Source organism: Streptomyces sp. GQ60 (genome assembly GCF_059758875.1).
The window spans coordinates 170884-227541 of sequence record NZ_JCAXEG010000007.1 but is presented as its reverse complement, the minus strand read 5'-3'; the positions used below and the strand labels follow the sequence as shown (position 1 = coordinate 227541).

Here is a 56658-nt window from a genome sequence, read left to right as displayed (position 1 = left end):
GGCGGTGGACCGGCTTGAGGCCGTCCCGTACGTCGGGCAGCGCGCGGGAGACGATGACGGACATCGCGTAGTCGAGGTAGGAGCGCTGCATCTCCGTCTCGAGCCCGACGGGCTCGATGCGTACGACGGGCTGCTCCTCCGCGGATTCCGCGGCGGTGGGGATGATTTCGTCGGCCATTGCTGGTCAGAAGTCCTTTCGGGCGGTCAGCTGAGCCGACTCAGATGTCGAGGAAGCGAACGTCCTTGGCGTTGCGCTGGATGAAGGAGCGCCGGGCTTCGACGTCCTCACCCATCAGCACCGAGAACAGGTCGTCGGCCTGCGCGGCGTCGTCCAGGGTGACCTGGCCGAGCACGCGGTGGTCGACGTCCATCGTGGTGATGCGCAGCTCCTCGGCGTTCATCTCGCCCAGACCCTTGAAGCGCTGGATCGAGTCTTCCCTGATCCGCTTGCCGTTCTGCTTGCCGAGCTCGACCAGGGCGTCGCGCTCGCGGTCCGAGTACGCGTACTCGAAGTCGTCGCGGCCCCACTTGATCTTGTACAGCGGCGGACGCGACAGGTACACGTGACCGGCCTCGACCAGCGGCCGCATGAAGCGGAACAGGAACGTCAGCAGCAGGGTGTTGATGTGCTGGCCGTCGACGTCGGCGTCCGCCATCAGGATGATCTTGTGATAGCGGAGCTTCTCGATGTCGAAGTCCTCGTGCACACCCGTGCCGAAGGCGCTGATCAGCGCCTGGACCTCGGTGTTCTGGAGGATCTTGTCGATACGGGCCTTCTCGACGTTCAGGATCTTGCCGCGGATGGGCAGGATGGCCTGGTACATCGGGTTGCGGCCGGACTTGGCCGAGCCGCCGGCCGAGTCGCCCTCGACGATGAAGATCTCGCACTGGGTCGGGTCGTTCGACTGGCAGTCCGACAGCTTGCCCGGCAGCGAGGCGCTCTCCAGCAGGCCCTTGCGACGGGTGAGGTCACGGGCCTTGCGGGCCGCGACGCGCGCCGTGGCGGCGTTGATCGACTTGCGGATGATGTCCGCGGCCTCGTTCGGGTTCCGGTCGAACCAGTCGTTGAGGTGCTCGTGGACGACCTTCTGCACGAAGGTCTTGGCCTCCGTGTTGCCCAGCTTGGTCTTCGTCTGGCCCTCGAACTGCGGCTCGCCCAGCTTGATCGAGATGATCGCGGTCAGACCCTCGCGGATGTCCTCACCGGCGAGGTTGTCGTCCTTCTCCCGCAGGAACTTCTTCTCACGCGCGTAGCGGTTCACCAGACCCGTCATCGCGGCGCGGAAGCCCTCTTCGTGGGTGCCGCCCTCGTGCGTGTGGATCGTGTTCGCGAAGGAGTAGACGCCCTCGGTGTACTGCGAGTTCCACTGCATCGCGATCTCGACCGAGAGCATGCGCTCCTTGTCCTCGGCCTCGACGTCGATGACGGTCGGGTGGATCATCTCGCCCTTGCGCGAGTTCAAGTGGTTCACGAAGTCGACGATGCCGCCCTCGTAGTAGTACTTGACCGTGCGCGCCTGCTGGTCGTCGATCTCCTCGGCGGTGTCCGCGCCCATCGTGGCCTTGGCCGACTCGCGCTCGTCCGTCAGGGTGAGGGTCAGGCCCTTGTTGAGGAAGGCCATCTCCTGGAAGCGGCGCGAGAGCGTCTCGAAGGAGTACTCGGTGGTCTCGAAGATGTCGCCGTCGGCCCAGAAGGTGACCGAGGTGCCCGTCTCGGACGTCGCCTCGTTCTTCAGCAGGGCCGCCGTCGGGACACCGAGCTTGTAGTCCTGGGTCCAGCGGTAACCGTCGGTCTTGACCTCGACCGCGACCCTGGTCGACAGGGCGTTCACGACGGAGACGCCGACGCCGTGCAGACCGCCGGAGACGGCGTAGCCGCCGCCGCCGAACTTGCCGCCCGCGTGCAGGACCGTCAGCACGACCTCGACGGCCGGCTTCCCCTCGGACGGCACGATGCCGACCGGGATACCGCGGCCGTTGTCGACCACGCGCACGCCGCCGTCGGCGAGGATCGTCACGTCGATGGTGTCCGCGTGCCCTGCCAGGGCCTCGTCGACCGAGTTGTCGACCACCTCGTAGACGAGGTGGTGGAGCCCGCGCTCACCGGTGGAGCCGATGTACATGCCGGGCCGCTTGCGGACCGCGTCCAGGCCCTCGAGGACCTGGATGGCACTGGCGTCGTACGAGGACGTGACCTCGCCGTTCTGGCCGACTGTGGACTGGTTGTCGTTGGGGTTGCCGGAATCGGCCACGAAGCGCCCTTTCTGGCACAGCACAGGCCGTACTCCGGGCCGGCATGCATGCAAGCGGGAGCGGCTGCGTCGATCTGCGTTGTCAGCGGTGGTCAGCTTTACTCGACTGGATCCCGCGCGTGCGCGGGATTCTCGTTCAGTCTACCGGTATCACCCCCGTGAATGGGCGTTTGCCGGTACCTGAGTCCGCATGTGCCGCCCGGAAACTCCTCTCTCCGACTCCCCATATCCGGGGAGGGGCTCAAAGAGGCTCACGCGGGCATTGAGCGCTTCGGGCTGTCAACCTCTCGCTACCGTGAGGGACACCACCCGCACAGCCGTCCGCACGGGGCGCCCGTCGGACCCTACTCACCCGTACGGGTACCCGCGGCGGGCAGGCTCACGGGCATCGGGCACGGGCCGGCGCACGACCGGAACACGCGCGGCCGAGCGCGCCGGTTCGATCGGCCCGCGTTCGGGTTCCCGGCGTTCGGGTCCCGCCTTCTGGCCCGCCTTCGGGACGCCTTCGGGCCGCCTTCGGGCGCGCGGAGTCGGGCCCGAAGGCTCACCCGTAGGTGTCCCCCGGGCCGGTGCTCCCCGGGGCCCGCCAGGGGCCGGACCGCTTCGGTCCGCCGCCCGGGCCGTGGACCTTGATCAGCCGGACGGTGCCCTGCCCCAGGTCCGCGTTGAGCCGGGCCACGAGCTGCGGGGCCAGCAGCTTGAGCTGCGCCGCCCACGCCGAGGAATCGCAGCGCACCACCAGCTCGCGGTCCTCGTACCGGTCCGGCACGCAGTGCGTCGCGATGTCCCGGCCGACGATCTCCGGCCAGCGCTCCATCACGCCCGCCACCGCCATCGGCATCTCCCAGCCGCGCTCCGTGCGCAGCCGGTCCAGCGCCGCCATCAGCGGCATCGGGTCCCGGCCGTCCGCGCGGGCGCCCGAGCGCAGGCCCGGCTGGTACCGGCCCTTCTTGTTCTGCGCCGCGTTGCCCCGGGCCCGCGCCTGCTCGCGCGCCGCCGCCAGGGCCTGGCGCGCCAGGTCCACACCCGACGGCTCGGCCGCCTTGCGCGGCGGAGCCTGCGGCAGGTCCCGCGGCGTGTCCTGCTCCTTGCCGCTCACAGCCGGGTCACCTCCCCGCCGGACACCGCGAACCGGGTCCCGGCCAGCACGCCGGGCACGTCGTCGTCGACCGCGGCCGTCACCAGCACCTGCTCGCCGGGCGCCACCAGCTCCGCCAGCCGCTCCCGGCGCCGCGCGTCCAGCTCCGCGAACACGTCGTCGAGGATCAGCACCGGCTCGCTGCCCTCGGAGCGCAGCAGCTCGTAGGAGGCCAGCCGCAGCGCCAGCGCGTACGACCAGGACTCGCCGTGGCTGGCGTACCCCTTGGCGGGCAGTTCCCCGAGGCGCAGCACCACGTCGTCACGGTGCGGGCCGACCAGGGTCACCCCGCGCTCGATCTCCTGCTTGCGCACCTCCGCCAGCGCGCCGAGGAGGACCTCGTACAGCGCCTCGCGGGTGCGGGCCTCGCCGCTGTCCACCTGCTCGCCCGCAGAGGACTTGTAGGCCGCGCCGAGCGGTCCGCCACCGGGCGCGAGCTGCTCGTACGCCTTGTCCGCGAGCGGCAGCAGGGTCCCGATCAGGTCGAGCCGGTGGGCCAGCAGCTCCGCGCCCGTGCGCGCCAGGTGCTGGTCCCACACGTCGAGGGTGGACAGGTCCATGGAGCGGCCGCCGTGCCGGCGGGCCATCGCCGCCGACTTCAGCAGGGTGTTGCGCTGCTTGAGCACCCGCTCGTAGTCGGAGCGCACGGCCGCCATGCGCGGCGAGCGGGCCGTGACCAGCTCGTCGAGGAAGCGGCGCCGCTCGCCGGGGTCGCCCTTGACCAGGGCCAGGTCCTCGGGGGCGAACAGCACCGTGCGCACGATGCCCAGCACGTCTCGCGGCCTGACCTGCGAGGACCTGTTGATCCGGGCCCGGTTGGCGCGGCCGGGGTTCAGCTCCAGCTCCACGAGCTGCTGCCGTTCGCCCTGGGTGACGGCGGCCCGGATGACGGCGCGCTCGGCTCCCATCCGCACGAGCGGGGCGTCCCCGGAGACGCGGTGGCTGCCGAGGGTCGCGAGGTAGCCGATCGCCTCGACGAGATTGGTCTTGCCCTGGCCGTTGGGGCCGACGAAAGCGGTGACGCCCGGGTCGAGGGGAACCTCGGCCCGGGCGTACGAGCGGAAGTCGGCCAACGAGAGATGCGAAACGTGCATACGGCGCCGACCTCCCCCGGCTTCCTGCTGCTCTGTCGTGCTCCGCTCCACAGGCTGTGGATCCACAAGCCGTGGACCTGCAAGCCGTGGATCCACGAGCTGTGGACCTGTGGAGCGGTTGTGGATTACTTCTTCTCGACCGCGTGGCCGCCGAACTGGTTGCGCAGCGCGGCGATCATCTTCATCTGCGGGGAGTCGTCCTGGCGCGACGCGAAGCGCGCGAAGAGCGAGGCCGTGATGGCCGGCAGCGGCACGGCGTTGTCGATCGCGGCCTCGACCGTCCAGCGGCCCTCGCCGGAGTCCTGCGCGAAGCCGCGCAGCTGCTGCAGGTGCTCGTCCTCGTCCAGCGCGTTCACGGCCAGGTCCAGCAGCCAGGAACGGATGACCGTGCCCTCCTGCCAGGACCGGAACACCTCGCGGACGTCGGTGACCGAGTCGACCTTCTCCAGGAGCTCCCAGCCCTCGGCGTAGGCCTGCATCATGGCGTACTCGATGCCGTTGTGGACCATCTTCGCGAAGTGGCCGGCGCCGATCTTGCCGGCGTGCACGGCACCGAACTCGCCCTCGGGCTTGAGGGCGTCGAAGATCGGCTGGACGGCCGCGACGTGCTCCTTGTCGCCGCCGTACATCAGCGCGTAGCCGTTCTCCAGGCCCCAGACGCCGCCCGAGACTCCGCAGTCCACGAAGCCGATGCCCTTGGCGGCCAGCTCGGCGCCGTGCTTCTCGTCGTCGGTCCAGCGCGAGTTGCCGCCGTCGACGACGATGTCGCCGGGCGAGAGCAGGCCCGCGAGCTCGTCCACGGTGGACTGGGTCGCGGCGCCCGCCGGGACCATCACCCACACCACGCGGGGGGCCTGCAGGCTGTCCACAAGTTCCGACAGGCTGTGGACATCGGCGAGGTCCGGGTTGCGGTCGTATCCGATGACGGTGTGGCCGGCGCGGCGGATGCGCTCGCGCATGTTGCCGCCCATCTTGCCGAGACCGACGAGACCAAGCTCCATCAGGTGGTTCCTTAAGCGTTGTGGCCGTCTGTGCCGGGGTGCACCCCTGCCCGGGGACATCGCCCCGTGCCGAGCCTACGCCGGGCCGTGCCGCCCGGCGCCACGGGCACTCCGGGTGTCGGCGCCGGGGCGGGCGGCGGGCCGCCCACGAGGCTCCGTACGCCCTCCGTGCGGCCTCCCGCGAGGCCGTTGCCGGGCCGCTACGGGGCTTCGCGGCCGGGAGGCTCAACGCCCTCGGGCCCGTCCCGCGGGAAGCGGGGCCGGGCCCGAGGGGCTGCCGCGTCGCTGCCGGGATCAGCCGGAGAGGCGGACCGGCATGATCAGGTACTTGTACGCCTCGTCTGCCTCGGCGTCCACCGCCGGGCGGCCGCTGAGCAGCGCCGGCTTGGTGGACGTGGTGAAGCTCAGCTGCGCGGCCGGCGAGTCGATCGCGCTCAGGCCGTCCAGCAGGAAGGTCGGGTTGAAGGCGATCGAGATGTCGTCGCCCTCCAGCTTCGCGTCGACGCGCTCCACAGCCTGTGCGTCGTCGGAGGAGCCGGCCTCGAGGATCAGCACGCCCTGCTCGAAGCTGAGGCGGACCGGGGTGTTGCGCTCGGCGACGAGGGCCACGCGCTTGACGGCCTCGACGAACGGCGCGGTCTCGATCACCGCGACGGAGTTGAACTCCGTCGGGAAGAGCGTGCGGTACTTCGGCAGGTCGCCCTCGAGGAGGCGGGTGGTGGTGCGCCGGCCGGCGCCCTCGAAGCCGATGAGGCCCTCGCCCTGGCCGGAGCCGGACAGCGCGATGGTGACCGTGTCGCCGCTGGTGAGCGACTTGGCGGTGTCCAGGAGGGTCTTGGCGGGCACCAGGGCCACGGCCGAGGCCTCCGGGTCCTCGGGCTTCCACAGGAACTCGCGGACCGCGAAGCGGTAGCGGTCGGTGGAGGCCAGGGTGACCTTGTCGCCCTCGATCTCGATGCGGACACCGGTCAGCACGGGCAGCGTGTCGTCGCGGCCGGCGGCGATGGCGACCTGGGCGGCGGCCGAGGCGAAGACCTCGCCGGGCACGGTGCCGGTCGCGGTGGGCATGGTCGGCAGCGCCGGGTATTCCTCCACAGGCAGGGTGTGGAGTGTGAATCGCGAGGAGCCGCAGACCACGGTCGCCCGTACACCGTCTGTGGAAATCTCCACCGGCCGGTTGGGCAGGGCGCGGCAGATGTCGGCGAGCAGCCGGCCGGAGACCAGGACGGTGCCGTCCTCCTCGACGTCCGCCTCGACGGAGACCCGGGCCGAGACCTCGTAGTCGAAGCCGGAGAGGGACAGCTTGCCCTCCTCGGCCTTCAGCAGCAGGCCCGCGAGAACGGGCACCGGCGGCCGGGCCGGGAGGCTACGAGCAGCCCAGGCCACCGCCTCCGCGAGTACGTCGCGCTCCACCCGGATCTTCACCGGAAACCGCCTCCTGCTGTTGCTCGCTCGTCTGCCGGCCTTCGTCGTCGGCTCGTCGATGCCTCGACCGATGCCGGGGACCAGTCTGACGTACGGCGCCGACAGTCGTCGCTGCTGCCGGTCAAGTCGGGAGCGAGGTGTCGGGGAGGGCGATCCACCGAGTTGTGCACAGGACCTGCTTGAAAACCGAAACCGGGCTAACTCTCTATGGGGGTAGTAGTAGGGCCTGTGGAAACGGTGGATAACAGTGTTTTTGCAGGTCAGCACGCGTTTTTTATCCCCACACCCTGTGGGTGACACCGGTGGACAACTCGGTGTCTCTGTGGAGAACGAAAAGTTCTGCACAGGCCATCCCCAGATGACCCCGACTACTCCACAGGTGCGTCCCCAGGTTTTCCCGAGTACTCCACAACCCAAACGTCGACTTCGGTGTGACCGCTTTCACTCGGGGCGGTGATGGAGGGTTCCTCGTTGCCGAACAGTGGACAACGGTGTGGGGAAGTCGTCTGATCCTGTGCACAGGACGCGGGAAGCTGTGGACCGCCGGTGGACAACGCGGTGGACAGACCTGTGGATGAAAATTTCGTCCACAGCCTGTGGATAGTCGTTGCGCACAATTCCACAGGGGTCTGACCAGCCCTGATGGTGCCTCACACCTGGGCCCTGTGGACAGTCTTGTGGGTGGCGCGGCCCGTCCCCAGCCTGTGGACGGAAGAAAGTCGCCCAATCTGTGGATGAGTTGCCCCCAAGGGGGCGTATTCGAACAGGTCAGGGGCGCACGCACGAAGAAGGGCGCCCCCGAAGCGACCCGGGAGCGCCCTCTGACTGCGTTTGAACAAGCGTGTTTGGAGGGTCGGCGGCGCCCGTACGGCCCGTACACAGAGCCGGCGTCAGCCGTTCTTGATGCGGTTCGTGAGCTCCGTTACCTGGTTGTAGATGGAGCGCCGTTCCGCCATCAGAGCGCGGATCTTGCGGTCCGCGTGCATGACGGTGGTGTGGTCGCGGCCGCCGAACTGCGCCCCGATCTTGGGCAGCGAGAGGTCCGTGAGCTCCCGGCACAGGTACATGGCGATCTGCCGCGCGGTGACCAGCACGCGGCTGCGCGAGGAGCCGCACAGGTCGTCCACGGTCAGACCGAAGTAGTCGGCGGTGGCGGCCATGATGTCCGTCGCCGTGATCTCGGGCGCGCTGTCTTCGCCGCCGGGGATCAGGTTCTTCAGTACGTCCTCGGTCAGGCCCAGGTCCACCGGCTGCCGGTTCAGGCTCGCGAAGGCCGTGACCCGGATCAGCGCCCCCTCCAGCTCGCGGATGTTGCGCGAGATGCGGGAGGCGATGAACTCCAGCACCTCCGGCGGGGCGTTGAGCTGCTCCTGGACGGCCTTCTTGCGCAGGATCGCGATCCGGGTCTCCAGCTCGGGCGGCTGGACGTCGGTGATCAGGCCCCACTCGAAGCGGTTGCGGAGCCGGTCCTCCAGGGTGACGAGCTGCTTGGGCGGCCGGTCGGAGGAGAGCACGATCTGCTTGTTGGCGTTGTGGAGCGTGTTGAAGGTGTGGAAGAACTCCTCCTGCGTCGACTCCTTGCTCGCGAGGAACTGGATGTCGTCGACGAGCAGGATGTCCATCTCGCGGTAGCGCTTGCGGAACGCGTCGCCCTTGCCGTCGCGGATCGAGTTGATGAACTCGTTGGTGAACTCCTCGGAGCTCACGTACCGCACCCGGGTGCCGGGGTAGAGGCTCCGCGCGTAGTGCCCGATGGCGTGCAGCAGGTGCGTCTTGCCGAGGCCCGACTCCCCGTAGATGAAGAGGGGGTTGTACGCCTTCGCCGGCGCCTCGGCGACGGCCACCGCGGCCGCGTGCGCGAAGCGGTTGGAGGCGCCGATGACGAAGGTGTCGAAGAGGTACTTGGGGTTCAGCCGGGCGGTCGGCTCCAGCGGGCCCGAGGTGGAACCGCCGGACGGGGCCGAGGGAGCGGGCCGGCTGGGCGCTTGCCGCGCGGGCGGCTGCTCGTACTGCTGCTGCTCGTACTGGCGGGCGGAGCGCTGCTGCTGGCCCTCGTACTGCTGCTGCTCGTACTTCTGCTGTTCGTAGGAGCCCTGGTCGTAGGAGGAGGGCTCCGGCTGCTGCATGTAGCCCGGCTGCGGAGAGGCGTAGGGATCGCGCTCGGGGAAGCCGCCGAGGCGCGGCTGCTGCCAGCCGTAGTCGTCCTGCTGGCCGCCGCGGGGCCAGGCGCCGGGCTCGGAGCGCTGCTGCTGGTAGTCCGGGTAGGCGGGGCGGGCGGTGGGGAGCTGGTCGTCCGCGGGACCGGCGTGGCCGGTATGACCGCCGGGTCCCGTGTGGCCCCCGGGGCCGGTGTGCCCGCCGGGGCGCTGGCCGCCGTACGGTTCGTAGCCGTCGCGCGAGGAAGAAGAGGACGGGGCCGGGGGCGAGGGCTCGCCGGCGGAGTCGTCGACGGTGATGGCGATCCGGATGGGGCGGCCGCACTCACGGCTGAGCGCGTCGCTGATGAGCGGGGCGAGCCGGCCCTCCAGGACCCGCTTGCCGTACTCGTTCGGGACGGCGAGCAGCGCGGTGTCGGCCACCAGGGCCAGGGGCTGACAGCGCTCGACCCACTGCTTGTCCTTGGGCTCGATGCTGTTCTGTCCCTCCCCGAGGAGCTTTTCGAGCACCCTTGGCCACACTGCGGCAAGATCGGCAGGTACGTCAGCCACAGAGCACGCTCTCTCAGAGGGGGTCCCACGAATGTGTGGTTCTTTGGGACGGTCGGGACAAAAAATCCGGAGTCAGGCAACGGTAGTCAGGCCGACGGGTACGGTTCAAGTCGTTGTCCACAGCCTGTGCACAGTGTGGGGCACCGTCGGCTCGGTTTGACCGGATGGCGTAGCCGCGCGTACCGTAACGAGGTCGAGTTGTCGATGGCTGCTGCCGCCTGCCTACCGATGGGCGAAGATCACTGGTTGTGATCGTTTTGCGGTGCCACTCGGGCGAACACGCGAGTTCTACTCCTCGTGGGCGCACGGTGACAGCCAGGCGATGTCCCGCCTAAACGATTTATTCTCTGGAGCCCCCGAGTGAGCAAGCGCACCTTCCAGCCGAACAACCGCCGTCGTGCCAAGACCCACGGCTTCCGTCTCCGGATGCGTACCCGTGCCGGCCGCGCCATCCTCGCGAACCGTCGTGGCAAGGGCCGCGCCGAACTCTCCGCGTAACTGACGGGCGGATCGTGACGTCGTGCTGTCTCCCGAAAATCGGCTGAGGCGGCGCGAGGACTTCGCGAGCGCGGTACGTCGAGGTCGTCGGGCCGGTCGCCCGCTCCTCGTCGTCCACCTACGTACTAGCGGTGCAACGGACCCGCACGCGCCGGGGGAGATCGATCCCTCGACGCGTGCGGGTTTCGTCGTCAGCAAGGCTGTCGGCATCGCTGTCGTACGCAACCGGGTCAAGCGCCGTTTGCGCCATCTCGTCCGCGAGCGGCTGTCCCAGCTGCCCGAAGGTAGCCTGATGGTGGTACGGGCTCTGCCCGGAGCGGGTGATGCCGGTCTCGACGAGCTGGCCCGGGACCTCGACGCCGCATTGCTGCGGCTCTTGGGAGGCGTGGCTCGATGAAGTACCCGCTGCTCGCATTGATCAAGCTGTACCAGTGGACGATCAGTCCGCTGCTCGGGCCGGTGTGCCGCTACTACCCCTCGTGCTCGCACTACGGGTACACGGCCATCGACCGGCATGGTGCGGTGAAGGGGACGGCTCTGACCGCCTGGCGGATCCTGCGGTGCAATCCGTGGTCCCCGGGTGGCGTGGACCACGTCCCACCCCGGAAACGCCCGCGTTGGCACGAGCAGCTGCGCAGTGCGTTGCGTAGATCTCGCAATGCTCAAGGAGCCTGATTAGTGGACACGATTGCCAGTCTGTTCAGCTTTATTACCACGCCTGTCTCGTGGATCATCGTCCAGTTCCACAAGGTGTACGGCGCCATGTTCGGCGCGGACAGTGGTTGGGCCTGGGGCCTGTCCATCGTCTCCCTGGTGATCTTGATCCGCATCTGTCTGATCCCGCTCTTCGTGAAGCAGATCAAGGCGACGCGCGGCATGCAGGCGATCCAGCCGAAGATGAAGGCGATCCAGGAGCGCTACAAGAACGACAAGCAGCGCCAGTCCGAAGAGATGATGAAGCTGTACAAGGAGACGGGTACCAACCCGCTCTCCTCGTGCCTTCCCATCCTGGCGCAGTCTCCGTTCTTCTTCGCGCTCTACCACGTGCTCGCCTCCATCGCCAACGGCACGCCGATCGGCAAGATCGACGGCCCGCTGCTGGAGAGCGCGCGTAACGCGCACATCTTCGGCGCGCCTCTGGCATCGAAGTTCACGGACAGCGCGGACAAGGTCGCCGCTCTCGGCGCCGACATCACCGACGTGCGGATCGTCACCGCGATCATGATCGTGATGATGTCGCTGTCGCAGTTCTACACGCAGCGCCAGCTGATGCAGAAGAACGTCGACCTCTCGGTCAAGACGCCGTTCATGCAGCAGCAGAAGATGCTGATGTACATCTTCCCCGTGATCTTCGCGGTCATGGGCATCAACTTCCCCGTCGGCGTCCTCGTCTACTGGCTGACCACGAACCTGTGGACCATGGGCCAGCAGATGTTCGTGATCAGCCGGAACCCCACCCCGGGCAGCATGGCCCAGGACCAGTACCTGACGCGCCTGCTGAAGCAGGTCGGTGCGCGCGGCGAGCTCAAGGGCCGGGGCAAGAAGAAGATCGTCGCGGCGATCGTGGCCAAGGGCCCGGACCGCAACGACAACGAGCGCAAGTTCATCACCGGTCTTTCCAAGCAGGGCCTGGCCGCGCAGGCGGACGGCTCCGTGGTGAAGAGCGTCGAGGCGACCGTCGATGCGGACGCGGCCGGCGGCGGTGGCCAGAAGCGCCAGCAGCCCAAGCGGCAGTCGAAGTCTCAGCGTCAGACGCCCCCCAGCAAGCCCTCTCCCAAGAAGTAAGAAGGAGCTCCTCCCGTGACGGAAGGCACCACCACCGCCGCCGCTGAGAGTGGCGACACCCTGACCCGCCTCGAGCAGGAGGGTGAGATCGCGGCCGACTACCTTGAGGGTCTGCTGGACATCGCCGACCTGGACGGCGACATCGACATGGACGTCGAGGCGGACCGCGCCTCTGTCTCCATCGTCAGCGAGTCCGCGCGCGACCTGCAGAAGCTCGTGGGCCGCGACGGCGAGGTGCTGGAAGCTCTGCAGGAGCTGACCCGGCTCGCCGTGCACCGCGAGACCGGGGACCGCAGCCGGCTGATGCTGGACATCGGCGGCTTCCGGGCGAAGAAGCGCGAGGAGCTGACGGCCCTCGGTGCGAAGGCCGCGGAGGACGTGAAGACGTCCGGTGAGCCCCTGAAGCTGGACCCGATGACCCCCTTCGAGCGGAAGGTCGTCCACGACGCCGTGGCGGCCGCCGGTCTGCGGAGCGAGTCCGAGGGCGAGGAGCCGCAGCGCTTCGTCGTCGTGCTTCCGGCTTGACCGGAAGCCTTGTATCCGGCCCCGTCTGTCTCGCAGGCGGGGCCGATGTTTGTCAGCCTGGCAGCGACGACGTGGTTTTTTCACCATGCGGTACGGAAGGACGGTCCCCGTGACGGAGGCAGCTGAGCTTCCCCCGACGCCCGAAGAAGCGCCCGAGGCACCTGAAGAGGCGCGTGCGGTGTTCGGTGAGCACTTCCCGGCAGCTGTGCGGTACGCGGAGCTGCTGGCGGACGCGGGTGTCAAGCGGGGCCTGATCGGGCCGCGCGAGGTGCCGCGGCTGTGGGAGAGGCACCTGCTGAACTGTGCCGTGCTCTCGGAAGTGGTGCCCGAAAACGTCACCGTGTGCGATGTGGGTTCGGGGGCAGGTCTCCCCGGTATTCCGCTGGCCCTGGTGCGCAGGGACCTGAAGATCACACTGCTGGAGCCGCTGCTGCGCCGCACGAACTTCCTCCAGGAGGTCGTGGAGCTGCTGGGGCTCGATCATGTGACGGTGGTACGCGGGCGGGCCGAGGAAGTCCTCGGCAAGCTCCAGCCGGTGCACGTGGTGACGGCGCGCGCGGTGGCCCCGCTGGACCGGCTCGCCGGCTGGGGTGTGCCCCTGCTGCGCCCGTACGGCGAGATGCTGGCGCTGAAGGGCGATACCGCCGAGGAGGAGCTGGTGGCGGCGAAGGCCGCGCTGACGAAGCTCGGTGTGGTGAAGACCTCGGTGCTGCACGTCGGCGAGGGGGTCGTGGACCCGCTCTCCACCGTGGTGCGGGTCGAGGTCGGGGAAAGCCCCGGCGGGGTGCGGTTCGCGGCGAAGCGGGCCAAGGCCGCCCGGGTGAGCCGTACGCGCCGTCGTCGCTGAGCCCCTGCCGGGCAGTGTTCGCAGGCGTATCGCAGGGGTGTTGAGCCCTATAGGTATGGATTTCGGAGTGTCGTAGCGGCCGGATGACTCCGTCCGGGCATCGTGTTTCACGTGAAACGTCGCTCTCTGCTGCAGGGAATCATCAGCCGCGGTCGTGCGGCCACGTCCCCCCGTCTCCGCAAGGGCGAAGGGGGGACGGAGTTGTCCACATCGGTGGATTCATCCACAGGAGTACGGGCCCCGCTGGTTCGCGACCCCGGTGACATGGCAGGCTCTGTTCATCGCGAGCCTGATGCCGAGGAGAGTGACACCGTGCGGTCAGACGCCAACCTTGCGGGGCCGATGGCCGATCCGGTCCCCGGTCCCCGCTCCGAATTCCCGGGCGACGATGTTTCACGTGAAACATCGGCCCCGCCGCTAGTGGACAACGAAGACACGCCCATCGGCCGGGCCGCACAGATCGCGGTCGAGGCCCTGGGGCGTGCGGGTGAGGGGCTGCCCAGGCCCCCGAAGACCCGGATCATGGTGGTGGCCAACCAGAAGGGCGGCGTGGGCAAGACCACGTCGACCGTGAACCTGGCCGCATCCCTGGCCCTGCACGGAGCGCGGGTCCTGGTGGTCGACCTCGACCCGCAGGGCAACGCCTCGACGGCGCTGGGCATCGACCACCACGCGGACGTGCCGTCCATCTACGACGTGCTCGTGGACAGCCGACCGCTGATGGAGGTCGTCCAGCCGGTGGCCGACGTGGAGGGGCTCTTCTGCGCGCCGGCCACGATCGACCTGGCGGGTGCCGAGATCGAGCTGGTGTCCCTCGTGGCACGGGAGAGCCGTCTCCAGCGGGCCATCCAGGCGTACGAGCAGCCGCTCGATTACATCCTGATCGACTGCCCGCCCTCGCTGGGCCTGCTGACGGTGAACGCCCTGGTCGCGGGCGCGGAAGTGCTGATCCCGATCCAGTGCGAGTACTACGCGCTGGAGGGGCTCGGACAGTTGCTGCGCAACGTCGACCTGGTGCGGGCCCATCTGAACCCGACGCTGCACGTGTCCACCATCCTGCTGACGATGTACGACGGCAGGACCCGGCTGGCCTCGCAGGTGGCGGAGGAGGTGCGCACTCACTTCGGCAAGGAGGTGCTGCGCACGAGCATCCCGCGGTCGGTCCGCATCTCCGAGGCTCCGAGCTACGGGCAGACGGTGCTGACCTACGACCCGGGTTCCAGCGGTTCCCTCTCCTATCTGGAGGCGGCGCGGGAGATCGCGCTGCGCGGGGCCGGATTCCAGTACGAGCCCCATCACCCCCATCAGGGTGCGGGCCTGAACAACACGCAAAGCATGGCGGAGGGGATCCAGTGAGTGAGCGACGTAGGGGTCTGGGGCGGGGGCTCGGCGCGCTGATTCCCGCGGCTCCCCAGGAGAAGGTGCCGCCGGTGATCGGGGCCGGATCGATGTCTCCGTCGGCGGTGCCGCTGCTGCCCTCGGAGCGGGGCATCGCGGCGGCGAAGCTGGCTTCGCTGGCGCAGGCCGATGTTTCACGTGAAACATCGGCGGTGGCCGATTCCGTGAGGGAGCCCGAGCCGGCCGCGGCTCCGGAGGCCGGGCAGGTTGCGGGGGCCACGTTCGCGGAGCTCCCGATGGACTCCATCACGCCGAATCCGCGGCAGCCGCGCGAGGTGTTCGACGAGGACGCTCTGGCCGAGCTGGTGACCTCCATTCAGGAGGTGGGCCTGCTCCAGCCGGTGGTGGTGCGACAGTCCGGCCCCGGCCGCTATGAGCTGATCATGGGCGAGCGGCGCTGGCGGGCGTGCCGGGAGGCCGGACTGGTCCGTATCCCGGCGATCATCCGGGCCACGGACGACGAGAAGCTGCTGCTGGACGCGCTCCTGGAGAACCTGCATCGGGCGCAGCTGAACCCCTTGGAGGAGGCGGCCGCGTACGACCAACTGCTCCAGGACTTCAACTGCACGCACGACCAGCTTGCGGACCGGATCGGGCGTTCCCGTCCGCAGGTCTCGAACACGCTGCGGCTGCTGAAGCTCTCCCCGCCCGTGCAGCGGCGGGTGGCGGCGGGTGTGCTGTCGGCGGGGCATGCGCGGGCCCTGCTGTCGGTGGACAACTCCGAGGAGCAGGACCGGCTGGCGCACCGGATCGTGGCCGAGGGGCTCTCGGTGCGTGCGGTCGAGGAGATCGTGTCGCTGATGGGTTCGGAGTCGCCGAATGCGGTGAAGCCGAAGGGCCCGCGGGCGGGTGCCAGGGTCGCCCCGGCGCTCAGCGAGCTGGCGACGCGGTTGTCGGACCGGTTCGAGACGCGGGTGAAGGTGGATCTGGGCCAGAAGAAGGGCAAGATCACCGTCGAGTTCGCTTCGATGGAGGACCTCGAGCGGATTCTAGGGACCCTGGCGCCGGGCGAGGGCCGGGTGCTGGACCAGGGTGCTGCCGGGGAGTAACCCGCAGCTCGGGGGTGGGTCGTTCCGGTGTGAGCCGGTGCGGCCCGCCCTCTTTGCCTTGTTGCGGTTTCGGGTGATTCGGGCTGTGGATACGATGCGGTCATGGGTCGTCGGCTGGTACCGCTCACGCTGGACAACCTCCAAGACCTGCCCCGGCGTTGCCGGTCCTGCGTCTTCTGGGAGCTGGACCCCGTCAGCGGCGAGGCCGCCGTGAAGGCGGGGAACTCTGCCGGGGAGAAGGAGGCGTGGATCTCCGCCGTCCTCTTGGAGTGGGGTTCGTGCGGCCGCGTGGTCTACGTGGACGAGGTTCCCGTGGGGTTCGTTCTGTACGCGCCGCCGGCGTATGTGCCGCGTGCGACCGCGTTCCCGACCAGCCCGGTGTCCCCGGACGCCGTGCAGCTCATCACCTCGTGGATCATGCCGGGGTATCAGGGCCAGGGGCTGGGGCGGGTGATGGTCCAGACGGTGGCGAAGGACTTGCTGCACAGGGGGTTCCGGGCGATCGAGGCGTTCGGCGACGCCCGATGGGAAGGTCCGGCCTGTCTGCTGCCGGCGGATCATCTGCTGGCCGTGGGCTTCAAGACGGTACGCCCGCATCCGACGCGGCCACGGTTGCGGCTGGAGCTGCGGTCCACGCTGTCGTGGAAGGAAGACGTGGAGCTGGCGCTGGACCGGTTGCTGGGCGCGGCCCGGAAGGAACCGGCGCTGCGTCCGCTGTGAGACGGGAGCAGCCTGCTCTCGTAGGGGGCCGGCATGCGAACGGGGCCGCCCCTGGCAGGGGGCGGCCCCGTGGCACGCGATCGCGTCCGGCTTAGGACGCGGGAGCGTCAGGCCTTGATCGTGACGAAGGCGTCGAGGTCGCGCAGGATGGCGGCCTTCGGCTTGGCGCCGACGATGGTCTTCACGACCTCGCCGCCCTGGTAGACGTTCAGCGTCGGGATGGACATGACGCCGTACTTGGCCGCCGTCTCCGGGTTCTCGTCGATGTTGAGCTTGACGATCTCGATCTCGTCACCGTATTCGGAGGCGATGGCCTCGAGGGACGGAGCGATCTGGCGGCACGGACCGCACCAGGCGGCCCAGAAGTCCACCAGGACGGGCTTGTCGCTCTTGAGGACGTCGTCATCGAAGCTTGCGTCGGTGACGGTCTTGAGGGTGCCGGCCACAGCGGCCTCCTTCTTTTCCTGCGGGGGTGGGGTGTGGTGGTGCTGCTTGAGGGTGTCAGACCGCCGCGTGCGCCTTCTCGGCGTCCGCGAGGACGGCGAGGAAGCGCTCGGCGTCGAGGGCCGCGGAGCAACCCGTGCCCGCGGCGGTGATGGCCTGACGGTAGGTGTGGTCGACGACGTCGCCCGCGCCGAACACACCGGTGAGGCTGGTGCGGGTAGAGGGTGCGTCGACCTTGAGGTAGCCCTCCGCGTCGAGGTCGAGCTGGTCCTTGAACAGCTCGGTGCGCGGGTCGTGGCCGACGGCGATGAAGAGGCCGGTCACGGGCAGCTCGGAGGTCTCACCGGTCTTGGTGTTGCGCAGGGTGAGGCCGGCGAGCTTCTGCTCGCCGTGGATCTCCGCGACCTCGCTGTCCCAGGCGAACTTGATCTTCGGGTCGGCGAAGGCGCGGTCCTGCATGGCCTTGGAGGCGCGCAGGGAGTCACGACGGTGGACGATCGTGACGGACTTGGCGAACCGGGAGAGGAAGGTGGCTTCCTCGATCGCGGTGTCACCACCGCCGACCACGGCGATGTCGTGGTCCTTGAAGAAGAAGCCGTCGCAGGTCGCGCACCAGGAGACGCCGCGGCCGGAGAGGGCGTCCTCGTTGGGCAGGCCGAGCTTGCGGTGCTGGGAACCGGTGGTGACGATCACGGCCTTGGCGCGGTGCACGGTGCCGGCGGTGTCGGTGACGGTCTTGATCTCGCCGGTGAGGTCCACGGCCACGACGTCGTCCGGAATCAGCTCGGCGCCGAAGCGCTCGGCCTGGCCACGCATGTTGTCCATGAGGTCCGGCCCCATGATGCCGTCCTGGAAGCCGGGGAAGTTCTCGACCTCGGTGGTGTTCATCAGCGCGCCACCGGCGGTGACGGCGCCTTCGAAGACCAGGGGCTTGAGCGAAGCGCGTGCGGTGTACAGGGCGGCGGTGTAACCGGCCGGCCCGGAGCCGATGATGATCACGTTTCGTACGTCGCTCACGGGTTGATTCCTCGTCTCTGCGGACTGCCTGCTGCCTACCGGGGGGCCGGTGTGGACTCTCACCCCACCCAACGGATCCTACGGCGCCTGCATTCCCGAGTTTTCCCCCCGGGCTTTTCGGCCGCTCAGCTCCTCGGGTAGGTACGGGTGAGCAAGGGCTTTCCGGGGTCCGCCGAGGGGTCGGTGACGCAGGTGGAGCCGACGAGATAGGCGTCCACCACGGAGGGGTCGCCGGGGTGGGGCAGGACGACGAGGAAGACGTCCTTGCCCTCGTAGGTGCCTGGCTCGAAGCCCAGGGGGGTCTCGGTGCGGCCGGTGGCTTCTTGTACGCAGGCGGGTGCCCGGGGTGCCTCGCCATCGGGCGGGGCGAGGTTCGGCTCGGACGGGGAGCTGTTCTCCGTTCCGAACGTCTTGTTCCCCTCCCCCGCCGTCTTGTCTCCCGGACCTCCGGATGCGAGGAGTTCGCGCACCGTGCCCGGGAGCCCCTGGGCGGTGTACTCCGGCGTGCCGGACCTGGACTGGGAGGCGGAGGCGTCGCTCCGCGCGGACACGTCCGTCGCGGGGCGGTCGCCGGACATCACGCCGGCCACCAGGATGCCGGCGGCGCACGCCGCGAGCAGGCCGCCCGCGAGAGCGATCCGGCGGCGTGCGCGGTGCCTGCCGGGGCCCGTTGGGCCGGCCGGGTGACCGGAGGGCCGCCGGGCGCCGGATTCACCGAGCGGTCCGGGCGCTGTTTCACGTGAAACATCGATTGCTGTGCCCGCGTCGGCCTCCTGGGCCGGGTGGCTGGGGCCGGGCTCCTCGTGCCGGATGGTGGCGTCGAGGAGTGCTTCGGCGGCGAGGGCCGCGTCGATCCGGCCGGAGATGTCCACGGGCATCCGGGCGGGTCCGGGCAGGGTGCCGAGCAGGGCCCGGATCTCCTCCAGGGAGGCGCGGACGTCCGCGCACAGGGGGCAGTCGCCGAGATGGCTGCGGACCTCCGCCGTGCGGGACGGGGAGAGGAGGCCTTCCGCCAGCTCGGAGATCTCCGAGACGTCGGGGTGCCCGATCGTGCCGGTCGCGCCGGTTGTGGGGTTCACGCTCGTCCACCTCCGCCCTTCACTGCGTTGGGATCCGGGGCCGGGTCCCCGCGGTCTGCCGCTGGTGGGACGGTTGTCCCCGGTGTCCGGTTCCTTCCCCGCTCGGAGTCGGTGTTATCCCCGGTATGTGTGCGCAGATGAGTGAGGAGCGGGACGAGTTTCGCCCGGCCGCGGGCGCAGCGGCTCTTCACGGTGCCGACGGGGACGTCGAGGATGTGGGCGGCCTCGGCGACGGGGTAGCCCTGCATGTCGACGAGGACCAGAGCAGCCCGCTGATCGGCCGGGAGGGTGCTCAGGGCCGCGAGGAGCTGCCGGTGGAGGTCCTGGCGCTCCGCGGGTGCCTCGGCCGACTCGTGGGGCTCCAGGAGCCGCTCCAGGCGGTCCGTGTCATCGAGGGGGGACGTCCTGCGGGAGGCGGCCTTGCGGGCCCGGTCCAGGCAGGCGTTCACGGTGATGCGGTGCAGCCAGGTCGTGACGGCGGATTCGCCGCGGAAGGTGTGCGCGGCCCGGTAGGCGGAGACGAGGGCGTCCTGCACGGCGTCGGCGGCTTCCTCCCGGTCGCCGAGGGTGCGCAGGGCCACGGCCCACAGCCGGTCGCGGTGCCGGCGTACGAGCTCACCGAAGGCGTCCGGGTCTCCGGCGGCGTGCAGGGACAGGAGTTCCTGGTCGCTGCGGCCGCCGGGTGCGGCTTCGTCCAACGCTGGCCCCCTCCCCTGCTGTCCGTCAGCCCGTGAACTTCACGTCCGTGATGGCTTGCTTGAACCCCGCTCCGCTGTACGTGTCGACGCCGGCTTGCGGCATCGCGGTGATCCAGACGACGACGTAGCGCGTGGTGACCGGTGCGTCGGTGGTCACCTTGAGCGTGCTGTCCGACGTGGTGCCGGCCGCGATCCTCTTCAAGGAGCCGAACGGAGTCGAGGCGGACAGGGAGTTGGCCGCGTACAGCGTGGCGGTCGTGTGCTTGCCGGCGTACTTCAGCGCTATCGAAGCGCCGTTGACCGCCTGCTCGGAGCCGAGATCGTAGACGATGCCGAGGCCGGCTTTGAAGTCCGTCTTCATCTCGGGGCCGTCGCGGTAGCTCTTGGTGCGCCAGTAGGTCCTGGCGTCCCCGTCGAACGTGTTCCCGACGTTGTCGGCGTCCTGGGGGTTGCCGTCGGGGTAGTACTCGTGGGCGGCCTTGATGGAGAGGAGTGTGGGCTCCTTCTCGTCCGGGGTGTCGTCGGCCTTCTCGTGCGTGGTCTGGCTGCCGCTGGTGCTGCCCTGGTTGTTCCGGTTGAGCAGGGCGTCGGCGAGCTGCCAGCTGCCCAGTCCGAGGGCTGCGATCAGCAGGGCCGCGACGCCCCACTTGAGGACGCGGCCGGTACGGCTCTGCAGGGGTGGCGGTGGCGGGGCGACGGTGAGGACCTGTGCGGTGGGCATGCCCGGGCCCTGGGCCCTGCCGTAGCTGCCCTGCTGGTACGTGGTGTGCTGGTACTCCGGAGGCGCTGTGAACGTGGGCTCCGGAGGCCGGATGCGGGGCATCGCGGCCACGGCCTTGGAGAGCTCTTCGGGGGTGGTGCAGGCGGGTTCCTGCCGCGAGGCGGTGGCCCCGTCGTTGGCGAGGGCGCGCATGGCCAGCTCGCCCAGACCCCGGTGCACGCCCGCGCGGACCTGGTCGGGGGCGACGAGGCCGACGCCCTTGGGCAGGCCGGTGAGACCGTAGGCGTCGTTCTCGTACGGCCACCGCTGGGTCAGCGCGGCGTACAGGAGGGCGCCGATGGCTTCGGTGTCCGAGCGCTGCGGGGTCTCGCTGGTGATGCCGCGCAGGGCGGCGTTCACGGCGAGGCCGCGGATGCGGTACTGGCCCGTGGAGGTGCGCAGTATCGCGCTGGGGGTCAGCCGCAGGTGCGCCAGGCCCTCGCGGTGCGCGGCGGCCATCGCCTGGGAGACCTGGCTGACGAGCTGGTAGGCCTCGTGCGGCTCCATGGGTCCCGCGGCGAGGACCGCGGTGAGTTCCGTGGCGTCGGGGAGCCACTCGTGGACGACGTAGACGAGGTCGTTCTCCTCCACGGCGTCGAGGACCTGGACGAACCGGGGGTCGCCGAGCAGGGCCGAGGAGCGGGCGGCGGCCAGGACGGCGCGGGCCCGTGCGTGGTCTGCGGGGAGCAGGTGCACGCCGACGGCACGGCGGAGCTTCTCGTCCATCGCACGCCAGCTGCTGAATCCGTCCAGACGGGTGACGCACTCTTCGAGCCGGTAGCGTCTGGCCAGCTTGTGGCCGCTGTGCAGCTCGGGCGCGGCAGCTGGTGCCGGGTTCCTGCGGTCGCCGTCCTTCTCGGGCATGGTTCCGTCCGCGGCTTGTCCGTTCTGGGTGTCCACCCCGTCGGCCGTGGCCTGGGCCGTCTCCGCGGCCAGCGGCTCGTCGCCGCCGTTGTCGGCCACGTCGACGGCAGCCGTGCTACGTTCCGCCACCGTCGTCCCCGCCTCCCCATCCGTTGCGCGCTGTCGGCCAGTCTGCGAAGCCATGCCAATTGTGCCCACAGTCCACCGATCTGCACGACACGCCAGGGACGGGGATGGTTGTGCGCATCAGCGTCCCAGGCGTCCGCGGACCATCCCGACCATGGCGTTGAGTTCTTCGATGCGCATCCGCTTGGCGGCGACGAGGAACACCGCCGCCAGGGCGATGCCGCCGGCCACCAGAGCGGTGAGGGAGCCGAGGGCTCCGTCGCCGATGAAGTGCAGGACGGCGTAGGCCACGGCGCCGGCCACGGCGGCCGCGGGGACGCAGGCGCCGATGAGCCGGGTGTAGGTGCGCATCACGTGCGCCCCGTCGAGGTCGCCGCCGAGGCGGGTGCGCAGTCGGCGCCAGGCGACACCGACGCCCACTGCGTAGCCGAGGCCGTAGGCGGCGGCCATGCCGACGACGGCCCAGCGGGCGGGGAGCACGAAGAAGGCGACGGTGGACATGCCCGCGTTGACGGCGGCCACGATGACCGTGTTGTAGAAGGGCGTCCGGGTGTCCTCGTAGGCGTAGAAGCCGCGCAGGACCACGTACTGCACGGAGTACGGGATCAGTCCGAGGCCGAAGGCCATCAGGATGAAACCGATGTTCTGGGCGCTTCCCGTGCCGGAACCGGCGTAGAGCAGGCCGGCCATCGGGACGCCGAGGGCGAGGAAGGCGAAGGCGCAGGGCACGATCGCGACGGCCGAGGTGCGCAGTCCGTAGGAGATGTCGTCACGGACGGCGGCGGCGTCGCCGTCGTGGGCGGACCGGGAGATGCGCGGCAGGACGGCGGTCATGACGGAGACGGTGATGATGGCCTGCGGCATCTGCCAGAGCAGCAGGGCGTAGTTGTAGCCGGTGATGCCGGTACCGCCGTGGCCCTGCTTGTCGGCCACCTCGCCGGCCCAGGTGGCGAGCTGCGTGACGACGATGAGGCCGAGCTGGTTGGCGAGGACGAAGAAGAACGTCCACTTGGCCAGGCCGGCGGCCTTGCCGAGGCCGTGGCCCTTCCAGTCGAACCGCAGGCGCGGCTTGAAGCCGGCGTCGCGCAGGTAGGGGAGCATCGCCAGGGACTGGACGACGAGGCCGAGCAGGGTGCCCAGGCCCAGGAGTCGGACTCCCTCGGGGGTGATGCCGGCCTCGGTGACGCCCGTGGTGGTGAATCCGCCGAAGGCCCAGATGAAGGCGCCGAAGGTGGCGATGACGACGACGTTGTTGAGGACCGGGGTCCACATCATGGCGCCGAACCGGCCGCGGGCGTTGAGGATCTGACCGAGGACCACGTGCACACCCATGAAGAACATGGTGGGCAGGCAGTAGTGGGCGAAAGCGACGGCGACGTCCAGCCGCTGCGGGTCGTCGGCGATCTTCTGCGACATCATGCCGATGAACAGCGGGGCCGCGAGGACGCAGACCACGGTGACGGCGCCCAGCAACACCATGACGAGGGTCAGCAGCCGGTTGGCGTATGCCTCTCCCCCGTCCTCGTCGTTCTTCATCGCGCGCACGAGCTGCGGGATGAAGACGGCGTTGAGGGCGCCGCCGCCGACCAGGACGTAGATCATCGTCGGCAGGGTGTTGGCGACCTGGTAGCTGTCGTTGAGGGTGGCGACGCCGATCGCCCCGGCGATCACCAGGGTCCGCAGGAAGCCGGTGATGCGGGAGACGATCGTGCCGGCGGCCATCAGGGCGCTGGACTTGAGCAGGCTGGAGGCGCGTCCGGCGGGCTTGCTCGGTGCCGGGGCGGCTACGGGCGCGTCCTCGGCGGGGGTGCGGGGCGCCGCGTCCTGGTCCCGGTAGAGGTGTGCGAAGGCGTCGGGACGGGGGTCCTGGTCGGCGGCCTTGGTCACGAGGGAGTCCACACCGACGAACTGCGTGGTCGTGGCGTGGTCGCCGTAGGGCAGGTGCCGGGACGGGCCGTCCGGCTCGGGCGGCGGCGTCTGGGCCCAGACCCGCGGGTCCGGGGCGTACGAGGGGGCTGGCGGGGCCGCGTAGAGCGGACCGGGCTCCTGGAAGGTGCCGGGTGGGGGCGGCGGGTGCGAGGCCCGGTCGTACAGGACCTCCGCCACCGGGTCCTGCGCGGAGAGGTCTTGCGCCCGGTACGGGTCGTAGGCGTAGGCGTCCTGGACATAAGGGTCGTGGTCCGGCGCGGGCGCGGGCGCGGGAACCTGTCCCGGCACCGGGGCACCGGGGGCAGTGCCCTGGGAGGGCGCGTGCCCGCCAGTGCCCTGCGCGCGGTCACCTTCGTACGGCGCGTTCATCGAAACCCCACCTCATCGTCCCCAGGCCGACCGGCCACGGCATCGCTCAACGGTCCACTGTCTCACCCGTGCCGGACGGGTCCGCGCTTTGCGGTCCGGTGTCCGGGGACTCGTCACTCTGCTGCGTGCTCTCCTCGGCGGCGGCGCGTGCCGCGACGCGCTTGCGGCTCGCGTACATCTTGATGCCGGCCAGTACGAGGAGGAGGACGCCGCCCGCGATGACGAGCATGACGGTCGGGGTCACTTCTGTGGCTTCCACGGTGAACTTGCGGGCCTTCCCGTAGGGCACGCCGTCGGTGGTGAACAGCTGGGCCGTCACCTCGACCGGACCGCTGGCGGTGGCGTTGGCGGCGAACTTGACGGTCTGGCTGTGCCCTCCTTGGACCGCGACTTCCTGCTGGGCCTCCCCGCTGTCGCCGAACATCAGCCGGGTCGGGTTGGCGGACCGCACCCGGAGGACCAGGTTGTGGGTGTCCTGGACGAGGCTGTTCTGGACGCTGACGGGGATGGTCGCGCTGTGTCCGGAGAGCGTCGCGTCGGACTTGGGGATGATCTTGACCTTCTCGGTGAGCCGGATCAGGTACCGCTGCACCTGGTCCCGGTAGTCCCACGCCGCGTCCGGGCGGCCGCGCCAGGAGGCGGACATCTCCCGGTTGGTGGTGTTGCCGAAGGGGATCTCGACGCGGTCGGGCGCGGTCAGGATCACCTTGAAGTGGTCGAGGGTGGTCTCGGTGGTACGGATCTTCTCGAAGGCGGAGACCGGGAGTTCCTGCTTGCTCAGGGCCTCGGGGTACTGGCCCGCTCCCGGGACCTGGGTGGCGGCGCGGGGATCGGGAGTCGCGGCGGCCGCCGCTTCCAGGTCCACGGGCTGGCTCCAGCGGCCCGGCTGCAGACCCCGGATGGCGGCGGCCATCGTCTGCGCCTGGCTGGCGCTGGGCATCCGCTGCGGTGCGACGACGAAGCTGCGCTGGTTGTCGGTCTTCTGCAGGTTCAGGGCGAGGGTCTGGGCGAGGAACTGCTGCACCGCGAGGGTGGAGTTCCCGGAGCGGAGCATGTCGCCCTGGAAGGCGGTGGAGAGATCGGCGTCGGCGACGACGGCCGTGGTGCCCGCGCCGACGGGCCGCGCGGCCGACGGGGTGTAGCCGAGCGCCCCGGTCTCCTGGAGGCTGTCGCTGCGGGTGAGGACGTTGTGGGCACCGGCCGACGTGGCGACGTTGACGATCGACGGATCGATCGCTCCGTCCACGGGCCAGGAGAAGTCGGTGGTCGCGGGGACGTGCAGGACCGTCTCGACGGCCTGCTTCGCCTTGTCGGTGGCCGGCCGAAGCTGTCCCAGGGCGCCGGACACGTCCTTGCCCCGGTGGGCGAGCGAGGCGATGTCCGGATCCGCGAAGGGCAGCGCGACCACCTTCTTGCCCTGGACGGCGGCTTCCAGCGAGTTCAGCCACTGCTCGGCGATGGCCTTGTTCTTGCCCGGGACGGTCTTGCCGTCGGGGGTGCGGACCCGGTAGCCCTTGGTCATGGCATCGACGGAGTAGAGCAGATCCGGGTCGATGACCCAGGTGATGGGGAGGTCCTTGCCGAGGGAGACCATCTGTTCGAGGCGGCCGCCCCCGGGCCTCAGCTCCTCGGCGAGGCTGTCGTCGAGGAAGACGGGGGTCTGCAGCTCGTCCGAGCCGGTTTCCGAGGTCAGGTGCGTGGTGGAGATCAACGGCCACACGTAGGCCAGCTGGGAGCGCTTGGCGGCGGCCTCCGGCTGCCAGGGCAGGAAGGTCCGCCGGATGCCGAGTACCTGCTCGTACTGGCGGCTCGCGGTCTCTCCGGACAGGGAGACGCCGAGCTGGTAGACGCCGTCCTCGTCAAGGTCCAGCTTGTTCACCGGGACCTTGAGCGTGAACGGCTGGCTGACCTTCGAGGGCAGTGAATCGATCTTCACGGCGAACTCGGCACCGACCTCCGCCGGGTCGGTACCCGCCCGGAATCCGCCGCGCGCCGCGGCCTCGGCGACGGAGCTGCGGTCCCCCAGCGCCGGTCCGACCCGCAGACCCACGTGCGCGTCGGTGATCTTCTCGCGACCGTTGTTGATCACGGTGCCCGAGATGGTGAGGGTGTCGCCCTTCACCGGGGCGCTCGGCGCGAAGCCGTCGAGCTGGATGTCGACGGTGGCGGCCGCCGAGTCGGCGGCCTGAGCGTCGGGGGCGTGCGAATAGACCAGGCCGGCGAGTACCGGCGTCCCGGCGAGCAGGACGACCGCGCGCCTCAGCCAGCGCCGCCGGGCAGGGGCGAGGGGTGCCCCCTGGATGTCTGCCGCCTCGGCCAACGCGCTCGCCCGTCCCTCGAAGTGTCAGTGGTCGTCGTTTGTGCGTCCACGCATGGTAACGAGGCCCGCTGTGCGCGAGTGCCGCGCCTTGCTCCACATGATCGGGTCCGCCCCGAGGCGGCCGTGGGCCGGGGTGGCCGCAAAACACGGGAGCTCCCGGCGGGCCGGGCACGTACCCTTTTCTGTTGTGCCGAACGCCAACGAAGACAACCCCAGTGTCCTGAATCACGGGCAGGCTCGCGCAGTGAGTGAACTGCTGCGGATCGCCCCTGTCGCCGACGAGCTCGGCCGCCGTTTCCAGGAGGCGGGTTTCCGCCTCGCCCTGGTCGGCGGGTCCGTCCGCGACGCGCTGCTCGGGCGCCTCGGCAACGACCTCGACTTCACCACCGACGCCCGTCCCGAGGACGTGCTCAAGATCGTCAGGCCGTGGGCCGACTCGGTCTGGGACGTCGGCATCGCCTTCGGAACGGTCGGTGCGCAGAAGGGCGCCCGCGTCGGAGACGCTGACCGAAGCTTCCAGATCGAGGTGACCACGTACCGCTCGGAGTCCTACGACCGGACCTCGCGCAAGCCCGAGGTCGCCTACGGCGACTCCATCGAGGAAGACCTCGTCCGCCGGGACTTCACGGTGAACGCGATGGCCGTCGCGCTCCCCGAGAAGGAGTTCGTGGACCCGTACGGTGGCCTGGAGGACCTCCGGGCGGGCGTGCTGCGGACCCCGGGCGCTGCCGAGGACTCCTTCTCCGACGACCCGCTCCGGATGCTGCGGGCGGCGCGGTTCGCGGCGCAGCTCGACTTCGAGGTCGCCCCGGACGTGGTGGCGGCGATGACGGAGATGTCCGGCCGCATCGAGATCGTCTCGGCCGAGCGGATCCAGGGCGAGCTGAACAAGCTCCTGCTCTCCGCGCACCCGCGCAAGGGACTGGGCCTCCTCGTGGACACGGGGCTGGCCGAGCACGTGCTGCCCGAGCTGCCGGCGCTGCGTCTGGAGAGCGATGAGCACCACCGGCACAAGGACGTCTACGACCACTCGCTGATCGTGCTGGAGCAGGCGATCGCACTGGAGCAGGACGGCCCGGACCTGGTGCTGCGGCTCGCGGCCCTGCTGCACGACATCGGCAAGCCCCGGACCCGCCGGTTCGAGAGCGACGGACGGGTCTCCTTCCACCACCACGAGATGGTGGGCGCGAAGATGACCAAGAAGCGCATGACCGCGCTCAAGTACTCCAACGACATGGTCAAGGACGTGTCCCGGCTGGTGGAGCTGCACCTGCGCTTCCACGGCTACGGGGACGGGGAGTGGACCGACTCGGCCGTGCGGCGCTATGTCCGTGACGCCGGTCCGCTGCTGGACCGCCTGCACAAGCTGACCCGTTCCGACTGCACCACGCGCAACAAGCGCAAGGCGAACGCGCTCTCCCGCACCTACGACGGGCTGGAGGAGCGCATCGCCCAGTTGCAGGAGAGGGAGGAGCTGGACGCGATCCGGCCCGACCTCGACGGCAACGAGATCATGCGGGTGCTCGACGTGAGCCCCGGTCCGGTGATCGGCAAGGCCTACGCGTTCCTGCTGGAAGTGCGGCTCGAGAACGGTCCCATGGAGCACGACGCGGCGGTCGCCGCCCTGAAGGAGTGGTGGGCCGCACAGGCCTGAGGGACTGAGCGGGACGATGTTTCACGTGAAACATCGGGGCGGAGAGCCGGTCGTACGACGGTCAGGGCGATGTTTCACGTGAAACATCGCCCTGACGCATGAGGAGTGCCGCGGTCCCCGCGTAGAGCATCGCCACCCCGAGGATCAAGGGGACGGAGTGCCCGTCGAGGGGGAGCACGAGAGCGGCCACTCCGGCGGCGCCGACGAAGGCGGCGTTGAAGAGCACGTCGTAGACGGAGAAGACGCGGCCGCGGAACGCGTCGTCCACCTGGGACTGCACGACGGTGTCGGTGGAGATCTTCGCGCCCTGGGTGGCCAAGCCCAGCACGAAGGCGGCGGCCAGCATCGGTCCGGGCGCGAAGAAGAGGCCGAGCGCCGGCACGAGCACCGCGGCGCCCGCGGCGCAGAGGGTGATGGAGCCGAGGGCGCCCAGCCGGCCCACCAGCCAGGGAGTGATGACGGCGGCCGCGAAGAACCCGGCCCCGGAGACGCCGACCGTGACGCCCAGCAGGGTCAGCCCGTCGGCCTCGTTGTCCGACCAGGCGTAGCGGCAGAGCATGAGCAGGGTGACGAACAGGGCCCCGTAGCAGAACCGCATGACGGTCATGGCGGTGAGCGCCCGGGCGGCCTCGCGCCGGGAGGCCAGGTGCCGCAGGCCTTCGGCCAGGCCCCGCACGGTGAGGGCGACCCCCTGGCCGACCGTCGGGTTGATCCGGCCGGGAGGGTGGTCGGGCCCGAGGAGGTCCAGCGCCAGGCGCAGCGAGACCAGGGCCGCGCACAGGTAGAGGCCGGCTCCGAGGAGCACGACCAGGGCGTCGGAGTCGTCGGCCAGTACGCGGACGAGGAAGGCCAGGCCCCCGCCGGCGACGGCGGCGAGCGTTCCCGCCGTGGGTGAGAGGGCGTTGGCGGTGGCCAGTTGGCCGGGCGCGACGACCCGTGGAAGGGCGGCGGCGAGCCCGGCCAGGACGAAGCGGTTGACCGCGGTCACGGACAGGGCCGAGACGTAGAAGACCCAGTCGGGGACGTGCGCGACGATCAGCATGCCGGTGACGCAGGCGAGGAGGGCCCGCAGCAGGTTGCCGTAGAGGAACACCTGGCGGCGGCGCCAGCGGTCCAGCAGGACGCCCGCGAAGGGGCCGATCACCGAATAGGGCAGCAGGAGTACCGCCATGGCCGAAGCGATGGCAGCGGGAGAGGCCTGCTTCTCCGGGGAGAAGACGACGTAGGCGGCCAGTGCGACCTGGTAGACCCCGTCGGCGGCCTGGGAGAGCAGCCGTACGGCGAGCAGGTTGCGGAAGTCCCGTAGACGCAGGAGTACGCGCAGATCACGCACGACAGCCATGAGGGAAAGGGTCACACACGCGGAGGGTCCCCGGGCACATTGCCCGGGGACCCTCCGCGGAAGAACTGCCGAAGTCCAGGTGTCCGTACGGACGCCGGGGTTCGACTAGCGCTCGACCTCGCCCTTGATGAACTTCTCGACGTTCGCGTAGGCCTCGTCGTCGAAGTACTGCACCGGCGGGGACTTCATGAAGTAGCTCGAAGCCGACAGGATCGGGCCACCGATGCCGCGGTCCTTGGCGATCTTCGCGGCGCGCAGGGCGTCGATGATGACACCGGCGGAGTTCGGGGAGTCCCACACCTCGAGCTTGTACTCGAGGTTCAGCGGGACGTCACCGAAGGCGCGGCCTTCGAGACGGACGTAGGCCCACTTGCGGTCGTCGAGCCACGCCACGTAGTCGGACGGGCCGATGTGGACGTTCTTCTCGCCGAGCTCGCGGTCGGGGATCTGCGAGGTGACGGCCTGAGTCTTGGAGATCTTCTTCGACTCGAGGCGGTCGCGCTCCAGCATGTTCTTGAAGTCCATGTTGCCGCCGACGTTGAGCTGCATGGTGCGCTCAAGACGGACACCGCGGTCCTCGAACAGCTTCGCCATCACGCGGTGCGTGATGGTAGCGCCGACCTGCGACTTGATGTCGTCGCCGACGATCGGGACACCGGCCTCGGTGAACTTGTCGGCCCACTCCTTGGTGCCGGCGATGAAGACCGGGAGGGCGTTGACGAAGGCGACCTTGGCGTCGATGGCGCACTGGGCGTAGAACTTCGCCGCAGCCTCGGAACCGACCGGCAGGTAGCAGATCAGGACGTCGACCTGGCGGTCCAGAAGGGTCTGGACGATGTCGACCGGGGTCTCGGCCGACTCCTCGATGGTCTCGCGGTAGTACTTACCGAGACCGTCCAGGGTGTGGCCGCGCTGAACGGTCACACCCGCGCTCGGGACGTCGCAGATCTTGATGGTGTTGTTCTCGCTGGCGCCGATGGCGTCCGAAAGGTCGAGGCCGACCTTCTTCGCGTCGACGTCGAACGCGGCGACGAACTCGATGTCGCTCACGTGGTAGTCGCCGAACTGGACGTGCATCAGACCGGGGACCTTGGCCGCCGGGTCGGCGTCCTTGTAGTACTCGACGCCCTGCACCAGCGAGGCGGCGCAGTTGCCTACGCCGACGATGGCTACGCGAACCGAACCCATTCCGGTTGCTCCCTGTTTGTTCTCGGACGAGGCCTGCGAGATGCAGGCCTCACTTAGTCGTTTCGTCGGGCGGACCGGGTCGTCTCTGATCCCGTCCCGCCCGCTCACTCTCGATGAGCTCGTTCAGCCAGCGCACTTCGCGCTCCACGGATTCCATGCCGTGGCGTTGCAGCTCGAGCGTGTAGTCGTCGAGCCGCTCGCGTGTGCGGGCGAGCGAGGCGCCCATCTTCTCCAGGCGCTCCTCAAGGCGGCTGCGACGGCCCTCAAGCACCCGCATGCGCACTTCTCGTTCGGTTTGACCGAAGAAAGCGAAGCGGGCGGCGAAGGACTCGTCCTCCCAGGCCTCAGGGCCCGTGTGGGAGAGGAGCTCCTCGAAGTGCTCCTTACCTGCTGCCGTCAACCGGTAGACGATCTTGGCGCGGCGCCCTGCGAGTGAAGCGGCGAGAGCGTCCTCCGGGGCGTTGCCCGGCTCTTCGATCAGCCATCCGTTGGTGACGAGCGTCTTGAGGCAGGGGTAGAGCGTCCCGTAGCTGAACGCCCTGAACACTCCCAGTGAGGTGTTGAGCCGCTTGCGCAGCTCGTAACCGTGCATGGGGGATTCGCGGAGCAGGCCGAGAACAGCGAACTCGAGGATGCCTGAGCGCCTGCTCATCCGCCTGCCCTTCCTCCGCCTCGGAGTCTTTATGTCGAGCTGATGTATCGGCTCGATACATCCAGACGATAGAACGGGTGGCCGTCCGCTACAAGTCGCGACACGGTGACCGGCGTCACATCACCGATTTGCGCGGGGCAAGTTGCCTGATTTGGGGTGAACTTCGGCAGTGATTGGCTTTTGGGCGTGCGTAGTCTGTGCGCCATGACACCGGGGGGACCGGAACTCACCTGCCGCTTCCAGGCCACTCGCCTGCCCGAGGAGTAGTCGTTCGATGAGCGAGCACCGCCGCAAACCGCAACAGCCCCAGGGCGGCGGCCGCGCCGCCGCCCGCAAGGCTGCCCAGCAGCGCCCCGTCAGGGGCGCCGGTTCCGAGCGTGACGTCCCCACCGCGTCACCCAGCGGGCCGTATTCCCAGCAGCCGGGTCACGGCAGCCGATCGGACGCCCGGAGATCCGCCGGCCGCGGCTCGGCGGGCCGGGGCCGGGGTGCCGGCCGGCCCAAGCGGTTCATCAACTACCCGCGGGGCGAAAAGGCCGGCTGGAAGCGCTTCGTCCCGTCCTGGAAGCTCGTCGGCGGCACGTTCCTGGGCTTCTTCGCGATCATCACGGCAGGTGCCGGCATCGGCATCGCCATGGTGAACAAGCCCGACGTGAACAAGACGGCCGAGGCGCAGAACAACGTCTTCTACTGGTCGGACGACACCCAGATGGTCGCGACCGGCGGATCCGTCAACCGCCAGATCGTCCCCATCGGGAAGATCCCCCGGTCCATGCAGAACGCCGTGATCGCGGCGGAGAACGAGTCCTTCGAGTCGGACAAGGGTGTCGACCCGATGGGCATCGCCCGCGCTGTGTGGAACATGGCCAAGGGCGGATCCACCCAGGGCGGCTCGACGATCACCCAGCAGTTCGTGAAGAACCAGTACCTGGAATCGGATCAGACGCTCAAGCGAAAGGTCACCGAGCTCTTCATCTCGATAAAGCTGGGTGTGAGCGAGGAGAAGAACACGATCCTCGCCGGCTACCTGAACACCGCCTACTACGGCCGTGACGCCTACGGGATCCAGGCGGCCGCGCGCGCCTACTTCGGCAAGGACAGCGAGGAGCTGAACCCCTCCGAGAGCGCCTTCCTCGCCGCCGTGCTCAAGGGCCCGAACCTCTACAACCCCGACGGCGGCATCGGCTCCGCGGCGACGCCCGAGGCGAACAAGAAGCGGGCCGAGGAGCGCTGGGCCTGGGTCCTGGACCGCGAGGTCAAGGTGGGCCGCATGGAGCAGTCCGAGCGGGACAAGTTCAGGACCTTCCCCACGCTGATCGAATCCGCCCAGGCCGCCGGCATGTCCGGTCAGATCGGCTACCTGGTCGAGACGGCCAAGCTCTACATGCTGAAGACCAACGGCATCAAGGTCGAGGACCTGGCCAAGGGCGGCTACCGGATCTACACCACCTTCGACAAGACGAAGGTGGACGCGATGGTCAAGGCCGTCGAGGGGACCCGCGACGGGCTGATCGACGAGAAGAAGCGGCCCGACACGGACACGTTCGTGCAGTTCGGTGCTGCCTCGGTCGACGTGAAGACCGGCGCCCTCGTCGCCCTGTACGGCGGTCCGGGCATCGACAAGAAGCACTTCAACAACAATGCCAACACCTCGGGCGTCCAGGTCGGCTCGACCTGGAAGCCGTTCGTGCTGGCGGCGGCCATGCAGTACGGCACCCAGAACTCGAAGGGCGAGGGGATCTCGGCCGAGAGCAAGTACCAGGCGAACGACCTCACGGTGATCAACAACCGTGCGGGCCAGCCGCTGCGCGACGGCTCCGGCAAGCCGTTCCGGCAGAAGAACGAGAACCCGGCCGCCTACGGCTACGTGACCCTGGACGAGGCGATGGAGAAGTCCATCAACGTCCCCTTCGCCCAGCTCGTCTTCGACGTCGGCCACAGCAAGGTGAAGGCGGTCGCGGAGGCGACCGGCATCCTGCCGGAGTCCTTCGACCCGAACGACAACGCCTCCTTCGCCCTGGGCACCTCGACCCCCAGCGCCATCCGGATGGCCAACTCGTACGCCACCTTCGCCGCCTCCGGGACCCACCACGACCCGTACTCGGTGCGGAGCGTCAAGAAGGACGGCAAGGACGTCCCCGGCTTCGAGGCGCCCAAGGCGGAGCGGGCCATGGACAACTCCATCGCCGACAACATCACCAAGGTCCTGCGCAACGTCGTCGAGAGCGGAACCGGCACGAAGGCCAAGAAGCTCGGCCGGCCCGCCGCGGGCAAGACCGGTACCACCGACAAGAACATGTCGGCCTGGTTCGTCGGCTACACCCCCGAGCTGTCCACCTCCGTGACCCTGTTCCGCTCGGACCCGAGCGCGGAGAAGAAGGAACTGATCTCGATGAGGGGCGTGGCGGGCATCCCCTCCCTCCACGGTGGTGACATCCCGGCCGAGATCTGGACCAAGTACATGAAGGCGGCGCTGGACGGCGTCCCGAAGTCGGACTTCCCCGAGCCCGACGAGCTCGGTGTCGTCGCGGACGCCTCCGGCGCCCCCTCGCCCTCCCCCTCGATGGCCCCCTCCCCCTCCCCGTCTCCGTCCAACTCGCCTTCCCCGACTCCGTCCCCCAGCCCGAGCCCGTCGCGCAGCTCCAGCAAGCCGACCTGCAAGCCGTGGGCGATCTGCGACCCGGACCCCAGCCCCAGTTCGTCCCGGTCCCCCTCCCCCTCGCCCAGCAAGTCGCGTGACAGGCCGAGCGGCGGTGGCGGAGACTTCCCGATAGGGGGCTCCATGGGCGGCTGACCGGACGCCCCACGACCCGGCCGGAGAGGGCCGTCGCACCCGGTGCGGCGGCCCTCTCGCATGTTCGGCGTCGTACGGCAGGATGTGCGCATGACGAAGGTGCACGAGGACAGCCCCGTACTGCCCACCCAGCAGGACGAGGTGGCCGCCGCGGGAAGCGAGTTCATCGGCGGCCCGGTGGGCCGCTACGCCCGGCTGGGCGGCCACTGGCTGACCCCGGTACGGGTCGTCGTGCTCGTCGCCCTGGGGATGTTCGCGCTGGGCATGGTGCAGAAGCTGCCCTGCTACGACTGGGCGTGGTTCCGCGGGGCCGGCTCCCAGTACACCCACGCCTGCTACTCGGACATCCCGCACCTCTACGTCGTACGCGGCTTCGCCGACGGCCTCATCCCGTACTTCGACCGGATCCCCGGCGACATGCAGTTCCTGGAGTACCCGGTGCTCACCGGGCTCTTCATGGAGGTCGCCTCCTGGATGACCCCCGGCAGCGGCTCCATGCAGCACCGGGAGCAGATGTACTGGATGGTCAACGCGGGCATGCTGATGGTCTGCGCCGCCGTGATCGCCGTGTGCGTGGCCCGCACCCACCGCCGCCGGCCGTGGGACGCGCTGCTCTTCGCCCTCGCGCCCGCCTTCGCGCTCACCGCGACCATCAACTGGGACCTGCTGGCCATCGCCCTGACCGCCGCCGCGATGCTCATGTGGTCGCGGGGCCGGGCCCGGTCCTTCGGCGTCCTGATCGGCCTGGCCACCGCGGCCAAGCTCTATCCCGTCCTGCTCCTCGGAGCCGTGTTCGTGCTCTGCTGGCGGGCCGGGAAGTGGCGGGCGTTCGGCGGGGCGGTCGGCGGCGCCCTGGTCGCCTGGCTCGTGGTGAACCTGCCGGTCATGCTCTTCGCCTGGGAGGGCTGGCAGAAGTTCTACACCTTCAGCCAGGAGCGGCCCATCGACTTCGGATCCGTGTGGCTGCTGATCTCCCAGCGTTCCGGGAACCCCCTCGAAGGCGCCAACACCTACGCGACGGGCTTGACGCTGCTGCTGTGCGCGGGCGTCGCACTGCTCACGCTCACCGCGCCCCGCCGCCCCCGCTTCGCGCAACTGGCCTTCCTACTGGTGGCCGCCTTCATCCTGGTCAACAAGGTCTATTCGCCCCAGTACGTGCTCTGGCTCATCCCGCTCGCCGCGCTGGCCCGGCCGCGCTGGCGGGACTTCCTGATCTGGCAGGCTGGCGAGGTCGTCTACTTCCTGGGGATCTGGTTCTACCTCGCCTACACGACCAGTGGGGACAAGCACCAGGGCCTGCCGTTGGAGGGCTACCAGGTGGCGATCGCGGCCCACCTGCTGTGCACGCTCTACCTGTGCGCGGTGGTCGTGCGCGACATCCTGCTGCCCGAGCGGGACGTGGTGCGGCGCGACGGCTCGGACGACCCCTCCGGCGGCGTCCTGGACGGTGCGGCGGACGTCTTCACGCTCCCGCGGACACCGAAGGCGCCGCACGACGCGGCGCCTTCGGAGGGTCAGCGGGTGGACTGGGGCGCGCGCCCCGGGGAGTGACTCAGGCGTCGAGCACCCGGTCGAACTGCGTGGTGGTGTGGCGCAGGTGCGCCACCAGCTCGTCGCCGACCTTCGGTTCGGGAGAGTCCGACGGAACGAACAGGATGGACACCTGCATGTGCGGCGGCTCGGCGAACCAGCGCTGCTTGCCCGCCCACACGAACGGCGACAGGTTCCGGTTGACGGTGGCCAGTCCGGCGCGGGCGACGCCCTTGGCGCGCGGCATCACCCCGTGCAGGGCCTTGGGGGCCTCCAGGCCGACTCCGTGGGAGGTGCCGCCGGCGACGACGACCAGCCAGCCGTCGGAGGCGGCCTTCTGCTGCCGGTAGCCGAACCGGTCGCCCTTGGCGACGCGGGTGACGTCGAGCACCGCACCGCGGTACTCGGTCGCCTCGTGGTCGCCCAGCCACAGCCGGGTGCCGATGCGGGCCCGGAAGCGCGTCTGCGGGAACTGCTGCTGCAGCCGCACCAGCTCCGAGGCCTTCAGGTGGCTGACGAACATCGTGTGCAGCGGCAGCCGGGCCGCGCGCAGCCGGTCCATCCAGCCGATGACCTCCTCGACGGCGTCCGAGCCGTCGGGGCGGTCCAGCGGCAGGTGCAGGGCGAAGCCCTCCAGCCGGACGTCCTCGATCGCCGAGTGCAACTGGCCGAGGTCCTGCTCGGAGATCCCGTGCCGGCGCATCGAGCTCATGCACTCGATGACCACACGGGCGCCGACGAGGCCGCGCACCCCGTCCAGCGAGGACACCGAGCGGATGACCCGGTCCGGCAGCGGGACCGGCTCCTCACCGCGCCGGAACGGGGTGAGGACGAGCAGGTCACCGCCGAACCAGTCCTTGATGCTGGCGGCCTCGTACGTGGTGCCGACGGCGAGGACGTCGGCGCCCATCCGGGTCGCCTCCTCGCAGAGCCGCTCGTGACCGAAGCCGTAGCCGTTGCCCTTGCAGACGGGGATCATCCCGGGGAACTGGTCCTGGATCTGCTTCTGGTGCGCACGCCAGCGCGCGGTGTCGACGTAGAGCGTGAGCGCCATGCCCGTCCGGAGCCTCTCTCGAAAAACTGCGTGGTGCAGCGGTGCGGTGTGTGTGGATGGGGCGGGGTCAGCGACGCGACATGTAGATGTCGAGTGCCTTGTGCAGCAGCTTGTTGAGCGGGAAGTCCCACTCGCCGACGTACTCGACGGCCTCGCCGCCCGTGCCGACCTTGAACTGGATCAGCCCGAACAGGTGGTCGTTCTCGTCCAGGGTGTCACTGATGCCGCGCAGGTCGTAGACGCTTGCGCCGAGCGCGTAGGAGTCGCGCAGCATGCGCCACTGCATCGCGTTCGAGGGACGGACCTCGCGCTTGTGGTTGGCGGAGGCGCCGTAGGAGTACCAGACGTGCTGGCCGACGGTGAGCATCGTGGCGGCGGCCAGCGGTTCCCCCTCGTGGGTGGCGATGTACAGCCGCATCCGATTGGGGTCCTCGGAGTTGAGGGCCGTCCACTGGCGCTGGAAGTAGCTGAGCGGGCGCGGGCGGAACTTGTCGCGCTCCGCCGTCACCTCGTAGAGCTTCTGCCAGGTCGGCAGGTCCTCGTAACCGCCCTGGACGACCTCGACGCCGGCCTTCTCGGCCTTCTTGATGTTGCGGCGCCACAGCTGGTTGAAGCCCTTGAGGACGTCGTCCAGCGAGCGGTTGGCCAGCGGTACCTGGAAGACGTAGCGGGGCTGTACGTCGCCGAAGCCGGCGCCACCGTCCTCGGCCTGCTGCCAGCCCATCCGGCGCAGCTTGTCGGAGACTTCGAAGGCGCGGGGCTCGATGACGGAGGCCTCCACGTCGCGCAGGCGCTTGACCTCCGGGTCCTGGATCCCGGCCTTGATGGCGGTCGAGTTCCAGCGGCGGATGACGACGGGCGGGCCCATCTTCACGGTGAAGGCGCCCTGCTGCTTGAGGTGCGCCAGCATCGGCTGGAGCCACTCGTCGAGGTTGGGGGCGTACCAGTTGATGACGGGGCCCTCGGGGAGGTACGCGAGGTACCGCTTCACCTTGGGCAGCTGTCGGTACAACACGAGTGCGGCGCCGACGAGTTCGCCGGACTGGTCGAACCATCCGAGGTTCTCGGAACGCCACTCGTTCTTCACGTCGGCCCACGCCGGGACCTGGCAGTGGCTAGCCGAGGGCAGGCTCTGGAGGTAGCCCAGGTGCTGCTCTCGGCTGATGGTCCTCAGGGACAGGCTCATGCGGGGCGTCTCCTCGGCGGCTTCGCTGGCTATGGCGCGAAGCCTACTGCGACGGGGGCGCCACCCATCTGGGGGACAGGCCGGGCCTGGGCCGGTGGGAGGCCGGCGCCCCGTCGCGGAGCCACCCGGTCAGCCCAGCCAGCCGCCGAAGAGACCCCCGTGCGCCATGCCGAGGAAGAAGCCGATGGCCGCGGCTCCGAGGCCGATGATCAGTGCTGTGCGTTCGCGTGTCGTGGCGGAGATGAACTGGCCGTAGAGGCCGGTGACGATCCCGATCAGCCCGGTCCACGAGCTGAGCAGGTGCAGGTTGTGGAAGAAGGCCGTGACGAACGCCACGGCGCCGAGGATCAGGGTGACGGCCACCAGGGTGTCCTGGAGGGGATGGGGCTTGCCGTCGGTCGCGAAGAGCGAGATGGAGGACTGGCGTCGCATTGCCTGTGCCATCGGAAGGCACCTCCTGGCTGCAGCAGAGCGGTGCTGCGGGCTTCCTCCGGCAGGGGCCGGGGGCATAGCACCGAGCACACCCGATGCATACAGATTGTGGCCTCCTCGTGCCGGATTTCAACCGGAAGGAGTCGAGGAGGTAGTCTGTACAGCTGCGCGGTGTCTGCTCTGCAGATGCCGTGCGCACGCATCACGACCCTCCTGCCACGGAACGACCGTGGCCGCTGAGTCCAAAGGAGGTGGGTTCCACATGCGTCACTACGAAGTGATGGTCATCCTCGACCCCGATCTCGAGGAGCGCGCTGTCTCCCCGCTGATCGAGAACTTCCTTTCTGTCGTCCGTGAGGGCAACGGAAAGGTCGAGAAGGTCGACACCTGGGGCCGTCGTCGTCTCGCTTACGAGATCAAGAAGAAGCCCGAGGGCATCTACTCGGTCATCGACCTCCAGGCCGAGCCTGCGGTCGTCAAGGAGCTTGACCGACAGCTGAACCTGAACGAGTCGGTTCTCCGGACCAAGGTCCTTCGCCCCGAGACCCACTGAACTTCGGTTCAGCGGTAATCGGGACCGAGTAGCACAGCAGCCCAGCAGCAATCCCCGCCGAGAGGTTCATCCATGGCAGGCGAGACCGTCATCACGGTCGTCGGCAATCTCGTCGACGACCCCGAGCTGCGCTTCACCCCCTCGGGTGCGGCGGTCGCGAAGTTCCGTGTCGCGTCCACTCCCCGCACCTTCGACAAGCAGACCAATGAGTGGAAGGACGGCGAAAGCCTGTTCCTGACCTGCTCGGTCTGGCGCCAGGCGGCTGAGAACGTCGCCGAGTCCCTCACACGGGGCATGCGCGTCATCGTGCAGGGCCGGCTGAAGCAGCGGTCGTACGAGGACCGTGAGGGTGTCAAGCGCACGGTCTACGAGCTGGACGTCGAGGAAGTCGGCCCCAGCCTGAAGAACGCCACGTCCAAGGTCACCAAGACCACTGGTCGCGGTGCCCAGGGTGGATACGGCGGCGGTGGCGGCGGTCAGCAGCAGGGCGGCGGCGGTGGCAACTGGGGCGGAGCCCCCAGTGGCGGCGCCCCCCAGGGCGGCGGAGCTCCCTCCGACGACCCCTGGGCGTCCAGTGCGCCGGCCGGCGGCCAGCAGCAGGGCGGCGGCGGCGGTTGGGGCGGAAGCTCCGGCGGCTCCGGCGGTGGCTACTCGGACGAGCCGCCCTTCTAGGGCAGCTCGCACCCCCACTTCTTGATTTCACAGGAGAGACACAATGGCGAAGCCGCCTGTGCGCAAGCCTAAGAAGAAGGTCTGCGCGTTCTGCAAGGACAAGACCCAGTACGTGGACTACAAGGACACGAACATGCTGCGGAAGTTCATTTCCGACCGTGGCAAGATCCGTGCCCGCCGCGTTACCGGCAACTGCACGCAGCACCAGCGTGACGTCGCCACGGCAGTCAAGAACAGCCGTGAGATGGCACTGCTGCCCTACACGTCCACCGCGCGATAAGGAAAGGGTGACCGAATAATGAAGATCATCCTGACCCACGAGGTCTCTGGCCTCGGCACCGCCGGCGATGTCGTCGACGTCAAGGACGGTTACGCTCGCAACTACCTGGTCCCGCGTGGTTTCGCGATCCGCTGGACCAAGGGTGGCGAGAAGGACGTGGCGCAGATCCGCCGCGCCCGCAAGATCCACGAGATCGCGACCATCGAGCAGGCCAACGAGTTCAAGGCCAAGCTCGAGAACGTCAAGGTCCGTCTGGCCACCCGCGCGGGTGACGCCGGTCGTCTCTTCGGTTCCGTCACGCCCTCCGACATCGCCACGGCGATCGAGGCGTCCGGTGGCCCGAAGGTCGACAAGCGCCGCGTCGAGCTGGGCTCCCCGATCAAGACCCTCGGTTCGTACCAGGTCTCCGTGCGTCTGCACGCTGACGTGGCCGCGACCGTGGGCATCGAGGTCGTCGCCGCCTAAGGGCTGCGCATGAAGGGCCGCACCCCTGTGGGGGTGCGGCCCTTCGTCGTTGTTTCACGTGAAACACGGACTCGTTCATCGGCCCTGTTTCACGTGAAACATCGCTCCAGGGCTGCCGCGGGCGGCTGGCTGTTACCGCGTGGCTCCGGCGACCAGCCAGCGGCCCGAGCGTGCGCGCCGCTGGAGGGTGACCATCCGGACCACCATCATCAGGGTCATGGCCCACCAGAGGGCCGTCAGCCCGCCGCCCAGGGCCGGTACGAGCAGGGCGGCCGGCGTGAAGACGGCGAGGGTCAGGAGCATGGCCCAGGCCAGGTAGCGGCCGTCGCCCGCGCCCATCAGGACACCGTCGAGGATGAAGACGATGCCGGAGACAGGCTGGGAGACGGCCACTACGAGGAGGGCCGGCAGCAGGGCGTCCTCGACGGCGGGGTCGCTCGTGAAGAGCGGGATGAACACCGGGCGGGCCGCGATCACGAGGAGGCCCAGGACGATGCCGGAAACGATCCCCCACTGCACCATGCGGCGGCAGACGGCCTTGGCGCCCTCGGTGTCGCCCGCGCCGAGGTAGCGGCCGATGATGGCCTGCCCGGCGATCGCGATCGCGTCGAGTGCGAAGGCGAGCAGGCTCCACAGGGCGAGCAGGATCTGATGGGCGGCGATATCGGCGTCGCCGAGGCGTGCGGCCACGGCGGTCGCGATCAGCAGGACGGCGCGCAGGGACAGGGTGCGGACCAGAAGGGGTGCACCGGCCTGTGCGCAGGCCCGGATGCCCTCGGCGTCGGGGCGCAGGGAGGCGCCGTGCCGGCGGGCGCCGCGGACGACCACGATCAGGTAGGCGGCGGCCATGGCGCACTGGGCGATCACCGTGCCCCAGGCGGAGCCGGCGATGCCGAATCCGGCCCCGTAGACGAAGGCGACGTTCAGGGCTCCGTTGAGGGTGAAGCCGCCGATCGCGACGTAGAGCGGGGTCCGGGTGTCCTGGAGACCGCGGATGACGCCGGTGGCGGCGAGCACCACGAGCATCGCGGGGATGCCGAGGGAGGAGATCCGCATGTAGGTGATCGCGTAGGGGGCGACGGTGTCGGAGGCCCCGAAGAAGGAGACCAGGGCGGGCGCCGTGGGCAGTACGACGGTGACGACGGCCGCGCCGAGGAGCAGGGCGAGCCAGATGCCGTCCATGCCCTGCCGGATGGCGGCCGGGAGGTCGCCCGCGCCAACGCGTCGGGCTACGGCAGCGGTGGTGGCGTAGGCGAGGAAGACGAAGATGCTCACGGCTGTGGTGAGCAGTGCAGCCGCGATGCCGAGACCGGCCAGCTGGGGTGTTCCGAGGTGGCCCACGATGGCGCTGTCGGCCATCACGAAGAGCGGTTCGGCGACGAGTGCGCCGAAGGCGGGGACGGCGAGTCCGAGGATCTCGCGGTCGTGCCGTCTCGGGGCAGCCTTCGGTGCGGTGGGGGCCTGTCTCATGCGCTCAATCTAATCTTCCACAGGTAATAGACGCAAGGGTGCTGGGATCCTTACCGATGTGGTCGATTCGAGCGTTCGTCCCACCTCGTTGGAGGCGATCTCGACACAGTGGCGAAGAATTTTCTCCCTCACCGTCAGTGGAGGGAGAAACCCCAGGTCAGATTGGGTGTGGGGGTGGGTCAGGTGATTTTGTCCACAGCGCCGTCCCCCGGTCCGTGCACAGCTTCCGGGGAGTTACCCACAGCATTGGCGCGGTCATCCACACCTCATCCACACAGCCTGTGGATAACAAGATTGGCTGACGCCGCTCCCGGGCCTACCGTGGTTCGTTGTCCGACTCGCCGAGAGCCGATTCGGGTGCCCCAAATGTCAGAGCCGTGTCGTAGAAAGAGTGCCACGGCAAGGTCCGCGTTGCGGACGGGAGGAGGCGGCCCGGTGAGCATGTCCGAGCCCATGGACGACCCCTGGGCCGACAGCGGTCCAGGTGACCGTCTGCCTGCCCGTACGCGCCGCAACGGCGAAGGCCGTGGCCGCGGGGACGAACAGAGCGACCGAGGCCGTGAGGGCGGCTCCTGGGACGGCGGTGGCGGCGGCTTCGAGCGGGTCCCGCCCCAAGACCTCGACGCCGAGCAGTCCGTCCTCGGCGGCATGCTGCTGTCCAAGGACGCCATCGCCGACGTGGTGGAGGTGCTGAAGGGGCACGACTTCTACCGTCCGTCGCACGAGACGATCTACCAGGCCATCCTCGACCTGTACGCCAAGGGAGAGCCGGCCGACCCGATCACCGTCAGTGCCGAGCTGACCCGGCGCGGCGAGATCAGCAAGATCGGCGGAGCCCCCTACCTGCACACCCTCGTCCAGTCGGTCCCCACGGCGGCGAACGCCGAGTACTACGCGGAGATCGTCCACGAGCGGGCGGTCCTGCGCCGGCTGGTCGCCGCCGGTACGAAGATCACGCAGATGGGTTACGCCGCCGACGGGGACGTCGACGAGATCGTCAACAGCGCCCAGGCCGAGATCTACGCCGTCACCGAGCAGCGGACCTCCGAGGACTACCTGCCGCTCGGCGACATCATGGAAGGCGCCCTCGACGAGATCGAGGCGATCGGTTCGCGCAGTGGTCAGATGTCGGGTGTTCCGACCGGCTTCACGGACCTGGACTCGCTGACCAACGGTCTGCACCCGGGCCAGATGATCGTCATCGCGGCCCGTCCCGCCATGGGAAAGTCCACCCTCGCGCTGGACTTCGCCCGTGCCTGCTCCATCAAGGCCAACCTGCCCAGCGTCATCTTCTCCCTCGAGATGGGGCGCAACGAGATCGCGATGCGCCTGCTCTCGGCGGAGGCCCGGGTGGCCCTGCACCACATGCGCTCCGGCACGATGACGGACGACGACTGGACCCGGCTGGCCCGCCGGATGCCGGACGTCTCCGCCGCCCCGCTGTACATCGACGACTCCCCGAACCTGTCGATGATGGAGATCCGGGCGAAGTGCCGCCGCCTCAAGCAGCGCAACGACCTGTCGCTCGTCGTCATCGACTACCTCCAGCTGATGCAGTCGGGCGGCTCGCGCCGGCCCGAGAGCCGCCAGCAGGAAGTCTCGGACATGTCCCGAAACCTCAAGCTCCTGGCGAAGGAGCTGGAGGTTCCGGTGATCGCGCTGTCCCAGCTGAACCGTGGTCCCGAGCAGCGCACCGACAAGAAGCCGATGGTCTCCGACCTGCGAGAGTCCGGCTCGATCGAGCAGGACGCCGACATGGTGATCCTGCTGCACCGCGAGGACGCGTACGAGAAGGAGTCCCCTCGCGCTGGTGAGGCGGACCTGATCGTGGCGAAGCACCGTAACGGTCCGACGGCCACCATCACCGTGGCCTTCCAGGGCCATTATTCGCGGTTCGTGGACATGGCCAACACGTAGCATCCGCACCATGGATGCCGCATTGGAAGATCTTGCCCTCCTGCCCGCGACCCGGCGGGCGCTCGGCCACCGGATCGCGGTCGCGCAGCGGGAAGGCCGGGCGCCGTCCCTGGTGGCGGCCGTGGTGCGGGGCGGAGAGGTGGTCTGGGAGGGGTCCCGGACCATGGTGGAGGGGCACGGTCCCGACGGAAGCGTGCAGTACCGGATCGGGTCGATCACCAAGACGTTCACCGCCGTGCTGGTGATGCGGCTGCGGGACGAGGGCCTGCTGGAACTGGGCGACCCGGTCGAGAAGTTCCTTCCCGGTACGGGAGTCGGCGAAGTGACGGTGGGACAACTGCTGTCCCACACGTCCGGCCTGGCGGCGGAGACGCCCGGCGAGTGGTGGGAGCGGACGGCCGGCACGCTGCGGCCGGAACTCGCGGACGTCCTGGGCGAGCGCCCCTTCCGCTTCGAGCCCGGACGCCGCCACCACTACTCCAACCCCGGCTACACACTGCTCGGTTCGCTCGTCGAGGCCGTCCGCGCAAGGCCGTGGGAGGACGTGCTCCGCGCCGAGGTGCTGGAGCCGCTGGGACTGGGGCGCACCACGGCGCAGCCGGTCGCCCCGCACGCCGGCGGCTGGGCGGTGCACCCGTGGGCGGACGTGATGATGCCGGAACCGCTGGAGGACCTCGGGCTCATGGCTCCGGCCGGCCAGCTCTGGTCCACCACCGGCAACCTGGCGAAGTTCGCCGCCTTCCTCGTACGGGGCGACGCGCGCGTGCTGAGCGCCGAGTCCGTCCGGGAGATGCGGACCTCGGCCACTCCCCCGGAGCCGGGCATCGCCGACCTCGGATACGGGCTCGGGGTGCAGCTGACGCTGAGCGGCGGGCGCAGGCTCGCGGGCCACAGCGGCTCGCTTCCGGGCTTCCTCGCCGGGCTGTGGCTGAGCGAGGCGGACGACGTGGCCGCGGTGGTACTGGCCAACTGCACTTCAGGGCCGGCGGTTTCGGTGCTGGCGGCCGACCTGGTGGGCATTGTCGCGGAGGCGGAGCCGCGGATCCCCGAGCCGTGGCGGCCGCTGCCGGAGGCCGATCCCGTCGCGCTGGAGCTGTGCGGCCCTTGGTACTGGGGCACCTCGGCCCAGGCCGTACGGCTGACCTACGACGGGTTCCTGGAGCTGGGCCCGGTGGGCGCGACCGGGCGGGCCGCCCGCTTCCGGCCGGAGCCGGACGGAAGCTGGACCGGACTGGGCGGCTACTACGCGGGCGAGTCGCTGCGGGCCGTACGGCGCCCGGACGGATCGGTGAGCCACCTCGACCTGGCCTCGTTCGTGTTCACCCGGGAGCCCTACGACCCGAAGTCCCCGGTGCCCGGCGGGGTCGACCCGCAGGGCTGGCGGGGCATCGGCTAGCGCACTGGCGTCACCCCGCTGCGAGTTCACGCTCGAGCGGGGTGCGGAAGCGCGGGGTGACCCGGGCCTCCCCCAGCCAGGAGGCGAGCCGGACGGCCTCGGCGGAGATGGCCTTCTCGGCATCGCTGCCGGGGTCGCCCAGCAGCCGGTGGACGATCTTGCCGTCGCCGCGCTGTGCCCAACCGCCGACGATCTCCCCGTTCCACCACACGGTGGGGCCGATGTTGCCGGAGCGGTCGAAGAGGGGTGGCCGGTGGGCGGGGTCGAGATGGAAGCCCCGGTCCGCCCAGCCCATCGAGCTCGGATCGAGGGCCGGAAGCAGGGCTGCCCAGGGCTCCTGCTCGGGTCCGGGCCCGGTGTCCCCGGGGCAGACGAGCGCGATGGCGCCGTCCTCGAGCCGGACCTCGTCGGGGCCGACGGCCGCGAGGGCCTTGCGGACCTCGGTGAGGGTCCAGCCCGTCCACCACTTGAGGTCGGTCTCGGTGGCCGGACCGTAGGAGTGGAGCCACCGGCGGGCGATCTCGGCGCGGGCCTCGGCCGCGGGCACGGTGGGCCAGGGCTCGGTGTGGGCCCAGCGGTACTGGCTGGAGGTCCACGATCCCCGGGGCCGGTCCCGGCGGATCCGTCCGTCGGCAGCCAGCAGCCGGATGACACGGGTGGCGACACCGGTCTCGGTCTCGTACTTCTTGCCCCGGCCGTAGACGAACTTCCGGCGCAGGGCGGGGACGGCCGTGGAGAGCTGGCTGCCGGTGGAGGGGCCGTGGGCGTCGAGCGCGTCCAGCACGGCGCGCTCCACCTGGGCCAGCCAGTCCGCGTCGAGCCCCTGACCGTCCTCGAGGAGGTGCTTGAGGAAGGTGCGGCGCTCCTTCACGGCGATGCCGCGGGCGGTGGAGGCATCGACGTACGGGGCGAGTTCGGCGGAGACGGCGAAGAGGGTGTTGCGCATGCTGAGCAGCCGGACGAGGGTCACGTCCTCGTACAGGGCCTGCTCGATCGCGGCGGGCGCGCTTTCGCTCAGCCTGGCGCGGGCGGAGAGGAAGACGGTCGCGGCATCGGTGGCGTGCAGGGCGACGACGCAGTCCGCGACCTCGGACACGGTGGCGGCGTGTGCCGACGGGGCCAGGCGGTGCCTGCGGCCGAGGCGCCGGCGGCGCTCCGTGGTGCTGATGAGGGGAAGGCTGCTCATCCTCCCGATCGTAGGCCGGGCCACCGACAGCGGCCCGGCCCACGGCCGGCGGATCAGAGCTGGAGTTTGAACCCGACGTGCGAGGCGGTGAAGCCGAGCCGCTCGTAGAAGCGGTGGGCATCGACGCGGGTCACGTCCGAGGTGAGCTGGACGAGTTGGCAGTTCTCGGCACGGGACCGTTCGATCGCCCACTCGATGAACCGGGTGCCCAGCCCGCTGCCGCGTTCGTCGGCGTGGACCCGGACGCCCTCGATGATCGAACGGGTGCTTCCCTTGCGCGAGAGCCCGGGGACGATCGTCAGCTGGAGGGTGCCGACGACGCGGCCCGCGCGGACGGCGACGACGATGTGCTGGTGGGGGTCGTCCGTCAGCCGCTTGAGGGCTGCCGCGTAGGGGGTGAGATCGTCCGGGGACTCCCGGGTGGCGCCGAGCGGATCGTCCGCGAGCATCGCGACGATCGTGGGCAGGTCCTGCTCGGTGGCGGGACGGATGAGCAGGCCGGAGTCGCTGTCGGTCATGGTCTGATGCTCCTTGCTCAGCCGGCCGCCACGGTGAGCGGGGCCCACCGGCGGGTCCAGTCACCTGGCAGGCCGGGGATGTCCCGGGTCATGACGGTGTTGAAGGCCACGGAGCCGAGACCGCGGTCCTTGAGCCAGCCGAGAAGTTCCTCGTGGCGTACGTCGACATCCGTGCGCAGGGGGCGGTCGGTGGCCGCCGCGAGGGCGGTGACCAGTGCCCGGGCCGCGCTGGTGTCCCGGGCCACCAGGGGACCGATGACATGGGTCTCCATGTTCGGCCAGATGGCTCCGTATCCGATCAGCTCGCCGGAGGGGTCCTCGGCGATGAGCAGCCTGTCGGTGAAGGCGGGCAGCCGGGTGACCATGTGGGTCCGGTCGGCGCCGAAGACCTCGGCGTCCAGCAGGAGGATCCGCGCGATGTCCTCGGCACCGGCGGGCCGGACGCGGACGGTGTCCTGCGCGGGCCCGGCGGCTTCCGGGCTGAAGGAGCCCCGGAGCATCTCGGCGCGCCCGGTGGCCTCGAATCCGAGCTCCTCGTAGAGGGGGCGCCCGTACGGGGTGGAGTGCAGGGTGATTGGAATGCCCTTGAGGACCTCGTCGCAGACGTAGGTCATCAGGTGCCGGCCCAGACCCTGGCGGGCGTAGCGCTCGGCGACGAGGACCATGCCGATGGCGGCGAGTTCGGGGTCGGCCAGCGGTGGTCCGTACCGGGTGACCACGCAGGCCGTGGCGAGCCCCTGTCCGTCGGGGGCGTCGATGCCGTAGCCGTGTCCGGCGGCGAGCAGCAGCCCCCACTTGTGGTCCTCGCGGGGCCAGCCGCGGTCTTCGGAGAGATCGGCGCAGTGGCGGAGGTCGTCCACGGTCAGTGCGCGGATCGGGAGGGAGATGAGGTGTGGTGGTGTCACGGCCCCAGACTGGTTCATCGATGGTGACCCGGTCCAGGGGATTTGGGGTGCATGTTTCACGTGAAACATCGACACGAGGTCCGGTGGGCGGCATCCACTGTTTCACGTGAAACGAACGTACTAGCCTCGACGGTTATGACCCTCCTCCACCTGTTCGACCTCGACGGGACGCTGATGTACGGCTCGGCGTCACCGGTCGAGATCTCCCGGCAGCTCGGGCTGTCCGACGAGATCGCAGACCTGGAGCGGTCCTTCGCCGCGCGGGAGCTCCAGCCGCACCAGTTCGCTCTGGCGGTGCAGAAGCTCTGGACGGACCTGACCCCGGCACACGTCCGGGCGGCGTTCGACGGGGCTCCGTGGCTGTCGGGGATCAGGGAGGTCTGGCAGGAGATCCGGGGGCGCGGGGACTACTGCGCGGTGATCTCGCTGTCGCCGTCGTTCTTCGTGGAGCTCCTGCTGGAGTGGGGCGCGCACGCCGCGCACGGCTCGGTCTTCCCGGAAGTGCCCTTCACCCGGCCGGTGGAGGTGGCCGGGATCCTGACCCCGCAGGGAAAGGTGACGGTCGCCGACCGGCTGTGCGCACGGTTCGGCGTGACCCGGGCCGACTGTGTCGCGTACGGGGACTCCAGTACCGACGTGGCGCTCTTCGAGGCGGTCCCGCTCTCGGTCGCGGTGAACGCCCGGCCCTACCTGGTGGAGCGGGCGACGCACGTCTATGAGGGCCGGGACTTGCGCGAGGCATACCAGCTGACAGGGGTGGCACGCACGGGAGTTGAGGCATCTTAAGGGGAAAGTGGGTTCGAAACGCGGAATTCCCGCATTTCCCCGCAAGCTCTGGGGCGGACTGGCACGCTGTGAAACCCGGAACCACGGATTCGAAGGCCGTGGCGTGTGCAGACCTACCGAGATGTTCGAAGCGAGGCACCGCATGGACGCTCCGCCCACCAGATCGGCAAGACGGGGGTCATCCCGGATACCGTCCGGGGACGGGGCGCCCGAGCCCTCTCCCGAGCCCTCCCCCGATGCCGTGCTCATCCGCCGGACCCTCGAGGAGATCGCACCCGTCGCCGACAGGGTGACCTCCTACTTCTACGCCGTCGTCTTCACGGGCTACCCGGATCTGCGGGGGCTGTTCCCCGCCGCGATGGACGTGCAGCGCGACCGGCTGCTGAAGGCGCTGCTGACGGCCGCCGAGCACATCGACAACCCCGAGGTGCTCACCGCCTACCTGCGCCGGCTGGGCTCGGGACACCGCAAGTACGGGACCCGGCCCGAGCACTATCCGCCGGTGGGAGAGGCCCTGATCGGGGCGCTGGCCAAGTACGCCGAGGCCACCTGGGGACCCGAGACCGAGGCCGCCTGGGTGCGTGCGTACACCGCGATCTCCCAGATCATGATCGACGCGGCGGCCGAGGACGAGCCCAAGGCGCCGCCGTGGTGGCACGCGGAGGTGGTCTCCCACGATCTGCGCACCTCCGACATCGCGGTGCTCACCGTCCGCCCCGACCAGCCCTACCCCTTCCTGGCAGGCCAGTACACGAGCCTGGAGACTCCGTGGTGGCCGCGGATCTGGCGGCACTACTCCTTCGCCTCGGCGCCGCGCGCGGACGGGCTGCTGTCCTTCCACGTCAAGGCCGTTCCGGCGGGATGGGTCTCCAACGCGCTCGTCCGGCACGCCCGGCCCGGAGACGTGCTGCGGCTCGGGCCCCCGGCGGGATCGATGGTGGTGGACCACAGCACCGACAACGGAATGCTGTGCCTGGGCGGAGGCACGGGCATCGCCCCGATCAAGGCCCTGATCGAGGACGTCGCCGAGCACGGAGAGCGGCGCCCGGTGGAGGTGTTCTTCGGGGCGCGCAGCGACGACGACCTGTACGACAAGGACACCCTGCTGGGGCTGCAGCGCTCGCACCCCTGGCTGTCGGTGCGCCCGGTGGTCTGCGACGAGGGCCTGGCCGGACAACTGCCGCAGGCCGTCGGCACGCACGGGCCCTGGAGCTCGTACGACGCGTTCGTCTCGGGGCCTGCCGCGATGATCCGCAGTGGGGTGGACGCGCTGAAGAGGATCGGGATCCCGGGCGAGCGGATCCGCCACGACGAGGTGGAGGAACTGGCGGGCGTCGCCGGCTGATTGCGGCGGCGGCGCCCGCGTGCGGTGGGTCAGCCCAGGTCGGGGGCGTGCATCGCGCGCACGCCCTCGATGTTGCCGTCGAGGTAGCGGCGCAGGGACAACGGGACGAGATGTACCGCGGCGATGCCGACGCGGCTGAAGGGCACGCGGACGATCTCGTACTCGCCCTCCGGCTCGTCGATCTCGGGTCCGTGCCGCTGGCTGGGGTCCATGGATTCGAGGTGGCAGACGAAGAAGTGCTGCACCTTGACGCCGGTCACTCCCCCGTCGGCGATGTGCTCGACGGTGTCGACGAAGCAGGGCACGACATCGGTGATCTTCGCGCCGAGTTCCTCGTGGAGCTCCCGGTGGAGGGCTTCGACGACGGTCAGGTCGGAGGGCTCGACGCCCCCGCCGGGAGTGAGCCAGTACGGGTCGACGCCGGGTTTGGTCCGCTTGATGAGGATCAGGTCGTCACCGTCGAGCAGGATCGCGCGGGCGGTGCGTTTGACCACTGGACGTTCGGTCATGGGAGAAGAGTGGCCCAGACTTCCGCTTCTGAAACGCCCGCGGGTGAAACCCGCCGGGCGGGGATCCGTGCGGTCCGAGCTGCTGAACAGCGTGCTCGGACCGCTTTCGGACGGCCGGTCAGCCTTCCGCGGCTGCCAGGTCGAGTGCCCGCAGCACGTCCGTGACCAGGTCCTCGGTGTCCTCGGCGCCTGCGGAGAAGCGGATGAAGCCCTCCGGAACGGCGTCTCCGCCCCACCGCCGGCGGCGCTCCGCCGTGGACCGCACCCCGCCGAAGCTGGTGGCGTCCTCGACGAGCCGCAGGGCCGCCATGAACCGTTCCGCGTGCGCTCGGTCGGCCAGGATGAAGGACACCACGGAGCCGAAGCCCCGCATCTGCCGCGCGGCCGTCTTGTGGGACGGGTCCGCCGGCAGGCCCGGGTAGCGCAGCCCGGTGACGTCGCCGCGGTCGGCAAGGGCCTCGGCGACGGCGAGCGCGTTGGCCCACTGGCGCTGGGCGCGAAGCTGGATGGTGGACAGGGACCGGTGGGCGAGCCAGGCCTCCATGGGACCGGGGATGGCGCCGACCACCTTGCGCCAGCGGCGGATGCCCGCGGCGAGCTCGGCGTCCCGGCAGACGACGTAACCGAGCAGCAGGTCGCCGTGGCCGGTCAGGCCCTTGGTGCCGCTGGCCACCGAGAAGTCGGCGCCCAGTTCGAGGGGGCGCTGGCCGAGCGGGGTCGCGAGGGAGTTGTCGACGGCGACGAGGGTTCCACCGGCGTGTGCCGCGTCCACGAGGCGTCGTACGTCGCAGACGTCGAGGCCCGGGTTGGACGGGGTCTCCAGCCACAGCAGCCGGGCCCCGTCGAGAACCGCGAGCTGGGCGTCCTCGGCGGTGGGGGCGGTGCGCACGTGGACCCCGTACGCCTCCAGCTGTTCTCGTACGAGGGGCAGCACCTGGTAGCCGTCGTCCGGCAGGACGACGGTGTCCCCGGCGCGTGCCTGGGAGAGCAGGACGGCGGAGACCGCGGCCATGCCGGAGGCGAAGACGACCGTGTCCACCCCGTCCAGGCCGGGGGCCTCCAGCTCCCCGATGGCCCGCTCCAGCAGGGTCCAGGTGGGGTTGGTGTCGCGGGCGTAGGCGTAGGGGCCCTCTACGTCGCCGGGGAGGTGGAAGTGGGCGGCGAAGACGGGGCCGGGCAGCGGCGGCTCGTTCTTGACGGGCTCCGGCAGTCCGGCGCGGACGGCGACGGTGCCGTCGCCGAGCCGCTCCGCCCTCGGAGGCACGTGGTCGGGGGTGTTCATCGGGTGTGCTCCTTCACGGCTTCGCTCACGGCGGCCAGCAGGCCGGGGCTGGCCGCCTCGACCAGCCGCAGGCACTCCTCGAATCCGTCGAGGGTGCCGTAGTAGGGGTCCGGTACGTCGGTCTGCGCGGTGGGGGCCGCCGGGTCGTAGGACCGCAGCAGCCGGACCTTGGCGGCGTCCTCGGGGGTGGGGGCGAGCGCCCTCAGGTCACGCAGGTGCCCGGCGTCGAGCGCGATGACGAGGTCGAGGCCGGCGAACCAGGAGGCCCGGAACTGCCGGGCCCGGTGGCCCGGTTCGTACCCGGCGGCCTCGAGGACGGCTACGGTGCGCGGGTCGGCCCCGTCGCCCTCGTGCCAGCCGCCGGTGCCGGCGCTGTCGACCTCCACCAGGCCCGAGAGCCCGGCGTCGGCCACGTGGGAGCGGAAGACCGACTCGGCCATGGGCGAGCGGCAGATGTTGCCGGTGCAGACGAAGCACACGCGGTACATGGGCGCCCGGCCTCAGTTCTTGTCGGGCAGGACCATGTTCACGGCCCAGGAGACGACGGAGATGATCAGGGCGCCGACGACCGCGGTCCAGAAGCCGTCGACGTGGAAGCTGAGGTCGAACTGCTTCGCCAGCCACGAGGTCAGCAGCAGCATCGCCGCGTTCACCACGAGGGTGAACAGGCCGAGGGTGAGGACGAAGAGCGGCAGCGAGAGCAGCTTCACCACGGGCTTGACGATGAAGTTGACCACGCCGAAGATCAGCGCGACCAGGATCAGGGAGAGCGCGCGGTGGCCCATGCTGGTGCCGTCGTCCAGCGTGATGCCGGCGAGGAGCCAGATGGCGACGGCCAGGGCTGCCGCGTTGGCGAGGGTCTTGACTACGAAATTCGTCATGTGTCTGATCGTTGCAGAGATGGTCCCGGTGGAACATCAGCTGATCCGCGGATGCTTGCCGGACGAGAGAGCACAAGGGGTACAAAGAAGATGAAGGCCTTCCGGCTGGACGACCTCGAGGCCGAGCGGGCCGCGAACGAGGGTGCCTACCTGCAGTTCCTGCGCGAGCGGAACATGTCGGTCGGGCTGTACGCGCTGGACGCCGGGCAGAGCGATCCCCAACAGCCGCACGGTCAGGACGAGGTGTACTTCGTCGTGAGCGGCCGGGCCTCGATCACCGTCGGGGAGGAGACCACGATGGTGGCGAACGGGAGCGTGGTCTACGTGCCGGCCGGGGTGCCGCACAAGTTCCACCACATCACCGAGAACCTGAAGGTCATGGTCGTCTTCTCTCCGCCGGAAGGGTGAACGGGCCCCGGGACTGAGGGTCCGGGGTCCTGTCCCCCTAGGGGTCGGATCAGGGGACTACGGGGGCTCGCGGGGCCCCGTCGCGGGCCGCGGCCTCCTAGCATCGAGAGCAGGAGTTCACCGGCTAGACGGACTAGGAAGAAGAGGTCGAGGACATGGAAGGCATCCGAGGGATATTCGAAGGCATGCCCTGGTGGGTCAAGTGGGTCGCCGTTCCGCTGCTGGTGCTGTTCGTCTTCGGAGGCGTGATCACCAGCATCATCGGTGCGCTGATCGGCTTCCTCTTCAAGGCGCTGCTCCTCGTGGCCCTCGTCGGAGGCCTGATCTTCGTCGTCAGGAAGTTCAAGGGCACCGAGGCGAAGTCCTCCGCCGGGGAGTGGTAGAACTGGCGCAACCAGGGTCACAGTGGGATTAACCCAGCTGAGGGAACGTGAAGCGCTAAACCGCTCACAGCCCGGGAATCGGCGGATAGAGTGGCAATCTGTGCCGTTCCCTGGGCACCGAACGCCGGTACTGCCGCTCTGACCTGCGGTTCTTTGTTACAGCCGCCGAGCACGACCCCCAGGAGTCACGGCACACGCGGGGGCGGCCCCCGCAGGGCGGGCCCCCCCAAGGCTCGCCGCCACGCCTGGGGGTGAGCTTTGTCTCCGGTTCACAATGCCGGTGTGCCGACTCTGATCGGTTCGGTGCAGCGGGCACTGAGGCTGCTCGAAGCGGTGGGTTCCCATAGTGAGGGAGCCCCGGCGAAACAACTGGCGCGCGAGGCCGGGCTCCCGCTTCCCACCGCGTACCACCTGCTGCGCACCCTGACGCACGAGGGCTATCTGCGACGGGAGAGCGGGGTCTTCGTCCTGGGGGACGCCGCGGGCCGACTGGCCGGTGGCGGGCTTCAGCAGAAACGTCGCAGCATGATCCTCGACTCCCTCGCGCACTTCCGCGACGCGGTCGGGGCACCCGTCTACTTCGCGGTCTACCGCGAGGGTGAAATCGAGGTCGTGGGCGTCTCGGACACCCCGGCGAACCCGGCCTGCGAAGAGTGGGCCGATTTCCGCGAGACCGGCCACGCGCACGCCATCGGGCAGTGCCTGCTCGGCCAGCTCGACGAGAAGGCGCGCAAGGACTACTACGACCGTCACCCGGTCGAGGCCATCACCGCCTACACCGTGCGGGATCTGCGGGCTCTTGAGCAGCGGATCGGCTCCATGGAACGGATGCAGCCGGTGACCGAGCGGCAGGAGTACGCCCTGGGCACGGTGTGCGCGGCCATCCCCATCACGGCCGGCGACACCGCCGCGACGATGGCGATTTCTCTTCCTCTGCACCAGGAAAATCGATTGCTGTATGCGGTCGATCGGCTACGGAGTGAAGTAGGCGCGCTGTTGAGCACCCTCTCGTTCTCTATCAGTATCTGAAAACTCACTCCTTGTGATCTGCTAGCGCTTCCACCACTCTTGTCAAGAGGGCCTTGGGGGATCATTCCTGGCCACTTCCACTACAGCGGGGTAGGCAATGCGCGAGTCGGTACAGGCAGAGGTCATGATGAGTTTCCTCGTTTCCGAGGAGCTCTCGTTCCGGATCCCGGTGGAACTCCGGTACGACGCTCGTGACCCCTACGCAGTGCGCCTGACCTTCCACCTTCCCGGAGACGCGCCCGTGACCTGGGCGTTCGGCCGGGAGCTCCTTCTCGACGGCATCAACAAGCCGTGCGGTGACGGCGATGTCCACATCGCCCCGACCGATCCGGAGGAACTGTCCGATGTCCACATCCGGCTGCAAGTAGGAGCAGACCGGGCTCTCTTCCGCGCGAGCGCGGCGCCACTCGTGGCGTTCCTCGACCGCACCGACCGGATCGTTCCGCTCGGCCAGGAGCGCAACCTCGGGGACTTCGAGGAGAACCTCGACGAGGCGCTCGACAAGATCCTCGCGGAGTCCCAGCAGAACGAGCAGAACGCGGGCTGACGGAAGCCCTGCCGGACGCCCGCTGACCAGGGCGCGCCGGCAAGCGTCACCGCACCACCTGGATCACCGCACGAACGCACCACGGCTCAGCGTGCCGACGCGCTGAGCGCTCCACCTTGCCGTTCCGCACGACCGGCCGTGCGCGCGAACTGACCAGTCGCGCCCGTCGGTCCGCCTTTCAGCGCTTGCGTCGCCGGCCCCGGCCGCCGCGGAGCGGCCCCGAGGCCGCTGTGGCCGCCGGGGATTCCGCGCGGTCGGCGGACACCACCAGCGCGGCCAGCGCCGTCGTCACCGGTACCGAGGCGACCAGCCCGATCGAGCCCACGAGGGTTCGTACGATCTCTTCCGCGACCAGCTCGCTGTTGGCCACCGAACCCATACTGCTGTTCGCGATCGAGAACAGGAGGAGCAGGGGCAACGCCGCGCCCGCGTAGGCAAGTACCAGGGTGTTCACCACCGACGCGATGTGGTCGCGCCCGATGCGGATGCCCGCACGGTAGAGCCCGCGCGGGCCCATCGACGGGTCTGCCTGGTGGAGTTCCCAGACCGCCGAGGTCTGAGTGACGGTCACGTCGTCCAGTACGCCGAGCGATCCGATGATGACACCCGCAAGCAGCAAACCGCTCATGTCGATGTTCGGGTAGAGCCCGTGGATCAGCCCGGTGTTGTCGTCCGTGTTGCCGCTGAGGAACGCCCAGTCGATGAACAACGAGCCCAGCAGGCCGATCAGCAGCAGCGAGACGAGGGTGCCGAGGACCGCGACCGAGGTGCGGGCCGTCAGCCCGTGGCACATGTAGAGCGCGATCAGCATGATCGCGCTCGCTCCGACCACGGCCACGACCAGCGGGTTCGACCCCTGCAGGATCGCGGGGAGGATGAAGAAGGTCAGCACCGCGAAGCTGACGGCGAGGGCGATGAGCGCGAACAGCCCGCGCATCCGCCCGACGAGGACCACCGCGAGGGCGAAGATGCCCGCGAGCAGGGCCATCGGCAGCTTGCGGTTCACGTCGACCACGGAGTACTGGAGGTCCTGGGGTGCGTCCGGGGCGTAGGCGACCACTACCTCCTGGCCGCCCGTCAACTGCCGTGGTGCACCGGGCTGGACGATCTCGACGAACTCGCGGCCCTTGTCGGGGCCGCTGCCGACCTTGATGGTGGCCTTCTTGCACTCGCCGGTCTGCGAGGCGAGGGCCTCGCGCCCCTCGGGGGTGGAGGTGTCGCCGGTGGCCGGCACCTGCGCGGCGTTCACGGATTTGCAGTCGACGTGCTGGAGTGCGACGACCTTGCCCTGCTGGGTCTGCCGGTCGAAGCCGACCCCGGTGCGCTCGTGGGTCGGCGCGCCACCGGGCCAGAGCACCATCATGCCGATCACGACGGCGGTGGCGAAGGGGATCAGAACAGCTGCGATCACCTTGCGCAGGTGCTTGGAGACGGGGGCCGCCGGGCCATGGCTGTGCGCATGGCCGTGGGAGTGCCCGGGAGACCGGTCGGGCGAATGGCCTGGGCCCGCGTGCGAGTGACCTGCGTGGCCGGCGTGACCAGTGGGATCCGTGGGTTCGATGGGGGGCTGCGGCGAGGACGTCACTGGCCGATCATCGCAAGAGATGAGGGGGCCCACTGTTCAGCACGCCACACATGACGCTAGCGTGGGGGCTACTTTGCACAACGCGGGAGCTCGGAGCACCGGGCTGAGAGGGCGCTGATCACCGTTCGCATTCGAATATGCGTACGGGAGGAGGCTGCGTCGACCGCCGAACCTGTTACCGGGTAATGCCGGCGTAGGGAGATTAGGTCTCATGACCATTCAGGACGCACGCACGCCTGCCGCCAGCCAGGACGCCGACGGCCAGGCGACCGAGCGCCAGCCTGGCTGGCACAAGGGTTACGTGGCGGGCTCCCGCCCCGACATCCGGGTGCCGGTTCGCCAGGTCCACCTCACCAACGGCAAGGACGTGACGCTCTACGACACGTCCGGGCCGTACACCGACCCGCAGATCGAGACCGACGTGCGCCGGGGCCTGCCGCCGCTGCGCGAGAACTGGATCATCGGCCGCGGCGACACCGAGGAGTACGCGGGCCGCCCCGTGCGCCCCGAGGACGACGGCATCAAGCACACCTCGCCGCGCGGTGGCCTCAAGAACCTCGACGCGGTCTTCCCTGGCCGCCCGCGCCAGCCCCGCCGCGGCCGTGGCGGGGCCGCGGTCACGCAGCTCGCGTACGCCCGCCGGGGCGAGATCACCCCGGAGAT

At 69.6% G+C, this 56658-nt stretch carries 54 protein-coding genes and 1 pseudogene (2 of these 55 cut by a window edge); 25 read left to right on the top strand and 30 right to left on the bottom strand.

Translation table 11 applies throughout. The annotated features are described in order from the left end of the window. The 8 genes and pseudogenes from gyrA to dnaA (AC6CKD_RS19785) all read right to left on the bottom strand — a co-directional run. On the bottom strand, positions 1–178 hold the 5' portion of the coding sequence (gene gyrA / locus AC6CKD_RS19820; RefSeq protein ID WP_498328763.1) for a DNA gyrase subunit A. 2438 nt of this gene lie to the left of the window's left edge; only the first 178 of its 2616 coding nucleotides appear in the window; the start codon lies at positions 176–178; its stop codon lies off the left edge, out of view. Between the two features lie 40 nt (positions 179–218). Then, positions 219–2276 carry a DNA topoisomerase (ATP-hydrolyzing) subunit B gene (gyrB, locus tag AC6CKD_RS19815; RefSeq protein ID WP_498328762.1) on the bottom strand — a complete coding sequence of 686 codons (2058 nt, stop codon included), beginning with the start codon at positions 2274–2276 and terminating at the stop codon, positions 219–221. A 520-nt stretch (positions 2277–2796) separates the two neighbouring features. After that, on the bottom strand, positions 2797–3351 hold the full coding sequence (locus AC6CKD_RS19810) for a DciA family protein (protein ID WP_498328761.1): 555 nt from the start codon (positions 3349–3351) through the stop codon (positions 2797–2799). Next, positions 3348–4484 (bottom strand): DNA replication/repair protein RecF, encoded by a 1137-nt coding sequence (recF, locus tag AC6CKD_RS19805; protein ID WP_498328760.1) that lies wholly within the window; start codon positions 4482–4484, stop codon positions 3348–3350. The genes AC6CKD_RS19810 and recF overlap by 4 nt, the downstream gene beginning before the upstream one ends. Before the next feature lie 125 nt (positions 4485–4609). Then, on the bottom strand, positions 4610–5485 hold the full coding sequence (gnd, locus tag AC6CKD_RS19800; protein WP_385368548.1) for a phosphogluconate dehydrogenase (NAD(+)-dependent, decarboxylating): 876 nt from the start codon (positions 5483–5485) through the stop codon (positions 4610–4612). 294 nt (positions 5486–5779) lie between these two features. Next, a complete protein-coding gene (gene dnaN / locus AC6CKD_RS19795) occupies positions 5780–6910 on the bottom strand; it encodes a DNA polymerase III subunit beta (protein ID WP_243331110.1) in 1131 nt (376 codons plus the stop codon). Between the two features lie 890 nt (positions 6911–7800). Beyond that, entirely contained in the window at positions 7801–9036 is a 1236-nt protein-coding gene (gene dnaA / locus AC6CKD_RS19790) for a chromosomal replication initiator protein DnaA (protein ID WP_498328943.1), read from the bottom strand. Positions 9037–9077: 41 nt separating this feature from the next. Continuing rightward, positions 9078–9618, bottom strand: a pseudogene (gene dnaA / locus AC6CKD_RS19785) (chromosomal replication initiator protein DnaA); the annotation flags it as partial. 360 nt (positions 9619–9978) lie between these two features. On the opposite strand from dnaA (AC6CKD_RS19785), the gene rpmH reads away from it, so the two are divergent. The 9 genes from rpmH to AC6CKD_RS19740 all read left to right on the top strand — a co-directional run bounded on the left by rpmH (position 9979) and on the right by AC6CKD_RS19740 (position 16440). Further along, positions 9979–10116 carry a 50S ribosomal protein L34 gene (gene rpmH / locus AC6CKD_RS19780; protein ID WP_100597229.1) on the top strand — a complete coding sequence of 46 codons (138 nt, stop codon included), beginning with the start codon at positions 9979–9981 and terminating at the stop codon, positions 10114–10116. 22 nt (positions 10117–10138) lie between these two features. Next, complete coding sequence (gene rnpA, locus AC6CKD_RS19775; RefSeq protein ID WP_267754555.1) at positions 10139–10513, top strand: ribonuclease P protein component; 375 nt, start codon at positions 10139–10141, stop codon at positions 10511–10513. Beyond that, a complete protein-coding gene (yidD, locus tag AC6CKD_RS19770) occupies positions 10510–10791 on the top strand; it encodes a membrane protein insertion efficiency factor YidD (RefSeq protein ID WP_076043740.1) in 282 nt (93 codons plus the stop codon). Before rnpA ends, yidD begins: the two co-directional genes overlap by 4 nt. A gap of 3 nt (positions 10792–10794) precedes the next feature. After that, positions 10795–11901 carry a membrane protein insertase YidC gene (gene yidC / locus AC6CKD_RS19765; RefSeq protein WP_498328759.1) on the top strand — a complete coding sequence of 369 codons (1107 nt, stop codon included), beginning with the start codon at positions 10795–10797 and terminating at the stop codon, positions 11899–11901. 15 nt (positions 11902–11916) lie between these two features. Beyond that, entirely contained in the window at positions 11917–12426 is a 510-nt protein-coding gene (locus tag AC6CKD_RS19760; RefSeq protein ID WP_243331117.1) for a Jag family protein, read from the top strand. 85 nt (positions 12427–12511) lie between these two features. Further along, a complete protein-coding gene (gene rsmG, locus AC6CKD_RS19755) occupies positions 12512–13273 on the top strand; it encodes a 16S rRNA (guanine(527)-N(7))-methyltransferase RsmG (protein WP_498328758.1) in 762 nt (253 codons plus the stop codon). A gap of 264 nt (positions 13274–13537) precedes the next feature. Beyond that, complete coding sequence (locus tag AC6CKD_RS19750; protein WP_478685186.1) at positions 13538–14629, top strand: ParA family protein; 1092 nt, start codon at positions 13538–13540, stop codon at positions 14627–14629. Next, a complete protein-coding gene (locus AC6CKD_RS19745) occupies positions 14626–15720 on the top strand; it encodes a ParB/RepB/Spo0J family partition protein (RefSeq protein ID WP_498328757.1) in 1095 nt (364 codons plus the stop codon). The genes AC6CKD_RS19750 and AC6CKD_RS19745 overlap by 4 nt, the downstream gene beginning before the upstream one ends. 102 nt (positions 15721–15822) lie before the next feature. Beyond that, a complete protein-coding gene (locus AC6CKD_RS19740) occupies positions 15823–16440 on the top strand; it encodes a GNAT family N-acetyltransferase (RefSeq protein ID WP_498328756.1) in 618 nt (205 codons plus the stop codon). 107 nt (positions 16441–16547) lie between these two features. Here AC6CKD_RS19740 and trxA read toward each other — a convergent pair whose 3' ends face one another. The 7 genes from trxA to AC6CKD_RS19705 all read right to left on the bottom strand — a co-directional run bounded on the left by trxA (position 16548) and on the right by AC6CKD_RS19705 (position 26046). Beyond that, on the bottom strand, positions 16548–16886 hold the full coding sequence (trxA, locus tag AC6CKD_RS19735) for a thioredoxin (protein ID WP_243331126.1): 339 nt from the start codon (positions 16884–16886) through the stop codon (positions 16548–16550). Between the two features lie 55 nt (positions 16887–16941). Then, on the bottom strand, positions 16942–17901 hold the full coding sequence (trxB, locus tag AC6CKD_RS19730; protein WP_498328755.1) for a thioredoxin-disulfide reductase: 960 nt from the start codon (positions 17899–17901) through the stop codon (positions 16942–16944). Positions 17902–18026: 125 nt separating this feature from the next. Further along, the gene (locus AC6CKD_RS19725; RefSeq protein ID WP_498328754.1) at positions 18027–18980 is read right to left on the bottom strand and encodes an anti-sigma factor family protein; all 954 of its coding nucleotides are present in this window, start codon (positions 18978–18980) and stop codon (positions 18027–18029) included. Then, entirely contained in the window at positions 18977–19678 is a 702-nt protein-coding gene (gene sigM / locus AC6CKD_RS19720; RefSeq protein WP_498328753.1) for an RNA polymerase sigma factor SigM, read from the bottom strand. Before sigM ends, AC6CKD_RS19725 begins: the two co-directional genes overlap by 4 nt. A 25-nt stretch (positions 19679–19703) precedes the next feature. Further along, the gene (locus AC6CKD_RS19715; RefSeq protein WP_498328752.1) at positions 19704–21431 is read right to left on the bottom strand and encodes a protein kinase family protein; all 1728 of its coding nucleotides are present in this window, start codon (positions 21429–21431) and stop codon (positions 19704–19706) included. 117 nt (positions 21432–21548) lie between these two features. Beyond that, positions 21549–23726, bottom strand: a complete 2178-nt coding sequence (gene murJ, locus AC6CKD_RS19710; RefSeq protein ID WP_498328751.1) for a murein biosynthesis integral membrane protein MurJ — start codon at positions 23724–23726, stop codon at positions 21549–21551. A 46-nt stretch (positions 23727–23772) separates the two neighbouring features. After that, complete coding sequence (locus AC6CKD_RS19705; RefSeq protein WP_498328750.1) at positions 23773–26046, bottom strand: DUF6049 family protein; 2274 nt, start codon at positions 26044–26046, stop codon at positions 23773–23775. Positions 26047–26233: 187 nt separating this feature from the next. Between AC6CKD_RS19705 and AC6CKD_RS19700 the strand changes: the two genes are divergently transcribed. Next, on the top strand, positions 26234–27700 hold the full coding sequence (locus AC6CKD_RS19700; RefSeq protein ID WP_498328749.1) for a CCA tRNA nucleotidyltransferase: 1467 nt from the start codon (positions 26234–26236) through the stop codon (positions 27698–27700). Positions 27701–27761: 61 nt separating this feature from the next. Here AC6CKD_RS19700 and AC6CKD_RS19695 read toward each other — a convergent pair whose 3' ends face one another. The 3 genes from AC6CKD_RS19695 to AC6CKD_RS19685 form a co-directional block, all read right to left on the bottom strand. Further along, entirely contained in the window at positions 27762–29042 is a 1281-nt protein-coding gene (locus AC6CKD_RS19695) for an MFS transporter (RefSeq protein ID WP_498328748.1), read from the bottom strand. A gap of 105 nt (positions 29043–29147) precedes the next feature. After that, positions 29148–30230 (bottom strand): inositol-3-phosphate synthase, encoded by a 1083-nt coding sequence (locus AC6CKD_RS19690; RefSeq protein ID WP_250738618.1) that lies wholly within the window; start codon positions 30228–30230, stop codon positions 29148–29150. Positions 30231–30279: 49 nt separating this feature from the next. Next, entirely contained in the window at positions 30280–30882 is a 603-nt protein-coding gene (locus tag AC6CKD_RS19685) for a PadR family transcriptional regulator (protein WP_498328747.1), read from the bottom strand. 274 nt (positions 30883–31156) lie between these two features. On the opposite strand from AC6CKD_RS19685, the gene AC6CKD_RS19680 reads away from it, so the two are divergent. Both AC6CKD_RS19680 and AC6CKD_RS19675 read left to right on the top strand, forming a co-directional pair. Next, entirely contained in the window at positions 31157–33676 is a 2520-nt protein-coding gene (locus AC6CKD_RS19680; RefSeq protein ID WP_498328746.1) for a transglycosylase domain-containing protein, read from the top strand. A 90-nt stretch (positions 33677–33766) separates the two neighbouring features. Beyond that, positions 33767–35227: a glycosyltransferase family 87 protein gene (locus tag AC6CKD_RS19675; protein WP_498328745.1), complete on the top strand. Its 1461-nt coding sequence runs from the start codon at positions 33767–33769 to the stop codon at positions 35225–35227. Between the two features lies 1 nt (position 35228). Here AC6CKD_RS19675 and AC6CKD_RS19670 read toward each other — a convergent pair whose 3' ends face one another. The 3 genes from AC6CKD_RS19670 to AC6CKD_RS19660 all read right to left on the bottom strand — a co-directional run bounded on the left by AC6CKD_RS19670 (position 35229) and on the right by AC6CKD_RS19660 (position 37890). Continuing rightward, a complete protein-coding gene (locus AC6CKD_RS19670; RefSeq protein WP_478685172.1) occupies positions 35229–36260 on the bottom strand; it encodes an alanine racemase in 1032 nt (343 codons plus the stop codon). 67 nt (positions 36261–36327) lie between these two features. Beyond that, positions 36328–37446, bottom strand: a complete 1119-nt coding sequence (locus AC6CKD_RS19665; protein WP_267754523.1) for a lipid II:glycine glycyltransferase FemX — start codon at positions 37444–37446, stop codon at positions 36328–36330. A gap of 129 nt (positions 37447–37575) precedes the next feature. Beyond that, positions 37576–37890, bottom strand: coding sequence for a hypothetical protein (locus AC6CKD_RS19660; protein ID WP_498328744.1), 315 nt, complete (start codon positions 37888–37890; stop codon positions 37576–37578). 250 nt (positions 37891–38140) lie between these two features. Here AC6CKD_RS19660 and rpsF point away from each other — a divergent pair, with 250 nt between their 5' ends. The 4 genes from rpsF (at position 38141) to rplI (ending at position 39848) form a co-directional block, all read left to right on the top strand. After that, the gene (rpsF, locus tag AC6CKD_RS19655) at positions 38141–38431 is read left to right on the top strand and encodes a 30S ribosomal protein S6 (protein ID WP_015034882.1); all 291 of its coding nucleotides are present in this window, start codon (positions 38141–38143) and stop codon (positions 38429–38431) included. A gap of 72 nt (positions 38432–38503) precedes the next feature. Continuing rightward, positions 38504–39103: a single-stranded DNA-binding protein gene (locus AC6CKD_RS19650; RefSeq protein ID WP_498328743.1), complete on the top strand. Its 600-nt coding sequence runs from the start codon at positions 38504–38506 to the stop codon at positions 39101–39103. 43 nt (positions 39104–39146) lie between these two features. Beyond that, positions 39147–39383, top strand: a complete 237-nt coding sequence (rpsR, locus tag AC6CKD_RS19645; RefSeq protein WP_003967857.1) for a 30S ribosomal protein S18 — start codon at positions 39147–39149, stop codon at positions 39381–39383. 18 nt (positions 39384–39401) lie between these two features. Continuing rightward, positions 39402–39848, top strand: a complete 447-nt coding sequence (gene rplI, locus AC6CKD_RS19640) for a 50S ribosomal protein L9 (protein WP_243331152.1) — start codon at positions 39402–39404, stop codon at positions 39846–39848. 132 nt (positions 39849–39980) lie between these two features. Here the strand turns inward: rplI and AC6CKD_RS19635 are convergent, their stop codons facing one another. After that, a complete protein-coding gene (locus AC6CKD_RS19635; protein ID WP_498328742.1) occupies positions 39981–41318 on the bottom strand; it encodes an MATE family efflux transporter in 1338 nt (445 codons plus the stop codon). Positions 41319–41771: 453 nt separating this feature from the next. Here AC6CKD_RS19635 and dnaB point away from each other — a divergent pair, with 453 nt between their 5' ends. Then, positions 41772–43235, top strand: a complete 1464-nt coding sequence (dnaB, locus tag AC6CKD_RS19630; protein ID WP_489411601.1) for a replicative DNA helicase — start codon at positions 41772–41774, stop codon at positions 43233–43235. A 10-nt stretch (positions 43236–43245) separates the two neighbouring features. After that, positions 43246–44631, top strand: coding sequence for a serine hydrolase domain-containing protein (locus tag AC6CKD_RS19625; RefSeq protein WP_498328741.1), 1386 nt, complete (start codon positions 43246–43248; stop codon positions 44629–44631). Between the two features lie 10 nt (positions 44632–44641). Here the strand turns inward: AC6CKD_RS19625 and AC6CKD_RS19620 are convergent, their stop codons facing one another. Genes AC6CKD_RS19620 through AC6CKD_RS19610 form a run of 3 tightly spaced genes read right to left on the bottom strand, consistent with a single transcriptional unit; the run spans position 44642 to position 47240 of the window. Beyond that, a complete protein-coding gene (locus tag AC6CKD_RS19620) occupies positions 44642–45817 on the bottom strand; it encodes a winged helix DNA-binding domain-containing protein (protein ID WP_498328740.1) in 1176 nt (391 codons plus the stop codon). A gap of 53 nt (positions 45818–45870) precedes the next feature. Further along, a complete protein-coding gene (locus tag AC6CKD_RS19615; RefSeq protein ID WP_498328739.1) occupies positions 45871–46335 on the bottom strand; it encodes a GNAT family N-acetyltransferase in 465 nt (154 codons plus the stop codon). A gap of 17 nt (positions 46336–46352) precedes the next feature. Then, positions 46353–47240 carry a GNAT family N-acetyltransferase gene (locus AC6CKD_RS19610; protein WP_498328738.1) on the bottom strand — a complete coding sequence of 296 codons (888 nt, stop codon included), beginning with the start codon at positions 47238–47240 and terminating at the stop codon, positions 46353–46355. Positions 47241–47375: 135 nt separating this feature from the next. On the opposite strand from AC6CKD_RS19610, the gene AC6CKD_RS19605 reads away from it, so the two are divergent. Together AC6CKD_RS19605 and AC6CKD_RS19600 are read left to right on the top strand one after the other, a co-directional pair. Further along, positions 47376–48026 (top strand): HAD family hydrolase, encoded by a 651-nt coding sequence (locus tag AC6CKD_RS19605; protein ID WP_498328737.1) that lies wholly within the window; start codon positions 47376–47378, stop codon positions 48024–48026. A 58-nt stretch (positions 48027–48084) separates the two neighbouring features. Next, positions 48085–49371, top strand: a complete 1287-nt coding sequence (locus AC6CKD_RS19600) for a globin domain-containing protein (RefSeq protein WP_498328942.1) — start codon at positions 48085–48087, stop codon at positions 49369–49371. Positions 49372–49400: 29 nt separating this feature from the next. Here the strand turns inward: AC6CKD_RS19600 and AC6CKD_RS19595 are convergent, their stop codons facing one another. The 4 genes from AC6CKD_RS19595 to AC6CKD_RS19580 form a co-directional block, all read right to left on the bottom strand. Further along, positions 49401–49880, bottom strand: coding sequence for an NUDIX domain-containing protein (locus tag AC6CKD_RS19595; RefSeq protein WP_498328736.1), 480 nt, complete (start codon positions 49878–49880; stop codon positions 49401–49403). 118 nt (positions 49881–49998) lie between these two features. Then, positions 49999–51162: a cystathionine gamma-lyase gene (locus tag AC6CKD_RS19590; RefSeq protein ID WP_498328735.1), complete on the bottom strand. Its 1164-nt coding sequence runs from the start codon at positions 51160–51162 to the stop codon at positions 49999–50001. Next, a complete protein-coding gene (locus AC6CKD_RS19585) occupies positions 51159–51650 on the bottom strand; it encodes a low molecular weight protein-tyrosine-phosphatase (RefSeq protein ID WP_498328734.1) in 492 nt (163 codons plus the stop codon). Before AC6CKD_RS19585 ends, AC6CKD_RS19590 begins: the two co-directional genes overlap by 4 nt. A 12-nt stretch (positions 51651–51662) precedes the next feature. Next, positions 51663–52043, bottom strand: a complete 381-nt coding sequence (locus AC6CKD_RS19580) for a phage holin family protein (protein WP_498328733.1) — start codon at positions 52041–52043, stop codon at positions 51663–51665. A gap of 90 nt (positions 52044–52133) precedes the next feature. Here AC6CKD_RS19580 and AC6CKD_RS19575 point away from each other — a divergent pair, with 90 nt between their 5' ends. The 4 genes from AC6CKD_RS19575 (at position 52134) to AC6CKD_RS19560 (ending at position 54410) form a co-directional block, all read left to right on the top strand. Next, positions 52134–52451 (top strand): cupin domain-containing protein, encoded by a 318-nt coding sequence (locus AC6CKD_RS19575; protein ID WP_498328732.1) that lies wholly within the window; start codon positions 52134–52136, stop codon positions 52449–52451. Positions 52452–52606: 155 nt separating this feature from the next. Next, on the top strand, positions 52607–52834 hold the full coding sequence (locus AC6CKD_RS19570) for a DUF5326 family protein (protein ID WP_498328731.1): 228 nt from the start codon (positions 52607–52609) through the stop codon (positions 52832–52834). Positions 52835–53125: 291 nt separating this feature from the next. Further along, the gene (locus tag AC6CKD_RS19565) at positions 53126–53863 is read left to right on the top strand and encodes an IclR family transcriptional regulator (RefSeq protein WP_498328941.1); all 738 of its coding nucleotides are present in this window, start codon (positions 53126–53128) and stop codon (positions 53861–53863) included. A gap of 97 nt (positions 53864–53960) precedes the next feature. Next, positions 53961–54410: an SsgA family sporulation/cell division regulator gene (locus AC6CKD_RS19560; RefSeq protein WP_243331178.1), complete on the top strand. Its 450-nt coding sequence runs from the start codon at positions 53961–53963 to the stop codon at positions 54408–54410. A gap of 178 nt (positions 54411–54588) precedes the next feature. On the opposite strand, the gene AC6CKD_RS19555 is transcribed toward AC6CKD_RS19560, so the two are convergent. Continuing rightward, complete coding sequence (locus tag AC6CKD_RS19555; RefSeq protein ID WP_498328730.1) at positions 54589–56028, bottom strand: YibE/F family protein; 1440 nt, start codon at positions 56026–56028, stop codon at positions 54589–54591. Between the two features lie 178 nt (positions 56029–56206). On the opposite strand from AC6CKD_RS19555, the gene thiC reads away from it, so the two are divergent. Then, positions 56207–56658, top strand: partial view of a phosphomethylpyrimidine synthase ThiC gene (thiC, locus tag AC6CKD_RS19550; RefSeq protein WP_498328729.1) — the 5' portion only. Its footprint extends 1339 nt past the window's final position; 452 of the gene's 1791 nt are visible here — the first part of the coding sequence; the start codon lies at positions 56207–56209; its stop codon lies beyond the right edge, outside the window.

Bases quoted from the DNA above. Each gene is read 5' to 3' on its own strand.
- recF (WP_498328760.1), bottom strand. From the start codon at position 4,484: ATGCACGTTTCGCATCTCTCGTTGGCCGACTTCCGCTCGTACGCCCGG.
- gnd (WP_385368548.1), bottom strand. From the start codon at position 5,485: ATGGAGCTTGGTCTCGTCGGTCTCGGCAAGATGGGCGGCAACATGCGC.
- dnaA (WP_498328943.1), bottom strand. From the start codon at position 9,036: ATGCAGCAGCCGGAGCCCTCCTCCTACGACCAGGGCTCCTACGAACAG.
- yidD (WP_076043740.1), top strand. From the start codon at position 10,510: ATGAAGTACCCGCTGCTCGCATTGATCAAGCTGTACCAGTGGACGATC.
- rsmG (WP_498328758.1), top strand. From the start codon at position 12,512: ATGCGGTACGGAAGGACGGTCCCCGTGACGGAGGCAGCTGAGCTTCCC.
- AC6CKD_RS19750 (WP_478685186.1), top strand. From the start codon at position 13,538: ATGGCAGGCTCTGTTCATCGCGAGCCTGATGCCGAGGAGAGTGACACC.
- AC6CKD_RS19740 (WP_498328756.1), top strand. From the start codon at position 15,823: ATGGGTCGTCGGCTGGTACCGCTCACGCTGGACAACCTCCAAGACCTG.
- murJ (WP_498328751.1), bottom strand. From the start codon at position 23,726: ATGAACGCGCCGTACGAAGGTGACCGCGCGCAGGGCACTGGCGGGCAC.
- AC6CKD_RS19695 (WP_498328748.1), bottom strand. From the start codon at position 29,042: ATGGCTGTCGTGCGTGATCTGCGCGTACTCCTGCGTCTACGGGACTTC.
- AC6CKD_RS19690 (WP_250738618.1), bottom strand. From the start codon at position 30,230: ATGGGTTCGGTTCGCGTAGCCATCGTCGGCGTAGGCAACTGCGCCGCC.
- AC6CKD_RS19685 (WP_498328747.1), bottom strand. From the start codon at position 30,882: ATGAGCAGGCGCTCAGGCATCCTCGAGTTCGCTGTTCTCGGCCTGCTC.
- AC6CKD_RS19680 (WP_498328746.1), top strand. From the start codon at position 31,157: ATGAGCGAGCACCGCCGCAAACCGCAACAGCCCCAGGGCGGCGGCCGC.
- AC6CKD_RS19675 (WP_498328745.1), top strand. From the start codon at position 33,767: ATGACGAAGGTGCACGAGGACAGCCCCGTACTGCCCACCCAGCAGGAC.
- AC6CKD_RS19670 (WP_478685172.1), bottom strand. From the start codon at position 36,260: ATGGCGCTCACGCTCTACGTCGACACCGCGCGCTGGCGTGCGCACCAG.
- AC6CKD_RS19665 (WP_267754523.1), bottom strand. From the start codon at position 37,446: ATGAGCCTGTCCCTGAGGACCATCAGCCGAGAGCAGCACCTGGGCTAC.
- AC6CKD_RS19660 (WP_498328744.1), bottom strand. From the start codon at position 37,890: ATGGCACAGGCAATGCGACGCCAGTCCTCCATCTCGCTCTTCGCGACC.
- rpsF (WP_015034882.1), top strand. From the start codon at position 38,141: ATGCGTCACTACGAAGTGATGGTCATCCTCGACCCCGATCTCGAGGAG.
- AC6CKD_RS19650 (WP_498328743.1), top strand. From the start codon at position 38,504: ATGGCAGGCGAGACCGTCATCACGGTCGTCGGCAATCTCGTCGACGAC.
- rpsR (WP_003967857.1), top strand. From the start codon at position 39,147: ATGGCGAAGCCGCCTGTGCGCAAGCCTAAGAAGAAGGTCTGCGCGTTC.
- rplI (WP_243331152.1), top strand. From the start codon at position 39,402: ATGAAGATCATCCTGACCCACGAGGTCTCTGGCCTCGGCACCGCCGGC.
- AC6CKD_RS19635 (WP_498328742.1), bottom strand. From the start codon at position 41,318: ATGAGACAGGCCCCCACCGCACCGAAGGCTGCCCCGAGACGGCACGAC.
- dnaB (WP_489411601.1), top strand. From the start codon at position 41,772: ATGGACGACCCCTGGGCCGACAGCGGTCCAGGTGACCGTCTGCCTGCC.
- AC6CKD_RS19625 (WP_498328741.1), top strand. From the start codon at position 43,246: ATGGATGCCGCATTGGAAGATCTTGCCCTCCTGCCCGCGACCCGGCGG.
- AC6CKD_RS19620 (WP_498328740.1), bottom strand. From the start codon at position 45,817: ATGAGCAGCCTTCCCCTCATCAGCACCACGGAGCGCCGCCGGCGCCTC.
- AC6CKD_RS19615 (WP_498328739.1), bottom strand. From the start codon at position 46,335: ATGACCGACAGCGACTCCGGCCTGCTCATCCGTCCCGCCACCGAGCAG.
- AC6CKD_RS19605 (WP_498328737.1), top strand. From the start codon at position 47,376: ATGACCCTCCTCCACCTGTTCGACCTCGACGGGACGCTGATGTACGGC.
- AC6CKD_RS19595 (WP_498328736.1), bottom strand. From the start codon at position 49,880: ATGACCGAACGTCCAGTGGTCAAACGCACCGCCCGCGCGATCCTGCTC.
- AC6CKD_RS19590 (WP_498328735.1), bottom strand. From the start codon at position 51,162: ATGAACACCCCCGACCACGTGCCTCCGAGGGCGGAGCGGCTCGGCGAC.
- AC6CKD_RS19585 (WP_498328734.1), bottom strand. From the start codon at position 51,650: ATGTACCGCGTGTGCTTCGTCTGCACCGGCAACATCTGCCGCTCGCCC.
- AC6CKD_RS19580 (WP_498328733.1), bottom strand. From the start codon at position 52,043: ATGACGAATTTCGTAGTCAAGACCCTCGCCAACGCGGCAGCCCTGGCC.
- AC6CKD_RS19575 (WP_498328732.1), top strand. From the start codon at position 52,134: ATGAAGGCCTTCCGGCTGGACGACCTCGAGGCCGAGCGGGCCGCGAAC.
- AC6CKD_RS19570 (WP_498328731.1), top strand. From the start codon at position 52,607: ATGGAAGGCATCCGAGGGATATTCGAAGGCATGCCCTGGTGGGTCAAG.
- AC6CKD_RS19560 (WP_243331178.1), top strand. From the start codon at position 53,961: ATGCGCGAGTCGGTACAGGCAGAGGTCATGATGAGTTTCCTCGTTTCC.